Genomic DNA, 57,671 nt, shown 5'->3' with positions numbered 1-57,671 from the left:
GCCATGGTTCCGAAGACTTGGTGGGGCAACGTCACCGTAAGATTCTCGTCTTCGCCCACGTGGGGCGCAAAGAAGCACGAGATGCCGCCCGACAGGCATGCACCCAGCTCTACGAAGAGGGACTCGCACCCGTCATGACTCGCTCCGATTTGGAGACCCTGAGTGAAAACTGGGACGAGCCCGTCCCCGTGCAGGTCGTCCACGAATCCGTGGCGCTCATCGATATTGAACTCGGCGTGGTGCTCGGTGGTGACGGTTCGATTCTTCGCGCCGCAGAAATGGTGCGCCGAACCAGTGTTCCGCTCATCGGCGTGAACCTGGGACACGTCGGCTTCCTCGCCGAATCCGAAGAGAGCGACCTGACCGAAACCGTTCGCTGCATCGTCAACAACGAATACACCGTTGAAGAACGCATGGCAATCGACGTGGAAGTCTGGAACGACGGCAAGCGCGTGCACAGCGACTGGGCGCTGAACGAAGCCAGTGTCGAAAAGGGCAACCGCGAAAAAATGATTGAAGTCATTATCGAGGTGGACTGCCGCCCGCTCAGCAGCTTTGGCTGCGACGGCGTGGTCATGGGAACCCCCACCGGCTCGACCGCCTACGCTTTCTCCGGCGGCGGCCCGGTCGTCTGGCCCGAAGTTGAAGCAATTCTCATGGTGCCGCTCTCGGCTCACGCGCTCTTCGCGCGCCCGCTGGTAGCAGCGCCGACCTCCACCCTGGCGGTAGAAATGATGCCCGGAAACGGCGCCTCCGGCGTGCTCTGGTGCGATGGCCGCCGAACCGTAGAGCTGGACCCCGGCTCCCGTATTGAGGTGCGACGCTCCGAAAAGTCGGTGCTGCTCGCCCGTATCCACCCGGCTCCCTTCTCTGAGCGACTGGTGCGTAAATTTGAGCTTCCGATCCGTGGCTGGCGTGGCCCGCAGGACACCGAGAAGCACTAAAGAAAAGGAATGAACGTTCGTGATTGAGGAAATCCATATTCGAGACCTCGGCGTCATCACCGATGCGAGGCTCCCCCTCGAACCCGGATTCTCCGTGCTGACCGGTGAAACCGGCGCAGGTAAAACCATGGTCGTCACCGCCCTCGGCATGCTCCTGGGCGCCCGATCCGACGCCTCCAGCGTGCGCAACGGTGCCAAGAGCGCCCTCGCCGAAGCCGTGATTCGCCTGCCCCACGGGCACCGCGCCCTCGAGCTTGCCGAAGAAGCCGGCGGCACCGCCGAAGACATCGACGAACAGACCTCCGAGCTGCTTCTGGCACGCACCGTCAACGCCTCGGGACGCTCCCGCGCCCACGTCGGCGGTTGCTCTGCACCCATCGGAACCCTGTCTCAGATTGGTCAGACTCTTGTTGCAGTCCACGGCCAGTCCGATCAGCTGCGCCTCAAATCAGCGGCAGAGCAGCGCCAGTCCCTCGACCTGTACGCCGGCGAAGAGCTCTCCAACCTGCTGGAGAAGTATCGCGAAAACTACGAGCGATACCGCGCCGCCGCCGCAGAGCTGAAGGAAGTACGCGAAAACTCGCGCGCACGAGCCCTCGAAGCGCAGACCCTGCAGGGCGCCCTCGAAGAAATCAGCGCCGTCAACCCTCAGGCCGGGGAAGAAGAAGAGCTCAAATCCGAAATGGTGAAGCTCATGAACGTTGAAGCGCTACGCATTGCCTCGGCAACCGCCTCCGCAGCGCTCAGCGGTAGCGAATACTCTACCGGTGATGAGCAGAGCGTCATGAGCCTGCTCGATGCAAGCCGCTCCGCGCTACAGGCGCAGGCAGACGCTGATGAAGAGCTTGCCTCCCTCGCGGCGCGCGTCAACGAATTGTTGATTCTTGCCACCGATATCTCCTCGGATTTGTCCTCCTACATGGCCTCCCTGGATGTTGAAGGTCCCGAACGTCTGGCACAGGTGCAGACTCGCCGCGCCCAGCTGGCGACCCTCACCCGCAAGTACGGTGCCGATATTGCCGAGGTTCTCGAATGGGCCGAAGAATCCCGTGCACGCCTTGAGACCCTGGTAGACGACCCGCAGCGACAGGAAACCCTGGAAACCGAACTGGTACAGCTACGTAAGGTGCTCGGCGCCCAGGCAGAAGAGCTGACCGCCCGGCGCCGTGCCGCCGCGCAGAAACTGGCGGATGCCGTCAGTGAGGAGCTTACTGCTCTTGCCATGCCGAACGCCTCCCTGGTCGTGGAGGTTGCCGAAGCTGAAAAGTTCTCGGTGCACGGTCGAGACACCGTGACCTTCATGCTGGCCCCGCACCGAACTGCCGTGCCGCGCCCGCTCGGTAAGGGCGCCTCCGGTGGTGAGCTTTCCCGCGTGATGCTCGCCCTGGAGGTAGTGCTTGCCGAAGTGGATCCCGTGCCCACCTTCATCTTCGATGAGGTGGACTCCGGTGTGGGTGGTAAGGCAGCTATCGAAATCGGTCGCCGCCTTGCCATGCTCGCCCGACACGTGCAGGTTCTGGTGGTCACCCACCTGCCGCAGGTTGCCGCCTTCGCGGACCAGCACATCCTTGTGCTGAAAAATGATGACGCGTCCCTCTCGAAGGTCAAGGTACTTTCCGAAGAGGAACGCGTGGTGGAACTGGCGCGAATGCTCTCCGGGCACGATCAATCAGAATCGGCACGAGAGCACGCCCGCGAGCTGCTGGCAGCCGGTCGAGAAGTGCCGCAGGGGCGCTGAAACTGACGGCAAACCTGCAGGGAAATACATTGGGAAAGTGCTGGCAAAAGCGTCGAAAGATAGCATCTTTCGCACTAAAGACCATCAAAGGGACTGAAGTGCGCGAGCATGCCCCGGAAAGTTGTCAGTACAGCCCAAGCCGGTGACCAACAGTGGTGCATGGAGTGCGGAGGATGTGAGATACTCTGTGCATACTCCTACACCTGCGTCTACACGGCGCGGCGGGAATATTAAAGCCCCCGCTCCGTTTACAGTGGTGATAAGGACAAATAGGGGAGGGAAAACCGCCTGAGAGAATCCTCTCGCGGCAAAACCCTCTGCTTGGATAGCAGACAAGAAAATGGTAGGCTTAAATTCCGTGGTGAATGAAAAAAATAACGCTCTGAACGCGTCCTCTAACGACAAGGTAACCCGCCAGATTTTCGTGACCGGCGGCGTTGCATCTTCTCTCGGTAAGGGCCTGTCGGCCTCTTCCCTCGGTCAGCTTCTTCGCGCACGTGGCCTCTCTGTGACCATGCAGAAGTTCGACCCCTACCTGAACGTCGATCCCGGTACGATGAACCCCTTCCAGCACGGTGAAGTCTTTGTCACCGACGACGGTGCTGAAACCGACCTCGACATCGGACACTACGAGCGCTTCCTGGACGAAAACCTCGACCAGTCCGCTAACGTGACCACCGGCCAGGTCTACTCCTCCGTTATCGCAAAGGAACGCCGCGGCGAATACCTCGGCGACACCGTCCAGGTCATCCCTCACATTACCGACGAAATCAAGGCCCGCATGCGTCACGCAGCGGAAATTGACAACGCACCCGACATCATCATCACCGAAATCGGTGGTACCGTCGGCGATATCGAGTCCCTGCCCTTCATGGAAGCAGCACGCCAGGTACGCCGCGATGTTGGTCGCAAAAACGTCTTCTTCCTGCACGTTTCCCTGGTGCCCTTCATCGGCCCCTCCGGCGAGCTCAAGACCAAGCCGACCCAGCACTCCGTCGCAGCACTGCGCGGCCTGGGCATCCAGCCTGACGGCCTGATTCTGCGCTGTGAGCGTGAGGTCCCCGCATCGCACCGCTCCAAGATCGGTAACGCATGCGACGTGGACACCGACGCAGTCATCTCCTGCGCCGACGCACCCAGCATCTACGACATCCCCAAGACCCTGCACAGCCAGAAGCTCGACGACTACATCCTCGACTACTTCGGCATTGAGGCTCCCGCACCGGACTTCACCCAGTGGGACCGCCTGCTCGACGCAGTGCACCGCCCCGCAGCAGAGGTCAACGTTGGCCTGGTCGGTAAGTACATCGACCTGCCCGACGCATACCTGTCCGTCTCCGAGGCTCTGCGCGCCGGCGGCTTCGCAAACAACGTGAAGGTCAACATCAAGTGGGTTGCAGCCGACCTGTGCGCAACCGACGAAGATGCAGACCACCAGCTGCGCAACATGGACGCAATCCTCGTGCCCGGCGGCTTCGGCATCCGCGGCCTGGACGGCAAGATCGGCGCCCTCAAGTACGCACGCGAGCACAAGATCCCGACCCTGGGCATCTGCCTCGGCCTGCAGTCCATGGTCATCGAGTACGCACGCAACGTACTGGGTCTGACCGAAGCATCCTCCACCGAATTCGATCCGGAAACCTCCGTACCGGTCATCGCAACCATCGAAGAGCAGAAGCAGTTCGTCGAAGGTGCAGGCGACCTGGGCGGCACCATGCGTCTGGGCCTGTACAAGGCAAACCTGGTTCCCGGCTCTCAGGTAGCTAAGGCGTACGGTGCAACCGAGGTTGCAGAGCGTCACCGCCACCGCTACGAGGTGAACAACGAGTACCGCGAGCAGCTTGAAGAAGCAGGCCTGCGTATCTCCGGTACCTCCCCGGACTCCTCGCTGGTCGAGTACGTGGAACTGCCCGCAGAGGCACACCCCTACTACGTGGCAACTCAGGCGCACCCCGAGTACCGCTCGCGTCCGACCCGCCCGCACCCGCTCTTCTCCGGCCTGATTAAGGCTGCTCTGGAGCGCCGCGGCGCCTAACATCCGTGGTACCTAACATCTAGGTACAAACGTTCAGCATCCCGCTCACCCCGCACAGGGGTCAGCGGGATGCTTTCGTTTAAACCCGAACGTGCTTTAAACCGTGCCCGCACCTGACGCGCCAAACGTAGCGGGACTAAGAAGCCGCCTACAATGAAAGAATGAGCAACAACCAGCAGATTATTGATGCACCCTCCGAACGCACCATCCGCACCCGCACCGTGAAGTACAGCGGCTACGTGATCGAAACGACCGTTGAAGAGTACGAACTCAACAAAAACACCGTGCTGACCCGCGACGTCGTGGAAATGCCCGGCGCCGTCGCTGTGGCGGTCCTCAACGACAACAACGAACTGCTGATGCTTAACCAGTACCGCCACCCGGTGCGCATGAACCTCTGGGAAGTACCCGCCGGACTGCTCGACATCGACGGTGAAGACCCCCTGGTCGCCGCGCAGCGCGAACTCGCCGAAGAGGCAGACCTGCAGGCAGACACCTGGAACGCTCTGACCGACTACTTCAGCAGCCCCGGCGCAACCAGCGAAGCAGGCCGCGTCTACCTGGCGCGTAATCTCTCGGAACTGCCCGCTGAAGAACGTAGCGAACGCACCGAAGAAGAAGCCGAAATGACCTACCGCTGGGTGCCCCTCGCAGAGGCAGTGCAGCTGGTGCTGGGCGGAAAGGTTCATAACGCGCTCGCTATCCAGGCGGTACTCGCCACCTACGCGGCTGCGCAGAACAACTTTGAAGGCCTGCGCCCCGCCGAGGGTGGCTGGGAGTTCCACCCCTACATGGGACAGCGCCGCGAAAAGCCGGAGAACTTCCGCAACCACTAAGAACGGAACAGGGGGGCGGGGGAGTAGCCTCGCCTACGGCAAGCCCAAATATCAAGAGGCCCAAACATCAACAGAACCGACAGAGGAGATAGCGTGAAGCAGGCTAAAAGCACGGTGAGCAAGGCGCCCCGCGGCGCGGGTCTGCTCGGCGTAACCTCTTCTGCCGGTTCCTCCGTGCTGGGTTCTTCTGCTCTGGATTCTTCTAGCCTGGGTGCTTCCCACCAGGAGGCACAGACCCCGCTCCAGAAAGCCGTTGACCAGTACCTCATCCACCTGCGCGTGGAACGAGGAAGCAGCGAACACACCATTGCCTCCTACGCGCGCGATTTGCGACGATACAGCACCTACATGGCGACCCTCGGCGTCATCGACCCCGAACGCATCACCACCGCGCAGGTGCGCTCCTTCATGCGGGAACTCGCCGCCCCCACCGTGCCCCTTGCTGGATTCGTTGCCGGATTCGAAGCGGGGGAGAAGGACAACCAGAACGCCCGGGAAGCTCGGGAAGCGCAGGAAGAAGCCGCAGAATCGCTGGCGCTGATGATCGCCTCCGAATCGGGGCGAGGGACAGGAAACGGGCGTGCTGAGAAAGGTCGTGTCGGGCAGCCGGAGAAAGCCGGGGCACCAGAAAAAGAAACGCCAACCGTTGAAGGTTCGCCGAGCCTGCCCCTGCCCTTGGGGTCGAACTCCATCGCCCGCACCATGGCGGCAGTCCGCGGAGCACACGCCTTCTGGGTCTCCGCGCTCATCGTGCCCACCGACCCGGCGGCACCGGTCACCCCGCCCAAGAACGTTAAGCGCCTACCCAAAGCAGTCAGCGTAGAAGACATCCAGCGGCTACTCGCCGTACCTGACCGCGAAACCGCCACTGGGCTACGCAATCGAGCCATCCTCGAATTCCTCTACGCCACCGGCGCGCGTGTGAGCGAAATGCTTAATGTCGATATCGACGACGTGCACTTCGAGGGAACCCTCACCGACGAAGACGGCAACCAGGTCACTCTGCCCGGCTACGTTCGACTCTTCGGTAAGGGAAACAAAGAGCGACTCGTACCCATTGGTAGCTACGCCCAAAAAGCAATCCAAGACTACCTGGTGCGTGCCCGCCCCTCCCTCGTAGCTCACGGTAAAGGCACCGCCGCGCTCTTCGTCAACGGACGAGGCGGCAGACTCGGACGCCAAGGCGCCTGGCTCATCCTCAAAGAAGCCGCCGAAGCCGCCGGGCTCAGCTCCGACTTCTCGCCGCACTCCATGCGCCACAGTTTCGCAACGCACCTGTTGCAGGGCGGAGCCGATATTCGTGTGGTGCAGGAACTGCTCGGGCACGCCTCCATCGCGACCACGCAGGTGTACACGAAGGTCACGCCCGAGGGGCTCATGGAGGTGTACCGCATGGCGCATCCGCGTGCTCACGAGAGGGGATAAAACCCCGTCAATCCGCGGAACAGCCGCTCTTGAGGTAACCTTATAGACAACGCTTAAACTTTAAAACTTCGAATTCATTGATGAAGGTGAACCATTGACTGAAGCTCAGGCTCAAGAACTCGGCCCCACCGGTCGACCCCTGCGCGTATACCCCGACCCGGCTCCGCTGAGCAGCCACGGTCCCGCCCGCATTATCTCTATGGTGAATCAGAAGGGCGGCGTGGGTAAGACCACCTCCACCATTAACCTGGGCGCGGCACTGGCAGAATGCGGCCGTAAGGTGCTGCTGGTCGACTTCGACCCGCAGGGTGCTCTCTCCGCAGGTTTCGGTGCGAACCCGCACGAACTGGACCTGACCGTCTACAACGTCATGATGGACCGCAAGGTCGACATCAAGGACGTCATCCTGCCCACCGGCGTGGAGAACATTGACCTGCTGCCCGCCAACATTGACCTCTCCGCAGCTGAAGTTCAGCTGGTCAACGAAGTGGCTCGCGAGCAGGTTCTCGCCTCGGCACTGCGCAAGGTCCGTGACGAATACGACGTCATCCTCATCGACTGCCAGCCCTCCCTGGGCCTGCTGACCGTCAACGCACTGACCGCCTCCGAAGGCGTCATTATTCCGCTGATTTGTGAGTTCTTCGCACTACGCGCCGTCGCACTGCTGGTCGACTCCATCGAGAAGGTTCAGGATCGACTGAACCCCGACCTCGAAATCTCCGGCGTACTTGCCACCATGTTCGATGCGCGTACCATCCACTCCAAGGAAGTTCTGGCACGCATCGTGGACGCATTCGGCGACAAGGTTTTCGACACTGTCATCAAGCGCACCGTAAAGTTCCCGGACGCATCGGTGTCCGCTGAGCCGATTCTCAGCTACGCCTCCAGCCACCCCGGTGCGGAAGCATACCGCCAGGTGGCACGCGAACTGATCTACAAGGGCGGCGCACGCTAAAGCCCCCACACCTATACGCCCTCTGCTGAGGTGACTCTCACCCTTGAGTCACACCGGCAGAGGGCGTATAATTGTGTGGATTCTAAAGACCCCCGCACACTGCTTACGCCGAAAAGTAGGCGAAGTAAAAGCCGCATCTGAGACGGTACCAACACAGCCGGGGAGAATAAACCTAAGGAGAATAGGTCGTTTATGACCACGAACGTCGCTGCCGTGAGGGTACCGACACCGAACGCAGACACCGCCGCAAACGCCCGGACTGAGGGCCGCGGCCTGCAGAACCCGGGTTTCACCCTCACCCTCAGTAATTTTGAGGGTCCCTTTGACCTTCTACTGACCCTGATTTCGCGCCGCAAACTCGACATTACCGAGGTGGCGCTCGCAGAGGTTACCGACGAGTTCCTCGCATACCTGCACGCCCTCTACGCTGAAGGCACCGAACGCGCACTCGACGAAGCCAGTGAATTTCTGGTCACCGCCGCAACCCTGCTGGAACTCAAAACCGCACGCCTGCTCCCGCAGCATCGTGAACCCCTCGAAGAGGACGTTGCACTGCTGGAGGCGCGCGATCTGCTCTTCGCCCGTCTGTTGCAATACCGTGCCTACCGCGAAGTCGCCGATATTTTTGCTGAACGCTGGGCGCAAGAATCACAGCGTTTTCCCCGTGCGGTAGCCCTCGAAGAACGATTCGCCCAGGCGCTACCCGAGCTGGTTTTCACCGGAGGCGCCGAAGAGTTCGCCCGCATCGCCGCAACAGCGCTGAGTCGAACCCCCAAAGAGCCCGAACCGGAACCCGAAGAAATCGTTGAAGAACTCAACGAGCACCTGCACGTTCCGCTAACCACCATCGCGGCTGAAGAACACTACATTCTGCACAGCCTGCTCGATACCGCGGCGCGGGAGCTGAGCTTCGCCGAACTGGTTCAAGGATCCGGCGAACTAGAAATCGCGGTGGTTCGTTTTCTCGCCCTGCTCGAGCTCTACAAAGAAGGCGCCCTGCACGTGGAACAGGACACACCGCTCGGAGCCATTCGGGTACGTGCGAGCGCGAGCGCTGCACAGTTCGTGATTCGCGAAGCAACAGACACTCAGGATGCGCATGAAATCGGTGAAGCGTCTGAATCACCCGAAGTGAACGAATCTGAAGCTAACACGGAACCGGTAGAGGAGGATTATGAGTATTCACGGCTCACGCTTTGACCGTGAATTCACCCCTGATGACCTTGCCATCGTGAACATGGGCTACTGGGATCCGAACGCGGATGAGGATTCGGAACAGGCTGACTCGGCGCCGGTAGAGGTAGCAGAGACGGTAGAGACTGAGAGCTCAAAGCCTGCTGAGGCGGACGCTGAGCCTGCTGATTACGAGGTAGCAGCAGCCCCTCTGGGCACTGAGGTTGCCGAAAAAGCTGAGGACGCTGAAACGGTAGAGGACTCCGATAATTCCGAAATCCCTGAGGAATCGCAGGAAACTGCGCCCCGCGAGTCGAAGAAACCGGAAGCGAAATCGGTAGCGAAATCGGCAAAGATTCCGGCGGGAGGCCCCTCCACCGCACCCAGTGTGGCGGTCGATGCCGAAGCCGAATTTTCCAAGGTCGAGGCAATCCCCGGTGGCGTCAAAAGCGCCATCGAGGCAATCCTCGCCGTTGCCGAAGCGCCCGTGAGCGTGCGTGAACTCTCCGCCGCTCTCATCGTCAGCGAACGCGCTGTTGAGCACGCGCTCGACCAGTTGTACCGCGAGTACAACGGCGAAGAAAGCGGCTACGGAGAAGACGAAAACCGGGTGGCGCCCGAACCGCGCGGATTCCAGCTGCGGAACATCGCAGGAGGCTGGAAGCTCTACGCCCGCGACGACTTCGCCCCCTGGGTGGCACGCTTCGTGACCCGCTCCAAGAGCGCGACGCTGAGCAAGCCCGCCTACGAGACGCTCGCCGTGATTGCCTACCAGCAGCCGGTGACCAGGGCGAGGGTAGCCTCCATTCGAGGCGTAAACGCGGACGCGGCAATCCGTCAGCTACTGCAACGGCAGCTGATTCGTGAGGCTGGTCGTGAATCCGGAAGCGGCGCGACCCTCTACGAAACCACGGAGCTGCTACTGGTGAAGCTCGGGTTGAACTCCCTGGAGGAGCTGCCGGCGCTTGCGCCCTTCCTGCCCGACGACACGGAAGCCGCAGTGCTTGCCGAGGGCAACGACTAAGACAACGAATCAATAAGACGAAGGAACGTTCGGGAAAAGCCTGAAACGTTCGCACTATACGACAGAAAAGAGAAGAACACCATGGCATATGGAAACTCCTCCCGCGGCGGCCGCTCTGCATCCGGTCGCCCCCAGAACTCCCGCGGTGGCCGTCCCGGCGCTGCTCGTCCCGGTCAGGGCGGTAAGCCCGGCGCTAAGGGCGCATCCGCACGCGGCGGTCGTCCCGGCGCACCGAAGAGTGGCGCAGGCAAGGGCGGCGCAAAGGGCTTCGGCGAGAAGAAGTTCGGTGACAAGAAGTTTGGCGAGAAGAAGTTCGGCGCAGGCCGCGCAGGTTCCGGCCGAGGCCGCGGCACCGAACTGCCCAAGCGCGAACGCCGCGCACCGGGCCGCCCCTACCGCTCCGGCGAAGCCTTCGCAAACGAGCGCGGCGAATACCGCGTCAGCAACTACGCTGGCCCGCACCGCCCCCGCCGCCCCCGCAACGCCCCGGTAGACCACTACGAGTTCTACGACCACGACGGCGTGCGCCTGCAGAAGCTGCTGGCTCAGGCCGGTGTGGCATCCCGCCGCGTCTGCGAAGAAATGATTACCGAAGGCCGCGTTACCGTCAACGGTGAAGTCGTGACCGAGCTGGGTGTGCGCGTGGACCCCTCCAAGGTAACCGTGCAGGTGGACGGCATGACCGTTCAGACCAACGACAAGCTCGTCTACATGGCATTCAACAAGCCCGCCGGCGTGGTCTCCACCATGGAAGACCCCGAAGGTCGCCCCTGCATCTCCGACTTCCTGCGTTCCTCCATGAGCGAGCGCGTATTCCACGTGGGCCGCCTGGACGTCGAAACCGAAGGTCTGCTGCTGCTGACCAACGACGGCGAACTGGCGAACCGCCTCACCCACCCCTCCTACGAGGTGCCCAAGACCTACCTGGTGCAGGTTCCCGGCCCCATGGAGCCCGGCGTCGGCGCAGCCATGAAGAAGGGTATTCGCCTGGAAGACGGCGTGACCCGCGTGGACGAGTTCAAGCTGGTGGACTCCACCCCCGGCCACGTGCTCGTTGAAGTGACCATCCACTCCGGTAAGAACCGTATCGTGCGCCGCCTCTTCGACGCCGTCGGCTACCCGGTCGAGCGCTTGGTCCGCGTTGAAATGGGCCCGATCCGTATCGGTTCGCAGAAGCAGGGTACCGTCCGTAACCTCTCCAAGGTCGAGATCGGTCACCTGCTCGCTTCGGTGGACATGTAATAACGCTAAGGAGTTGTCATGAGCTCGCCCGCTGAGCTTTCCGCATCTGAGCTGCCCATCGACTCAACACTGACCGGACCGGTGCTCATTATCGGCTCGGGTCTGCTGGGTGCCTCCATTGGTTTGGGGTTGCGTGCGGCAGGATGCGAGGACGTGTACGTCCAAGATATTTCACCCACCGCCGAGGCTGTGGCGCAGGATATTGGTGCAGGTACAAGCTTCTCCACCCTGTCGGAGCAGGAGCGCGCCGCCTTCGCCCCGCAGCTGGTGGTGGTGGCGGCGCCTCCGGATAGTGCCGGTGCCGTGTGCGCTCGCGCGTTGAACACCTATGCGCCTCGACCGGAGGCGGGCTACCCCGGCGCCGTGGTGACGGATGTTGCCTCGGTGAAGGTGCAGCCGCTGGCTGATGTGCTTGCTTCGGGTGCGGATGCGTCCCGTTACGTGGGTTCGCATCCGATGGCTGGGCGTGAGAAGTCGGGCCCGGTGGCTGCTCGCGGTGAGCTGTTCCAGGCGCGTCCGTGGATTATCTGCGAGCACGATTCGGTTCGCCCCGAGTGCGTGCGTCTGGTGCGTTCTGTGGCGGTGGAGCTGGGGGCGATTGTGACTTCTCTGAGCGTTGAGGAGCATGATCAGACGGTTGCCCTGATCTCTCATGTGCCGCAGGCGATGAGTTCGCTGTTGGCTTCGCGTCTGCAGGACACTCCGTTGTATGCGCTGTCCCTGGCGGGTCAGGGTTTGCGCGATACGGTGCGTATCGCAGCTTCGGACCCGACGCTGTGGGTGCAGATTTTTGCGGCGAACGCTGACCCGATTGTGCAGACCCTCTACGGGGTGCGTGATGACCTGAACCGCCTCATTGCGACGCTGGAGAACCCGACGGCATCCGGTGCTCGCCTGGATTTGGCGCAGCTGATGAGCGAAGGCAACGCGGGCGTGAGCCGTATTCCGGGTAAGCACGGTACTGCCCCCGCCGCGTTCGCAAAGATGACGGTGCTGGTGGACGACACCCCCGGCACGCTGGCTCGTTTGCTTGCCGAGATTGGTGAGTTGGGTGCGAACCTTGAGGATTTGCGTCTGGAGCACTCGACGGGTGCCCCGGTGGGTATGGCTGAAATCTCGGTCAATCCGTCTATTCATGAGGCGCTGGTCCGCGATTTGTCGGCTCGCGGTTGGCGTGTTGTGAAGTAGAGTTAAAGCTGTATTTTCCGGCATAAAGTTTGAGACGAATTTTAAGGAGTGCTGATGCACGAGAACCCTAAACTGACGATTGCTATTGACGGTCCCTCCGGTTCCGGTAAGTCGTCTGTGTCTAAGGAAGTTGCACGCCACTTTGGCCTGGCGTACCTGGACACCGGTGCAATGTACCGTGCCGCAACCTACCGTGTGCTGGAACTTGGCGTTGACCTGAACGACGCTGAGGCGATCGCGAAGGCTGTCGAGGAGATGCCCCTGGTGTTCGGTACGAACATTAAGGAAGAAGAGATTCTGATGGGCTCGACCGATATCCGTGAGGAGATTCGTAACGAGCGCATTTCTTCGGCCGTTTCTGCGGTGGCTTCGGTTCCGGCGGTTCGTGAGCACCTGATTGGCCTGCAGCGTTGGATGATTAACCACGCTATTAACGGCATGGTCGCTGAGGGCCGCGACATCACCACCGTGGTCGCTCCCGACGCTGATGCGCGCATCCTGCTGACTGCTTCTGAAGAGGTGCGCATGGCGCGCCGCGGCCTGGAGAACGCGGAGAAGTCCGGCGCTTCGGGTGACTTGAGCAAGCAGATCGCTGAGCGTGATGCGAAGGATTCGAAGGTCAATAACTTTATGGAAGCTGCCGAGGGTGTGACCCTGGTGGACAGCTCGGATCTTGATTTTAATGCGACGGTCTCTGCAGTGATTAACGCTGTGAATGACCAGTTGAAGGCGAAGCGCGCGGGCTAGGCCCCGCCGAAACGCTGGGGGAGTGGTGCATCCGCTCCCGAGAAGACGTTGAGCCGCGCTCGCGTGCTGACCCTCGGGTTGGGCGTGGGGCGGGTAGAGAAAGGAATGCGCATGGCTGAGGACGCTATCCGCGACGATTACGAAGATAAGTACCTGGGCGGTGGCGAGGACGACGTTATCGAGCGCCTCGCTGAGATTGATGATGAGACCGCTGATCAGCGTGCTCAGGCTCTTCTTGAGGGTCTTGAGGACTACGACCTGGATGAAGAGGACCGCGCCCTGCTGGGTGCTTGGGGCTTCGACATTGAGGATGAGGAAGAGCAGCTCGCTGATCCGGTAGTGGCGATTGTTGGCCGCCCGAACGTGGGTAAGTCGACCATCATTAACCGTATTCTGGGCCGCCGTGAAGCGGTGGTTGAGGATAAGCCGGGTGTGACTCGTGACCGCGTGTCCTATAAGGCTGAGTGGCTGGGTAAGAGCTTCACCCTGGTTGATACCGGTGGTTGGGAGTCTGACGCTCGCGGTATTGATGCTCAGGTTGCTGAGCAGGCTGAGATTGCTGTGGAGCAGGCCGATGTTGTGGTCCTGGTGGTGGATGCCCGCGTGGGTGTGACCGCTTCGGACGAGCAGATCGTGCGTATGCTACGCCGCGTGAAGAAGCCGATCATTCTGATTGCTAACAAGATTGACGACGCTCACCTGGAGCCGGAGATTTATAACCTCTGGTCGCTGGGTATGGGTCAGCCGTTCCCGGTGTCGGGTCTGCACGGTCGTGGCCTGGCGGATGCTCTGGACGAGATCCTTGAGGTCATGCCGGAGCACTCGCAGTTTGCTCAGCCGGAGGCGCTGGGTGGCCCGCGTCGTGTGGCTCTGGTGGGTCGCCCGAACGTGGGTAAGTCGTCGCTGCTGAATAAGCTGGCTGGTTCTGAGCGTGCCGTGGTGAATGACCTGGCTGGTACGACTCGTGACCCGATTGACGAGATTATTGAGCTGGGCGGCTACCCTTGGCGTTTTGTGGATACCGCGGGTATTCGCCGTCGCCAGCACATGGCTAAGGGTGCGGAGTTCTACTCTTCGCTGCGTACTCAGACTGCTCTGGAGCGCTCTGAGGTTGCCGTGGTGCTGTTGGATGTTTCCGAGCCGATCTCTGAGCAGGATGTGCGTATCGTGCAGACTGTGATTGATTCGGGTCGTGCGATGGTCCTGGCATTCAATAAGTGGGATACCCTCGATGAGGATCGCCGCGACATGCTTGAGCGCGAGATTGAGCGCGACCTGGCGCACGTGCAGTGGGCTCCTCGCGTGAACATTTCGGCGAAGACCGGCTGGCACAAGGACAAGCTGGTGCCCGCCCTGGAGCACTCGCTGGAGTCGTGGGATTCGCGTATTCCGACCGGTCGCCTGAACGCGTTCCTGGGCGAGATTGTTGCCGCGCATCCGCACCCGCTGCGTGGTGGTAAGCAGCCGCGTATTCTCTTCGGTACTCAGGTGTCTTCGCGTCCGCCGAAGTTCGTGCTGTTTACTACCGGTTTCTTGGATCCGGGTTACCGTCGCTTCATTATGCGTCGTCTGCGTGAGACTTTTGATTTCACGGGTACTCCGATTGAGATTTCGATGCGTGTGCGTGAGCGCCGCTCCCTGGGTGAGCGTCAGAGCGCGAAGGCTAAGAAGGGTAAGGGCGGCCGCCGCTAGTAGCGGGGTGTCTGCTTGATGCCGTGTTGCTGGGCTGGGCCCCCACGCGCTGGATCCTGTGCAGAAAATCTGCAAAAAAAGATTTTTAAGATTTTTTCTAAAAATGGGGATTCTGGCTTGCGCGGGGGTTGAAAGCCCGGTATAGTTATTCGAGTGTTCAGGGGAAACCTTGAAAACAATATCGTGAATAACGAATCGGGTTGTGGCGCAGCTTGGTAGCGCACTTGACTGGGGGTCAAGGGGTCGCAGGTTCAAATCCTGTCAACCCGACAGATAAAGCTCCGGAAGGTTTTCCTTCCGGAGCTTTTTTGTGCGTTCTGAGGGGTTTGTTGCGTTTTACGACGCGGATGGAATAGCGCTGTGGTGCGCGTGCTGGCGGGGATGCGAAGGTGCAGGGCGCCTTTTCCCTTGAAATAGCGGGGGAGAGCGGCGTTTGGACGTTCGAACAGCGGCACCTTTAGGTTAGTGTGCAATTATGAGCTTCAATCTAAATGTTGGAATATGCCCGATTTTGTGGGTGACGGGTGGTACATTGGTAAACAAGGAACCGCGTTTTAGGAACCAGAAACTCCAACTTCGATACTGATTTTTCCTTGACAAATCAAGGATTAATTAGGTTTCTATGACTAGAACACGGCTTCATCGACACTAAATTTCATAGTCGTAAAACCAACACGAACCCAAGCAAAGGCAAATATCCCCGCGGGGTAGCCTCCCCACCGCACAAAGCAACGGGATGCACGCCTGATGCATACGGCACACACACCGCCACGCGCACCATTGGGATGGCTTTACGACACAACTCGATCCCGTTCTATATGGACGCGGAAAGGAACACAGTACATTATGTGGCAGCAAGTCTACGACCCGCTGAACTCGAGCGCACTCTCCGCACTCGTGGCAGCAGTCCCGATTATTTTCTTCCTTCTGGGCCTCACCGTCCTGAAGCTCAGCGGTATTAAATCTGCCGTCATCTCCCTGGCGCTCGCACTCGTTATCGGTTGCGCTATCTTCGGCATGCCCGTCACCGCAGGTGCAGGCTCCATCCTCTACGGTTTCCTCTCGGGCATGTGGCCCATCGGCTGGATCGTCCTCATGGCAGTGTGGCTCTACCGCATTTCCGTGCGTTCCGGCGGCTTCGAGATCGTTCGCTCTTCCATCTCCTCCATCTCTACCGACCAGCGCATCCAGATGCTGCTGATCGCGTTCTGCTTCGGCGGCTTCCTCGAAGGTGCTGCAGGCTTCGGTATCCCGATCGCTATCTGTGCTGCGTTGCTCGTGTCCCTGGGCTTCAACCCGCTCAAGGCCGCAATGTTCGCACTGATTGCTAACGTGAGCTCCGGCGCATACGGCGCTATCGGCATCCCCGTGACCACCGCTGCAACCCGCGGTGGCGTGGACTTGCACGCACTGTCCATCGAAATGGTCCTGGTTATCCAGATCATGGCAGCGCTCATCCCCGTACTGCTCGTTGCTATTCAGGATGGCATCCGCGGTATCCGCGAGGTCGGTCTGGTAGCTCTCATGGTTGGCCTGATCTACTCCGGCGGCCAGTCCGTTCTGCTCGCAGCCCTGGGTAACCCCGAGCTGGTCGACATCATCCCGCCGCTGCTGGCACTGGTCGCTCTGGCACTGGTTATGCAGAAGTGGCAGCCCAAGCACATCTTCCGTGAGCCCACCGCTCCCTCCCTGGAAGAAGTTCAGGCTCAGCAGAGCGTCAAGCACACCGGTAGTGAAATCCTCAAGGCATGGAGCCCCTTCGTCTACCTGTCCGTCGTGATTCTGCTCTGGTCCACCGCTCTGAAGCCCGTCTTCGCTGCTAAGGGCGCGCTCGGCTTCACCAACATTACGTTCTCCCTGCCCTGGCTGCACCAGAGCATCTCGCAGGCAGCACCGATTGTTGCAACTCCCAAGCCTATCGACGTGACCTACACCTGGAACATTGTGGGCGCATCCGGTACCGCAATTCTGGTGGCTACCATCATCACCATCCTGACCTCCAAGATTAGCTGGGGCGAGGCTATCGAGGAACTCGGCGCAACCTGGAAGCAGCTGCAGACCCCGATCCTCATGATCTGCCTGGTCATGTCCGTTGCTAACGTCATGAACTACGCGGGTATGATTACCTCCATCGCACTGGCTGTTGCCGCTGTGGGTGCTATCTTCCCGCTGCTGTCCCCGATCATCGGTTGGATTGGCGTGTTCGTGACCGGCTCCGTGGTGAACAACAACATCCTCTTCGCTGGCCTGCAGGCTACCACCGCACAGCAGATTGGCGTCAGCCAGACCCTGCTGGTTGCATCTAACACCGCCGGTGGTGTGATGGCGAAGATTGTTTCCCCGCAGTCCATCGCAATTGCAGCGGCTGCTGTGAACAGCTCCGGCGAGGAATCCAAGATTACCTCCATGGCGATCAAGTACAGTGCAGCACTGCTGGCTATCACCTGTGTTTGGGTTTACGTCCTGTCCCTGGTCGGCCTGTAAACAGTGTGAGTACCTGATGCGTGTAACCTACCTTCTCTGAAAGGTGAGGTACCCGCGACACGGTTTAGCAAAAGCCCCCTTCTTTTGTAGGAGGGGGCTTTTACGTTATTTGGGCTTGTTAGGGGGCATGTGGTGGGATTCCTAGCTGATGGCTCGAGGGGGGTGGTTAGGGGCAAATACCGGGGAGTGTAAATATGCACATAAGTATCGTTTGTGCACACTTAAGGTTATCCTATCCTGAACTCATGAGGGAGACCTGATAGCTTAGACAGATAAAGTCATGAGCACCTAGTTAGCGGGAATAATCCCGCTTTCTTTCAGTTAAAACCAGGGAACAACTTCAGCCCCTGGGAACTGATGACCATAACGCTTCACCGATGGGTCACTCCGCCACATAGCGGAGGAACCCATCGGTTTTATGCGGCCTAGCGCTTCCATACAGCACAGGAGCCGTATCGGAAGAAGCAACCGCAACAAAACGCACAGACCGAAAGGACCACCCGCCCTATGTGGCAGCAAACCTACGACCCGCTGAACTCACCGGTGCTCTCCGCACTGGTCGCAGCAGTACCCATCATCCTCTTCCTGTTGGGCCTGACCGTCCTGAAACTCAGCGGCCTCAAGTCAGCACTGCTGACCCTCGGCACCACCCTCATCATCGGCTGCGCCGTCTTCGGCCTGCCCATCACCGCAGGTGCCGGCTCCATCCTCTCCGGCTTCCTCTCGGGCGCATGGCCCATCGGCTGGATCGTGCTCATGGCGGTGTGGCTCTACCGTATCGCCGTACGCGCCGGTAACTTCGACATCGTGCGCTCCTCCGTCTCTTCCATCTCGAACGACCAGCGCATCCAGGTGCTACTGATTGCCTTCTGCTTCGGCGGTTTCATCGAAGGCGCGGCAGGCTTCGGCATCCCGATCGCTATCTCTGCTGCACTGCTGGTATCTCTGGGTTTCAACCCCCTCAAGGCATCCATGCTGGCGCTGGTAGCCAACGCCGCGTCCGGCGCATACGGTGCTATCGGTATCCCCGTGACCACCGCAGCTAAGGTCGGCGGCCTGGACACCGCACACCTGTCCGCAGGCATGGTACCGGTACTGCAGATTTTCGTGGCAATCGTGCCGGTGCTGATGATCGCAATCCAGGACGGTATGCGCGGCATCCGCGAAGTCGGTCTCGTAGCGCTCATGACCGGCGTGATCTTCTCCGGCGGTCAGGCAGCTATCCTGATACTGCTCGGCTCGCCCGAACTGGTCGACATCATCCCGCCGCTGCTGTCCCTGGTAGCGCTGGCACTCGTCATGCGTTCCTGGCAGCCCAAGCACATTTACCGTGAACCTACCGCTCCCAGCCTCGAAGAAGTTCAGGCGCAGCAGGGCGTCAAGCACACCGGCGCTGAGATTGTTAAGGCGTGGAGCCCCTTCATCTTCCTCTCCGCAACCATCCTGCTCTGGTCCACCGCGCTCAAGCCCGTGTTCGCAACCACCGGTCCGCTTGGTGCCGCAACCCTGGCGTTCCCCATCCCCGGCATTCACGAAGCCATCACCACCGGTGCCGGCAAGACCGTGACCGCGATGTTCTCCTGGAACACCCTGGGCGCATCCGGCACCGCAATTCTGGTGGCGGCACTCATCACCATCCTGACCTCGAAGATCAGCTGGGGCGAAGCCTTTGAAGAACTCGGCGGTACCTGGAACCAGCTGAAGATGCCGATCCTCATGATCTGCCTGGTCATGTCCGTCGCAAACGTCATGAACTATGCCGGTATGACCACCTCCATCGCTCTGGCGCTCGCGGCAGCCGGCCCGGTCTTCCCTCTGCTGTCCCCGATCATCGGTTGGATTGGCGTGTTCGTGACCGGCTCCGTGACGAACGCTAACGTGCTCTTCGCGGGTCTGCAGTCCACCACCGCAGCCCAGATTGCTGTTGACCCGACCCTGCTCGTGGCCGCAAACACCGCCGGTGGCGTGATGGGCAAGATCGTCTCCCCGCAGTCCATCGCGATTGCGGCGGCGGCTGTGAACAGTGCCGGCGAGGAATCGAAGATTACCTCCATGTCCATTAAGTACAGCGCTATTCTGCTGGGCCTGGTCTGCGTCTGGTCCTTTGCTCTCTCACTCATGATGGGCTAAAGGCCAATACCGGATTCGGCGTAACCCCGCGTAAGAAACCCCTCGATGAGAACCCTGCAATTTTCTCTGCAGACGACGAATCGAGGGGTTCTACGCATATTCAGGGAAGTTCCGATAAGCCCGGAAGAAGCGTAGAATTACTTCTTGTGCTTGCTCCCGCATGATTCTGAACATCACCACAGGTTGTGCTCCAGAATAAAGAACGGGCAGGTGCCTCATAGAACACCTACTGCTTAAGGAGAAATAATGCAGGCACTCGCAACGGTCACCACCGTTTTTGCCTTCGTAGCAATCGCTATTCACGTGTACATCTGGATCATCGAATCCTTCCTCTGGACTAAGCCCAAGGGCCGCGAAACCTTCGGCATGACCGAAGAATTCGCCGAATCCACCAAGGAGATGGCAGCAAACCAGGGCCTGTACAACCTGATGCTCGCCTGGATTGCCGCAACCGGTCTACTTGCCTTCTGGTTCGGCTCCCCGCAGGTCGGCGTGGCACTCATGTTCGCAGGCCTGGGCTCTATGGCAATCGCAGGTATCTACCTGTTCCTCACCTCCCCGGCAAAGCGCAAGCCCGCGCTAATCCAGCTGACCCCGCCGCTGCTGTCCCTGATTTTCCTCTTTGTAACGATCTAATCCTGTGACGATCTAATTCAGAGCGGAACCTCTCAACGTATAGAAGCCGCGTGCTTACTTTAACGAAGTAACACGCGGCTTTTCTACGCCCTTGGAGGCGAGCACGCCAAGCGAGTTAGGCAAAGAGCCCCGAACAGCCTCGCCGATGCGAGTCCACCAGGTGCGCATCCACCATACCGACCGCGCACATGAGCGCATAAGCGGTCACCGGCCCCAAGAACACGCCTCCTAGAGTTTTAAAAGATTTGGCAAGAAGCGCGGACTCAGGGGTATCGGTGGGAATATCGTTCTGGGTGAGCGGTGCGATAGTCTCGCTCGGCGCAAAGGACCACAGCCACGCCGGCAGCCCACCCGGTACATGCGTGCCGTCGGATAGGGTGCGCTCGCGCATCCGTTCCAGATCCTCGAAGCTCAGGGTGCGAACCCGACGGCGGCGAGTGTCTGCCGCCTCGCTGCTATCCTCTTTGGCCGGGGTAGAAGAGGGCGCGATAAGGGGAAGATGAATATCCTCCGCGGAGGCGTCACGCGGCGTGGCGGCAAGCTCACGCATCCGAAGGGTCAGCCGTGCGTTGGAGATGACCGCGCGAATCTTCCGCTCGTTACGGATAATGTCTTCGTTCTGGAGGAGTCTCGCAACATCCTGGTCGGTGAACGCAGCCACGCGTTCGGGATCGAAGCCTTCAAAAGCGTGACGAAATGCCTCGCGGCGGGCAAGAATCGTTCGCCAAGAGAGTCCCACCTGAAAAGACTCGAGGCTCAGGGCTTCGAAGAGTCCCCGCTCATCGGTGACGGGCATGCCCCATTCGGTGTCGTAGTAGTCGCGCAGAAGCTCATCGGTCACCCACGTGGGGTAGTTCGGGGTGTTTTCGAGGGGCTTGGCGGGAATGTTAGGTTGCGAGGTCACGGTTTCTCCTCTCTGAGATTGCTGAGCCGATCCGAGTGTTTCGGAATCATGTTCTACTTAAACAGTAGCTCTTCTATGATTGAGTCGCAACTATATTCGATTTTGTGTCGTGTTGCAGAGCATCGAAACCGAAAACAGGTACGAAAAAGGGCGGGATACGCATCCGATGCATACCCTATCCCGTCATGAGCTTCGAAGACTAGCCGGCAGGCGCTAGAAGAGCCGCGCCTCCCGCACCTCTTCCGGCTCCTCCAAATCAAGGAGGAATTGTTTACGCTCAACACCGCCGGCATAACCGGTGAGGCTTCCATCGGCACCAATAACGCGGTGACAAGGAATCATAATGGAAATTTTGTTACGGCCAACCGCCTGACCCACCGCCTGCGCGGGGGCACCGGGGCCGACCGCTCGCGAAATATCACCGTAGGTCGTGGTGTACCCAGCAGGAACAGTCTTCAGATGCTCCCATACAATCAGCTGAAAATCGGTGCCCTCAGGATCTAGGGGCAACGTAAAAGAAGTGCGCTTGCGCTCAAAGTACTCGGAGAGCTCCACCTCAGCGCGGGACAGCAGCTGCGCCGCAGCATACTCATCGGCTGGCTCTTCACCTTCTGCAGCGCCGTGCTCCCGTAGGTAGGTGACGGGATTCTCGATTAGTTCACCGAGCTCATGGGGGAGCGGAAAATGCGCCTGGTCCTCGTACCAAATGCCGACAAGCGCATCCGCACGGGTGGCGATGTAGAGCGTGCCCACGGGGCTTGCATAGCGCGTGTACCAGCGCGAGAGCGCTTCCGGCGGCTGCGGCGAATCGGTCGCTTTGGTCATGCTCTTCCTCGTAGGCTCGTGGGCGTGTACTGCAGATGATGTATAGGGGTAAATACCCCTTTCAACCATCATAGGGGAGGCGCGCCTCCGTACCGTACCCGCGGCGGGTTTTGTCTATAACTAACCGCTACGAGATATACACATCGCCGGTTACGCCTCTCACGAGGTCCCGCCAATTTTGATTGAGCCCCAAGAGCTGGCATTCTGTGAAGTACACACCGATACACCGCAATTCAATACTCCGGCTTCTCCACCCCGCACCGGGTGGGGGATGACCTGTGTTTCTCGTACCCCAACGTTGGGTTCAACGACGACTGAAATTGCAAGGAGAAACATGGAAGACCTGAAAGACCTCCGCCGGGAACTCAAGGAAAACCCGGAGAGTCGAGAGCTCAATAACCGTTACGCGCAGGCGTGCCTCAACATCGCGAAAGAATACACCGTTATGTCCCAGGGGCATATCTTTATTTGCTCGCCCTCAGATTTTGAAGCCGTACAGTACGTCATGGCCAAAATCCCTGACGCTTCGCTTCTAGACGGCGAAACTCTGGAGGAATACAAACGCCTGGACAGAGCCGTTACCCAAGCTCGTATAAATAGAGGTAGGCCCGGTAGCATGATGGGCATTTACTATGCCCTCATCCTTTTTATAGTGATGCCCATAATGGCGGTACCAATCATTGCGCTGTGGGAACTCAGCGCGGGGAGCACCTCAGACCACACCCGCAACCCGAGCTTCCTCATTTACCTGATTCCGGTCGCTCTCATTACCGCTGCGCTCCTCTGGGTTGGGTGGCTTGTTGAACGAATCCCCGGCTGGAAATATAACGCTCTGATAGTCCAGGAGAATAAAAAGGCAGAACTAGCCAGAGCCGAAGCTGAAGCGCGTCAAAGTACTGACCCGACCGCTGAGAAATAATCTTGAGTGCAGGGCCGGCCTCTGCCCCTGACCATAACGTAAATGTGCCGCCTCACCGGTATTGGTGAGGCGGCACATTTATGCTGTCTAGGGGATAAGAAGCTCGCTACTTAGCGGCTACTCCATCAGCGTTGCCCTCCGTGTGGTGCAGATGCGGCAGGTGAGTCGAATGCAGGTCGTGACCGAGCACATCGTGCGCATCCGGGTCCTCGTTCGGGAGCACGTGCGAGTACTTGGAGTAGTAGCGGTACAGTGCGTAGGCGCCAATCACAGTCAGTACGATAGCAACGCCCAGAGCCCACGGTACAGCTGCGGGAGAATACATGACAGAGAAGAGCACCAACAGCCAGGAGAGAGCAGCTGCAAGAACCGAAACGTTCATAGCAATAATTGCAAGCTTGCGGCGACGGACATCAACCATAATCGGTGCGGGAAACCCGCTCCCTCCTTCCAACGGAGCCTCTCTCCGTTCTCACGACCACCGGAAGGTGCCAGATGCTTAACTAACCGCCATCTTCGGCGACCAGAATAGAATCAAGAAGCCTATATATCTATGATACGGCGCTTGAAGTGGACATCAAAGGCAAACAAACGCTGTTAGACCAACCCCACACAACATGTAAACGGGTATCTCAACAAGGGGCATAAAACCAGTGATTTTTACAGCGAGAACTGCAACACGAAAAGCGAACCCCACTCATCGTTAATGCAGAGAACCTAGTAACAAGAGATAAAAGTCCGTCCGCCGCGGTACGTGAAGCACCACAGCGGACGGGAACGTAAATAAAGTATCAGCGCGAATCGTCGACTCCTGTCAGGACAGCGCATGAATATGTCGCGTACGCGTCCTGTGCGGTACTGACACCTCACGAACAACACCGCGCCAGGTGACCGGCGGAAGATACCGAATTTACAAAAACCAACGGTACCCCAGCACTAATTTTTGTAGAAATTACGCCGCAATAAACGCTGAATTGAGCGTCATAAAACAGCGAAAAGCCCCGGCTGCTTCAACCCCATAGCGGGGGAGAAGCAGCCGGGGCGTCGCTAGTACGCGGGCCGTGCCGTTAGGCAACGGGTGCTGTGATTAGGCGGTCGGAACGTCCTCGTCAACCCACTCGAGGGTGCGGGAGACAGCCTTCTTCCACAGGCGGTACTGGCGGTCAACCTCTGCGGGCTCCATGGAGGGCAGCCAGCGCTTGTCCTCAGCCCAGTTGTCCACAACGTCCTGCTCGCCGCTCCAGAAACCAACAGCGATACCTGCAGCGTATGCTGCGCCCAGAGCGGTGGTCTCAACAACCTTCGGGCGGATTACGGGAACGCCGAGGATGTCAGCCTGGAACTGCATGAGGAACTCGTTAGCGGTCATGCCGCCGTCCACGCGCAACTCGGAGAGCTCAACACCGGAGTCAGCGTTCATTGCGTCCAGAACCTCGCGGGTCTGGAATGCGGTTGCTTCCAGCGCCGCACGCACGATGTGTGCACGGTTCACGTAGCGGGTCAGACCAACGATGACGCCGCGAGCGTCGGAACGCCAGTGAGGTGCGAACAGGCCGGAGAATGCGGGAACAACGTAGCAGCCGCCGGAGTCCTTGACGGAGGTGGCCAGTTCCTCAGACTCTGCAGCGTGCTCAATCATGCGCAGGTTGTCGCGCAGCCACTGGATCAGGGAGCCGCTCATTGCGACCGAGCCTTCCAGAGCGTAGACGGGTGCTGCATCGCCAATCTTGTATGCGACGGTGGTCAGCAGACCATTGTTGGAGAAGACGGGCTCGTTGCCGGTGTTCATGAGCATGAAGTTACCGGTACCGTAGGTGTTCTTCGCCATGCCCTTCTCGAAGCAAGCCTGACCGAAGGTTGCAGCCTGCTGGTCGCCGAGGATACCCGCGATGGGGGTGCCGCTGAGCAGACCGGTTGCGCGACCGAAGCCGTACACCTCGGAGGAGGACTTGATCTCGGGCAGCATGCTCATGGGGATACCCATATCTGCAGCAATCTGCGGATCCCATTCGAGGGTGCGGATGTCCATCAGCAGGGTGCGGGATGCGTTGGTTACGTCGGTGACGTGCACGCCGCCGTCAACACCACCGGTCAGGTTCCAGACCAGCCAGGTGTCGGTGTTGCCGAAGAGCAGGTCGCCGCGTTCTGCGCGCTCGCGTGCGCCTTCAACGTTGTCCAGGATCCACTTGATCTTGGGGCCGGAGAAGTAGGTAGAGAGGTTCAGGCCGACGATGTCGTGGTACTTGCCAACGCCCTCTTCGCCTGCGAGCTCTTCAACGATTTCCTGGGTGCGGGTGTCCTGCCAGACGATTGCGTTGTAGACGGGCTCACCGGTGTTCTTGTCCCACACGACGGTGGTTTCGCGCTGGTTGGTGATGCCGACTGCAGCGATTTCGTGGTGGTTGACTTCGCCGTTTGCCATAGCCATTGCTACGACCTTACGGACGTTCTGCCAAATTTCGGTTGCGTTGTGCTCGACCCAGCCGGCCTTGGGGAAGATCTGCTCGTGCTCGAGCTGGCCTTGAGCCACGTTCTCGCCCGCCTTGTTGAACAGGATCGCGCGGGAGCTGGTGGTGCCCTGGTCGATGGAGAGGATGTACTTGCGCTCGACGTTGAGGGTTGCGGAGTGCAGAGAAGTCGTCATTGATTTTTCCTTAGAACAAAAGAACGGGGGGGGGTATTAGAGAGGTTTAGAGGGGCAGAACTGCCGGAACGATCAGGCCTGCGAGGATAGCGCCGATGATTGGGCCAACAACCGGAACCCATGCGTAAGACCAGTTGGAACCGGTCTTACCGGGGATGGGCAGGAAGGTGTAGGCGATACGGGGGCCGAGGTCACGTGCGGGGTTGATAGCGCAACCGGTTGCGCCACCGAGGTTCATACTGATGGATACAACGACCAGGGCAACAGCCAGGGGGCCGAGCTCGCTGGGGGTCTTACCGGATGCGATGATCCAGCCAATCAGGACGAAGGTACCGATAATCTCGGTGAGCAAGTTCCAGCCGTAGGACTTGATGGCGGGGCCGGTTGCGAAGATGCCGAGGCGGTCGCCCGGGTCCTCATCGAAGTGCTTCTTGTAGGTGAGGTACGCTCCGGTTGCGCCGGCCATTGCGCCGAGCATCTGAGCGACGATGTACAGGGCAATGTTGCCGGGGGTTGCGGGAACGCCGGTTGCCAGGTCGCGGCCTGCGGTTGCCAGGCCAACGGTCACAGCGGGGTTCATGTGTGCACCGGAATGGAAGGAGAGGTACACGGCGGTGAACACTGCCAGACCCCATCCGAAGGTGATAACACCCCAGCCTGCGTCCTTAGCGTAGGACTTCTTGAGGGTCACTGCGGCACATACGCCGGCACCGAGCAGAATCATGATGAAGGTGCCGAAGAACTCGGAAGCGAAGATTCCGAGGGTGGTGGGGGCGCCGGATGCATCCACGAGAGCGGAAGAGCCGGCTGCAAGTACAGTTCCTGCGGAAGCAAGAAGAGACATTGATGCTCCTTGAAGACGAAGCGTCTGGAAGGCAAGCGAACCTTTGCTTGCGCATTCCCGTGCGTCCTCACCGCACGAGCGGATCGGGGCACAACGCTGTGCTGAAATGTGTAGCGGTTGCTACGAAAATTTGATAGATGTTTCTGGTTGAGAAGCAGATCGTACCAGTGAGCTAACCCTGTATTTAGCGCTCTGCTTCTTTGTGCTGGGGTTTATTGTAAACGGCTATTTAACCGTCCGTCCACCCCTCACCGAGAAATATGAGATAGCCCATGTTCGGTGAGGGGCGAACGGTTGGTTCGTACCAAATAATCGGTTACGAAAGGTGTGCGAAAGCTCTAAGGATTAGAGCTTCACGCGGGGTGCCACGGGGGTGACAGCCTCAATCTTTGCCGATGCTTCAGCGTCGGTGGAGGTGGACTCTGCCTCGCGGATTGCTGCAACGCGTGCTGCGTAGAGGTCGAGTTCTTCCTTGACCTTCTTGTCGTCCCAGCCGAGCTCGGAACGCATGATGTCGAGGATTTCCTCTGCTGCTGCCAGGCCGCGGTCGCGCTGCTCGAGGTCGAGGCGTACGCGGCGGACCAGCACGTCCTCCAGGTGCAGTGCACCTTCGTAGCGGACAGCGAAGACGACGTCTGCACGCAGGAACTGGGGTGCCTTAGCCAGGGGAGCGCCGAGGGAAGGATCAGCGTCGATGAGGGCGCCGAGGTCCTCAATCTGTGCGCCGTAACGCTCGAGCAGGTGGGTGATGCGGTCCTCATCCCAGCCGTAACGCTCTGCGTAGCGTGCACGGTTAGCAGCGATTGCGTGGTAGCCGTCTGCGCCGACCAGGCCGATGGTTGCGGTCACGGAGGGGTTCTGCTTAGCCTGCTCGCCCAGTGCGAAGTCGACAGCGTCGGCAGCCATGACACGGTAGGTGGTGAGCTTGCCGCCTGCGATTGCGCTCATGCCGGGGGCAACCTCGGTCACGGTGTGCTCGCGGGAAACCTTGGTGGATGCTGCGCCGTCCTTGACCTTGGGCTGCAGCAGCGGGCGCAGGCCGGTGTAGGTGCCGATGATATCCTCGCGGGTCAGCGGGTTAGCGATCAGCTTGTTAGCCTGCATCAGCACGTAGTCGATGTCCTTGCTGGTTGCGACGGGGCGCTCGCGGTCCTCGGAGTAGGGGGTGTCGGTGGTGCCGATGATCCAGTAACGCTGCCAGGGGATGATGAAGAGAACGGACTTCTCGGTCTTGGTGAAGATACCGCTGGTTGCGTTGATGCGGTCGCGGGGAACCACGATGTGGATACCCTTGGATGCCAGAACCTCCAGGCCTGCATCGGGGTTAGCCAGGGACTCGGACTCTTCGGTCCACACGCCGGTTGCGTTGATGACGTGCTTTGCGCGTACGTTCAGGCGCTCACCGGTCTCCAGGTCTGCCAGCTCTGCGCCGATGACGCGGCCGGATGCGTCCTTGGTGAAGCCGACAACCTGGGTGCGGGATGCAGCCAGTGCGCCGTAGCCTGCAGCGGTGCGGACGACGTCGATGACGAGGCGTGCGTCGTCAACGCGTGCGTCGTAGAACTGGATTGCGCCGCTGAATGCGGAGTCCTTGATGTCGGGGAAGACGGTCTTGGTGCCGGTCTTGGTGAAGTGACGCTGGGAGGGGACGCCCTTGTTGCCGCGGGAACCGAGGAATGCGAGGGTGTCGTACATGCCGATGCCGATTGCGGAGTATGCGCGCTCGATGACGGGCATCTTCAGGGGCCACAGGAAGGGCTGTGCGTGCACCAGATGGGGTGCGATCTTGTTCAGCAGCAGGCCGCGCTCGGTCAGTGCTTCGGTCACGAGCTTGAAGTCGAGGTTGTAGAGGTAGCGCAGGCCGCCGTGAACGAGCTTGGAGGACCATGCGCTGGTGCCTGCAGCCCAGTCGCCTGCTTCGACGATACCGGTGCGCAGACCGCGGGTTGCTGCGTCGAGGGCAATGCCTGCACCGGTGATGCCGCCGCCGACGACCAAGATGTCGAGTTCTTCGTTGACCATGCTCTTGAGCGCCTTGGCGCGGGACTCGGCGGTCAGCTGAGACTGCTGTGCAATGTGCTGGGAGCTCATGTACTGCTCTTTCCTGTATTGCCGCTTGTGCGGCGTGGGGGTTTCATCTTGCATTTAGTAAAACCCAATGGTGAAATAATAACCAAGCAGTATGAACGGATTTTCACTGGGGGTCTGTGGCAGATGAACGAACGCGCTAACCATACCTACGAGGCAGCGCAGCTTTACTACATTCACAACATGACGATGGACGCTATCGCGGCCCGTCTGGGGGTCTCTCGAGCCACTGTGTCACGTCTGCTTAAAAGTGCTCGTGAAAGCGGCATGGTGCAGATCCGTCTAGATGATTCCTTCCGTGCCCGCAGCGAGCTTGAGCGCCGCATCGGTGAGCGCTATAAGGTGCGCGTTACTCTCGTGAATGTCCGTTCGGATGCTACCCCCATTGCCCGTATGAGTCAGGTATCCCGTACCGCGGCGGCTCTCCTTGATTCCCTGATTGATAATGGAACGAGCCTGGGTGTGGCGTGGGGTTCAACGATGACTGAGATTTCTCGTCATCTGCCGCGTCGTCCTCTGAAAGGCGTGACTGTCGTGCAGATGAACGGCGCCGGTAATGCGCACCATTCGGGTATTCCGTACTTGGGTTCCTTGCTGGGGCAGTTGGTGAATGCCTATGATGCGCAGACTATCCATTTTCCGGTTCCCGCGTTCTTTGACTATGCGGACACCAAGACCGCCATGTGGCGTGAGCGTAGCGTGCAGAAGAATCTGCATGCCCAGCAGAATGTTGACCTCGCTATTTTTGGCGTGGGTGCTTTTGGTGGACCTATTCCTTCTCACGTGTATTCGGGTGGCTATTTTGAGGTGCAGGAGCAGCGTCAGCTGCGTGAGCTGGGCGTTGTGGGGGATATGTGCACGATTCTTCTGCGTGAGGACGGCTCGTGGGCTGATCTTGAGTTGAATAAGCGTGCGTCCGGTCCGACTCCGAAGGAGCTGGCTCGTATTCCGCGCCGTATTTGCGTTGCGTCCGGTACTCACCGTGTGCGTGCTTTGCGCGGCGCGTTGCGTACGGGTGCGATTACTGACTTGGTTCTTGATGATGCCCTGGCAAAGGCGCTCATGGAGAAATAGCTAAAAATAATCGCCGCGGGCATGAGGGCCCGTGAGTATGAAGGTCCGTGGTGATGGGTTAAAGGGGCACCTTGATCTGAAAGGGTAGTGCTGAGGGGTTTCCTGGTGAAGCTCTCAAGCGCCGCCTGAACAATGTTTCAAGGTGCCCTTTAGTGTCGTCAAAAACTGCTTTCTGACCCTACAATGTGAAACGTTTGCGCATGTGAAAGCGCATATTTGTGCACTCCATTGAAGGTGTGCGCCACTCACCGTTAGAAAGAACCAACCATGACCCCCACCTATAACGCCCAGGTGAATCCGCACCTGGGCGCACCCGGCATTACCACCATGCACGGTGATGCCCAGTCTTCCGATGCTACTCCTCTTGCCGGTCCCGGCGCAGGCAATTGGAAGATTACCGGCACGAAGCTCGGCGGCGCCTGCCCGACGATCCTTGCCGGACGCGACGGCTTCATTCAGGTGCTCTGCACTCAGGTCTTCGCCCACGGCGAGTTCATCACCCCGAAGCTCTCTATCCTTGACCCGCATACCGGCCGCGAGCTCTCCCACTTGGACATCCCGAAGGGCGCACTGCTCGGTGGCGTGTACGCCTACCTTGACGCGCAGGACCGCATGGTTCTGGTGGATGGCTCTCAGTGCCTGTTGCGCCTCTCCCACTCTGCTGACGGTCGCAGCATCCGAGTTGATGAGCGTATTGACCTGAGCCGCATGCTCGCGCAGAGTGCCAACGATGCTGTGGTTGGCCTGGTACCCGACTGGTCCGGGCGCATTTGGGTTGCGACGAAGAACGGCTACATTGCGGTGATTGATTCTGCCCGCGGCACGATTCGCTCGATGCGCCTGAATAAGGCGTCGATTGCGGGTGAGCGTATCGATAACTCGATTTCGGCGTGCCCGCAGGGCGTGAGTGTGGTGACCTCCCACGCTATTTATATGCTGAACGCTACCGCAACCGGTGCGCCCACCCTCAAGTGGTGGCATGCGTACGATCGAGGTAGCGCCCGCAAGCCCGGTAAGCTCGCGTGGGGTTCCGGCGCCTCCCCGACGTTCTTTGGCCCGAACGGTTCGGATTACGTGATGCTGACCGATAACTCTGATATTCAGGAATCGGTCATTGTGTACCGCACCGATAACGGTGCGAAGGTCGGTAGCGCCGGCCTGTTTACTGCCGGTACCTCTGGCACTGAGAATTCTATGATTGGTGTGGGTAACACGATGGTCGGTGCAAGCACCTACGGCTACCCCTACCCGAAGTACCCGGAGGGTGCCGGCCCGTCGGTTCCTGCGAACGCGCTTTTTGCTCCCGGTATGGAGCGTTGGGATATTACCGACCGCGGTCTGCGTAAGATTTGGGACCGTAAGGACGTGTACTCTTCGGCTGTTCCTCGCTATTCCACCGCTGACGGTCTAATTTACACCTGTGAGCGTCGCCGCGGTCCGGCTGGTTTGGCGAATGGCGCTTACGCCTGGGCTGTCGCGCTGGACATGAAAACCGGTAAGACGATGCACGAGCAGCGTCTGCCTCAGCATGTGAGCCTGCTGCTTGGCGGTGGTGACACCCTGCAGATGGTGGGCACGATTGACCGTTACGGCACCTGGTGGCAGGGCACGATTAGCGGCGTGTACCGTATCGCGAAGGCATAAGGGGAGTAGAAAATGACTAAGAATAATCTGATGAATGCTTCTCGCCGTACCGCGTTGAAGGTTGCGGGTGCTTCGGCTGCCCTGGTGGCTGGCGGCGTGAGCGCTGCGGAGGCGGCAACTCGTTCGGGCGGTAAGCGCGCTCGCGTGACCCCTGTGACCCAGCGCCCTGGTGGACAGCGTGGCGGGCAGCGCGGTCAGCACGGTGGTGGACAGCACGGTGGCGCGGCGAGTTCTGCGCTGGTGCAGGTGCCGATGCGCTATAACGAGTCGTGCATCCGCCTAGAGTTGAAGGCTGCTAACGGTGTGCAGGCTGTGTCTTTGCAGAGTCAGCCGGCGCGTACTGTTGCTTTCCGGAATCTGCCGACTCGCCTGAGCATTATTAATGAGGGCAATTCGACGCTGCCGGTGGGTACTCGCCTGATGGTGCGTGCTCGCGCGCAGGACCCGAAGACTGGTTTGTTGTTGAATCCAGCGGTGACTCTTCGTGTTACCTCGGGGCAGGCGGTGCTACCTTCGGGTAGCCTGGGTGCTTCAGCCCTGGTGGCTCCTGTGGATGCTCTGAATCTTGATGCGGTGCGCCGTAGCGAGCAGACCGGTCAAGCTGGTGCCGGCAGCGAGAACGTTCTGGAGTTGCGTACTGCTATTCCTCGCGGTCACCGCTTGGATGTTCAGCTGAATTATCAGGTGGCTTCGGATGTTGCCGGTTCTGCGTTGAAGCAGGTTCATGTGAGCGCTGTGCTGGATATGGCGGCAGCTGGTTTGTCATCTTCGTTCTACGAGGTGCAGAGCTCGGCTGTGGTTGCTTCGCTGAACTAGCAGTTGGGCTGACCCTGTGAAGGATAGGCACGGCGGGGGAATGGCTCCGTTGTGTGTTTTTATACCTTATATATAGGCGCCTGTTCAAAAAGGTATGTTGAAAGGTCGGAGTCGTTCCTGGGAACGGCCCCGACCTTTGCATTGTCTAGTCTGCTGGCGTGGCTGGCAGTTAATTTTTCTTATGCGGTTTCGCTCCTGTCGTGTTCGCCGAATGCAACCTGCACCGCGTGGTGCAGTGCTTCGCGCACCATGGCGATGGCGGGGTTGGCGGCGGACTCTCGGCGTACGGCGGTAAAGATTTTGCGGCAGGGCTTGCCGGGTAGCTCGACGATGCGTAGCCCCTCGGTGGTGGAGAGGGAGGAGAGGATGAAGCCGGGCACGATGGTGACGGCGAATCCTGCTTTGACGAGGTTGGAGTTCGTAATCATGTCATTGGCGCTGTAACGGATGACCGGCTCGAATCCTGCGGTGCGGCACTGGTTGAGCGCCCAGCTGCGGGAGGTGTTCTGTTCCATTTCGAGAACCCAGGGCAGTGCGTGCGCCTCCTCGATTGAGGTGATGGTGGAGGTGCTGGGCACAATCAGGCTGAGCGGGTCTTCGGTGAGTAGTTCGGAGTGCAGTTCGGGGTATTCGGGGATGTGGTGGTGCGGGTAGGCTTCGGAGAGCACCATGTCGTATTCGCGGCTTCGAGTCAGGGAGGTTCCGGTTTCGGGGTCGATTTGCAGTACCTGCAGGGTGAGTGAGGGTGCGTGTTCGGTAAGGTAGCTGAGGGTTTCCGGTAGCAGTGCGAAGGCTGCGGACTGGAAGATGGCGAGGCGGACCATGCCTGCGGGTTCGCCGGTGAGGTTGGCGACGGAGGTTTGCATGCGGTCGAGTTCGCGCAGGATGCTGCGGGCGCTGTCGACGATGATGAGTCCGGCGCTGGTGAGCTGTACACGCCTGCCGATGCGCTGCAAAAGCGGGGTGCCGGTTTCTTTTTCGAGGGTGGCAATCTGCTGGGAGACGGCGGAGGGGGTGAGGCTGAGTGCTTCGGCTGCGGCGATGACGGTGCCGCGTTCTTGGATTTCGAGGAGCATTTGCATACGTCGGATGTCGTAGATGGACATATTTTCCTCCCTGGTGCACTCGGCATTGCGCTGGCTGTGGCTGCCACCGTATTCCATGGTGCGTCTCTCATCGTGGACTCTTGTATATGGTACCGCGCAGGCTTCCGGCCGGCTCTTTTTGAGACGCCTGAAATGGGGTGCCGGCATGTTGGCTTGTGTAGCGAGTATTTTCGTGCTGAATGTGACGATTCTTGGGGTTGAAGATGCTTTTGGGACTGGTTTTGAAGTGTTCGTCTGTTACGAAGTGGGTTCGATATTTGCGCTCTGAAAGTGCTAGCCTGAGAGAGATGGATAGCGATGTCGCTACAAACTTCACCTTGTCTCTTCGAACAGGAGGTTCGGAGGGGGCGCGGGGTGAAAACCTCACCGCACAATCATTAAGAAAATCTAAATGAATTTTGGAAAAAACATTCAGTTTTTCTAATGAGGTATTTATTACCCTTTTGTGGTGAAATAGAGACATCGCCAAACGTGGTGTGTACCGCACACAGTAAGATAGTTAGGAGTCAAGGATGACCCATCCTTTCGCATCTGAGCACTACCAGAAGATGGCTCTGGAAGCTCGTCAGCTTGTTCGCCAGTGGGTAAATGAGTCCCAGTCGATCAAGCCCACCTTCGCAGCTGAGCAGCTCGCCGGTGTTCTGAAGGACCCCAATGGTCTTCCCTTCACCGTCGGCTTTGTTGATGGCGTTATTCGCCCCGAAGACGACAACGTCTCCGGCCGCAACCTCTCCCGCATTTCCGGCCTGGCACCTTCCTTCCTGCCCTGGTACATGAAGTCCGCTGTTGGCTTCGGTGGCAAGCTGGCTGGCAAGGTCGCATGGCCCACCGTTCCCGTTGCACGCCGCGTGCTGCGCGAGATGGTTGGTCACCTGATCGTCGACGCTTCCGAGGAGAAGCTGGGCGACGCAATTGCAGAGCTGACCAAGACCGGTAACCGCCTGAACGTCAACCTGCTCGGTGAGGCAGTTCTGGGTGACAAGGAAGCAGAGCACCGCCTGGCTGAGACCAAGCGCCTGCTGGCACGTGACGACGTTGACTACGTCTCCATCAAGGTGTCCGCTGTTTCCGGCCCCCACCAGCACTGGGCATTCGACGAGGTCGTTGAGACCGCTGTTCGCCGCCTGACCCCGCTGTACGAGCTGGCTGCATCCACCTCCCCCAAGAAGTTCATCAACCTGGACATGGAGGAATACAAGGACCTGGACCTCACCATTGAGGTGTTCACCAAGATTCTGGACCAGCCCCACCTGAAGGACCTGGAAGCCGGTATCGTGCTCCAGGCATACCTGCCCGACACCCTGGCTGCAATGCAGCACCTGCAGGAGTGGTCCGCAAAGCGCGTTGCTGCTGGCGGCGCAGGCATCAAGGTTCGCCTGGTTAAGGGTGCAAACCTCTCCATGGAAATCGTGGAAGCTGTTATGCACGGCTGGCCGCTGACCACCTGGGACACCAAGCAGGCTGCTGACACCAACTACAAGCGCGTTCTGGACTACGCACTGCGCCCCGAGCACGTGAAGAACGTTCGCCTCGGTATTGCAGGTCACAACCTCTTCGACGTTGCTTTCGCACTGCTGCTGTCCGAGGACCGCGGCGTGAAGGACCGCGTCGAGTTCGAGATGCTGATTGGTATGGCTGAGCAGCAGGCAGAGATCATCCGCCGTCGCGTTGGCCACCTGCTGCTGTACGTGCCCGTCGTGAACCCCAAGGAATTCGACGTTGCTATCGCATACCTGATCCGTCGTCTCGAGGAGAACGCTTCCTCCGAGAACTTCATGTCCGGTATCTTCGACCTGGCAACCGACGAGTCCATCTTCAAGCGCGAAGAGGACCGCTTCATGCGTGCGCTGAACTCCGTCACCGACGAGGTTCCCGCATCCAAGCGCACCCAGAACCGTCTGACCGAGAACGAGGACAACGTCTTCGTACCGGCAGGCCGCTTCGAGAACACCCCCGACACCGACCCTGCACTCTCCGGTAACCGCGAGTGGGGCCGCGCAATCCTCGAGCGTTCCAAGACCACCAAGCTGGGCATCGAAACCCTCAAGGCTAACGAGCTGACCAGCGAAGCTGACGCTGAGAAGCTGATCAAGGAAACTGAGGAAGCTGGTAAGGCATGGGGCAAGCTCTCCGGCCACGAGCGTGCAGAGATTCTGCGCAAGGTCGGTAAGGCTATCGCACTGCGCCGCGGTGACCTGCTGGAGGTTATGGCAGCTGAGGCTGGCAAGACCCTGGAGCAGGGCGACACCGAGGTCTCCGAGGCAATCGACTTCGCATACTACTACGCAATGCTGGCTGAGGACCTCGAGAAGATCGACGGCGCAAAGCCCAAGTCTGTTGACCTGACCCTGGTTGTTCCCCCGTGGAACTTCCCGACCGCTATTCCCGCCGGTGGTGTTCTGGCTGGTCTGGCTGCAGGTTCTGCTGTCATCTTCAAGCCCGCAACCATCACCGCTCGCACCGGTGCCCTGATCGCAGAGATCATGTGGGATGCAGGCGTTCCCAAGGAAGTTCTGAAGCTCGTCAAGGTTGTTGACCGCGCTGCAGGTAAGCTGCTCATCTCGCACCCCGAGGTTGACCGCCTGATCCTGACCGGTGGTTACGAGACCGCTGAGCTCTTCCGCTCCTGGCGTGATGACCTGCCCCTGTTCGGTGAGACCTCGGGTAAGAACTCCATCATCGTCACCCCGAACGCTGACATCGACCTCGCCGTCAAGGACGTCGTCTACTCGGCATTCGGTCACGCAGGTCAGAAGTGCTCCGCTGGTTCGACCGTCATCCTGGTTGGCTCCGTTGCACAGTCCGAGCGTTTCCGTCGTCAGCTGATTGACTCTGTCAGCTCCCTGCACGTGGCACACCCGCAGGACATCGAGTCCGAGATGGGCCCCGTTGTTCAGAAGCCGGAAGAGAAGCTGCTGCGCGGTCTGACCACCCTCGGCCCGGGCGAGCGCTGGCTCATCCAGCCCAAGGAACTGGACGAGACCGGTCGCCTGTGGAGCCCCGGTGTTCGCGAAGGCGTCAAGCCCGGTTCCGAGTACCACATGACCGAATACTTCGGCCCCATCCTGGGCATCATGACCGCTGACACCCTGGAAGAGGCAATCGAGCTGCAGAACGCACCCGATTACGGCCTGACCGCAGGTCTGCACTCGCTGGATGCTGACGAGCTCGAGCTGTGGCTCTCCAAGGTCCAGGCAGGTAACCTGTACGTCAACCGTGCAATTACCGGTGCAATCGTTCAGCGTCAGCCCTTCGGCGGTTGGAAGAAGTCCACCGTTGGCTCCGGTACCAAGGCTGGTGGCCCCAGCTACCTGATCGCTCTGTCCGATTGGGAGCCCGCACAGGCAACCGCAACCGCTGTCACCCAGTCCGTGACCGTCCGCGAGACCCTGGCTACCATCGAGAACTCCGAGCTGGGCAAGCGCGAGGACTTCGCATTCATCAAGCGCGGTGTCTCCTCTGACGCACACGCTTGGGACACCGAGTTCGGCTTCGGCCACGATCCCTCGAAGCTGGGCGTGGAGCGCAACATCCTGCGCTACGTACCCACCCAGGTTCTGGTTCGTGCAGACGAGTCCGCATCCGCAGCAGAGACCCTGCGCGTTGTGCTCGCCGGTCTGGCAGCTAACGCACCGGTTGCTCTGTCCGTCGGTAAGGACCTGCCGGTCGACGTCCGTGGCGTCCTCGAGAACAAGGGCATCAAGTACGAAGTCAAGTCGGACGCTCAGTTCCGCGAGTACCTGGCTTCGAACGCTAAGACCCCGGTTCGCGCACTGGCTGGTACCCCGCTGGAAGGCACCCGTATCCGCTACATCGGTAACGATGAGAAGTCCCTCTACACCGCACTGGGTGGTCGCCCGGACGTTGCAGTGTACTTCGCACCCGTCACCGAGGCTGGCCGTATCGAGATGCTGCCCTTCCTCCGCGAGCAGGCTGTTTCGATTACCGCACACCGTTTCGGTAACCCGAACCGCTTCTCCGAGCGCGTCATTTCTTCCCGCTAAGGCGCTGTGAGAGTTTAGCTCTCTAGCCTAAGGCTCAGGGCCCTGCACCATCATGGTGTGGGGCCCTGAGCCTTTTGGTGTGTCTGATGGCTCCCTGCTGGAGGTGAGTAATAGGGGTGCTTCTAGGGCCTTGGGAAGGGGCGCTTGTTGAGCGGTTAGATAGGATAAGGAAAATATAGTGTCATAGAAGTGGTACGGGGGTGTTTGGACGTGCCCCGCGTTACTTCTTATGTGATAATTGGTGTAGGACGTTCCGTCATCCCACATACGGAACGACACCGTGCGCGGGACGGTCCGCGCTACGCAAGAACACACTGAAAGGACACCGCTGCTATGAGCAACGTTCCCGCAGAACTCTCGTACACTTCTGAGCACGAGTGGGTTTCCGCTCTCACCGCCGAGGGCACCGTACGTGTTGGTATTACCGACCACGCTCAGGATGCACTGGGTGACGTCGTCTACGTCGACCTTCCCTCTGTCGGCGATTCTGTAGCTGCTGAGGATAGCTTCGGTGAGATTGAGTCCACCAAGTCTGTCTCTGATCTTTTCGCTCCCATTGCGGGCGAGATTGTCGCAGTGAACGAGGGCCTGGAGGATGACCCCGCACTGGTTAACTCCGATCCCTACGGCGAGGGCTGGATCATTGAGATTCGCCCCGAGAACGCTGATGACCTGGCTAACCTGCTGGATGCAGAGGCGTACAAGGCTGAGCTGGCTAAGCTCTAAGTCGATAGTCTAGCTCGATAGACTCTATAGCTCTGGCGTCCCTCGTGTTAAGAGGTACGTACTGATGAAACGGCGAGACCGATTGGTCTCGCCGTTTTTCTTTTAAAATGCACACAAACGCAAATAGTTGGGCGCATTTAAGGTTCGTCTTGAAGGTGTAGGAATTCACTAAAGGGGCTTGAAGGATGACTAAACCCCTAGTGGGAGCCTCTTTCAAGTTAAATGTGATGAAAACTTCAACTATCGCGAGAAGATAAAATTTTCCTCGTAAAGCAGTCCAATATGAGATATATGTGTTCGAAGTATTGGAATTTTGCTAAAATTGGTACTGTCTCTACTGATTAATGTTTGATTGTGTGGCTATTTTTGGGTTCAAAAAGCCCCTGAAAAGGGCGAACTAAATAGCAAAATGCCTTGTGAGGCTATAAGATTGTCTCGAAGGTTTGCGGTTTATCATTTCGTGATAAACAACTAAACTTATCTATCACACTCTCAACACTAAGCAAAGATGTTCGGCACGGAGCGAGACCCCCGACCGGGGGAACGAGCCACTCACTCAAATTTCGGCTCGTATCGACATCGTCTGAACAAGTACCCGAAAGACATAGATGACCTCACGCATCGATGAGAACCTCACTAACGCTGAGGTTCAACTAGAGGACGTGGAGAACGGCGGCTCTGACCGTAACCCGCGTGACGTTAAGAGCCGGACCATTGGTCAGGTTCTTAGCCAGCTTGACCTGGAGTTCCCCGGAATTAGTGCATCCAAGATCCGCTTCCTGGAGGAGCGCGGTCTCGTGCACCCCAGCCGTACCGAAACCGGTTACCGCAAGTACTCCCAGACGGATATTGAGCGCCTGCGCTACATCCTCACCATGCAGCGCGACCACTACATGCCGCTCAAGGTAATCCGTCAGCACCTGGAGGACATGGAAGCCGGTCGCGTACTGAACTCCATGCCTGCCACCGTAAGCGAAGACGTGCTAGACACCGTCCTTGGCCCGAACGAGCAGGAAGGTCGCACCTACACTCTCCGCGAGCTGGCAGAATACGCTAACACCACCCCCGAACTGATTCGCGAGCTGATTGACTTTGGACTGCTCGAAGACGGGTCGGATGTGGAGTACACCGATTACGATGTGCTGATTGCCCGCGTTAGTGCAGAACTGACCCAGCACGGCATTCAGCCTCGTCACCTGCGCGCATTCAAGTCAGCGGCAGACCGCGAAATTTCCCTCGTGGAAATTGCGGTGGCTCCGCTGGCATCACGCCGCGACGCAGCCTCTCAGGCTCAGGCGCAGGAACGAGCCGACAAGATCCGCAAGTTGTGCTTGCAGCTGCACGCAACTCTGGTCGAATCGGCGATGCCTACCTACGAGTAGGCGCACGAAGACGCAGACTACCGGACAGTCTGCCGCTCGTAAACCCTCAGCGGTTCTACCACACCCCAAACGGGGATTTCCCTCGGGAAACACCACTGACCACGGTGATTCCCTCTATAGTCCCTACCCCTTACCAACGGGTAGCGGCCTCTAGACTTGGACGAAGCCGACGCTGGCACGCTCGGAATTTCTACCCCTTCGTCCAACACGAAGAGCTTTCTCACCAGGGGGCTCCCGGCCTGCCAAGGCTGTTCACTCAACTCAGCTGTAAATGCGTACGGACTGCTCCGTACGCATTTACTTTTTAAACTCCCCTGTGGGATGGATACCCAGAAAAAGCGAGGAGAATAGCGGGGGAGGAGCACCCCCACAGGGCGTTAAAGAGGTACGAATGAATCTGAAAAGATCATTCGCTTCGGTGGGTTCAATTTTAAGTAGAGCCCTCTATCAGTTAAAATAGATTGAACAACCGCGCCTATCGCGCATCGGTCGCACTATCGAATCGTGTTCTACGAACCGAATAGTCGAGCCAATGTGTAGTATTGAAAACCGCGTAGCTAACCTCGCAGAGGGAAGCCACGCGAATCATAGATGCAGATTCTAAGGCCTAGCCCTAGAATCTCACCCCGAAAATCGGGGCTACACCGGAACGAAGTCGACCACATTTGATAGGGCGCGGTGAATCGCATTAAACGGGTTAACGAAAAGGAGGGACCGTGCTAGAGCAGCAGGTAGCCGAAAATGCAGGCGAGGCCGCAGGCACCCATGAGGCACCCCAGGGCTTCGACCAGCCCCTGGATGGCTTCGACACCCTCTTCCCCGTAGCGCCGCCTCCGCGTGGTGAACAGGGCGTACTCTTTACCGACCCGGTCTCTGTCGTCGAGGAAAACCTCGGCTACCGCGGCGCCATCGCCTGCAAGGCAGCCGGCATCACCTACCGCCAGCTCGACTACTGGGCACGCACCGACCTGGTCGTACCCACCGTGCGTGGAGCCTCCGGATCCGGTACCCAGCGCCTCTATAGCTTCCGCGACGTGCTCGTGCTCAAGATTGTGAAGCGACTGCTCGACACCGGCGTGTCCCTGCAGCAGATCCGTACCTCCATCGAGCATCTGCGTACCCGCGGCATTGACGACCTGGCGAACATCACCCTCATGAGTGACGGCACCACCGTCTACGAATGCACCTCCCCGAGCGAGGTCATTGACCTGGTTCAGGCAGGTCAGGGCGTCTTCGGCATCGCTATCGGTCGCGTCTGGCGCGAAATCGAAATGAACCTCAACGGCCAGCCCGGCGAAGAGATGCACGAAAACTTCGAAGGCGACGAACTCGCCGCCCGCCGTGCCCGCCGCGCACAGGCATAAAGCACAGGCCTAAACCACGCATCTTGAATCTGCCCGCGCTCACTACCTACCCGGTGGCGAGCGCGGGCAGAAGTTTTAAACCCGAGGGAACATTCAATGCTCACTTGAGAAAAAACTCAAGATACACCCCTGTCAGAGCCAGAAGAAAAGCGAAGATTCGCTAAAATAAAGGGGCATTACACCTCGCTCAAAAAAGGGACCTGCATGCCCCGCATCGTCAGTATCAGCAGCCTCAAAGGTGGCGTCGGCAAAACGTCCATCACTTTGGGGCTCGCGTCCGCAGCTTTACACAGCGGACTCTCCACACTCGTTATTGACCTCGACCCCCACGGCGACGCCAGCACCGGTCTGGCGGTGGATGAAACCATCCCCGACGTTGCCTCCCTGATTGCCAGCTCCAATGAGCGTGCCTTCGCGGAGGAAGCCGGTAGCTCCTCTTGGAACTCGCTCGTCGGCAAACCCACCCTGCTGACCAATAACCCCGTGACCACCGGTAGCGTGAAGGTGGCGCGCGGTTCGGCTCGTTCCACCCTCGTGGACCGGCAGGAAGCCGCGCCGTTCATCCGCCGATTCAAGCGCATGGTGGAGGCGGCTGCGGACGCCTACGACGTCATCCTGATCGACTGCCCGCCGTTCCTCGGAACCCTGTCTTCGATGGGCTGGGCGGTTAGTGAGCGCATCCTCTCGGTCGCTGAGCCTTCCCTTTTCTCTGTAGCGGGCACCGAACGAACCCTGCGCGCCATCGTGCGTTTTCAGCAGGAAAGCGGCATCAGCATTGACGGTGCGGGAGTAGTTATCAATAAGATGCGCCCCAACGATAGCGAACACCGCTACCGACGCGACGAAATGCGCTCCCTTTTCGGCGATCTTGTCGCAGAGCCGGTGCTCGCTGAAAGCCCCGTGCTGCAACGCGCCCAGGGTGCGGCGTACCCGATTCATTTTTGGCCCGACGAAGAATCGGTTGATCCCGCCATTGACTTCACCCGTCTGCTGGCTGGGCTTATGGCAGACATCTAATCGCTGACCTCTTAGCGCAGACATATACGCGTCACTAATCCGCGGGCTCGAATAGTTCTCAACGCTTGAGTGCGTCTTCTCAAAGAACCGCTGTGTTCTCAGCGCTGTGTTCTCAGTGCTGTGTTCTTTAGGACGGCGCATTTTCGCATATCCGTCAACATTGACACCAGAAGTGGGAATAGCCGGAAGCTTCCACGCGTTATAGTGGCAGTAACAGAAATAACCCCGCCATCGAGGGGCACGCTGGGAACGAGCCCAGCCTCAACATCATCAACGAGAGGACCACATGAGCATCGAGAACGTAGAACGCATTGACGGCGTAGCACAGTACGACCTCATCGTCATCGGCTCCGGATCCGGCAACACCCTCATCGGCCCCGAATGGGACGACAAGAAGGTCGCCCTCATCGACGGCGGTATCTTCGGCGGCACCTGCCTGAACGTTGGCTGCATCCCCACCAAAATGTACGTCTACCCGGCGACCATCGCGCAGAAGACCCGCGAGGTCAAGCACCTGGGCGTCGACGCACACGTAGACGCCGTGCACTGGGCGCAGATTCGTGACCGTATCTTTGCCTCCCGCATTGACCAGATTGTTGAAGGCGGCCGCAACTGGCGTGCCGGTCTGCCCAACGTCGACTTCTACGACCAGTACGCGCGCTTCGTCGGCTCCCACACCGTCGAGCTGACCGACGGCACCCGCCTGCAGGGCCGCCAGATTGTTGTTGCGGCAGGTTCACGCGCCGTGCTGCCTCCCGTACCCGGTATCGACTCCTCCAAGGTCTACACCAATGACAACGTCATGCGCATGGACGAGCTGCCCGCCCGTATGGTCGTCATCGGCGGCGGCGTGATTGCGGCAGAATTCTCCCACGTTTTCTCCGCATTCGGTACCGAAGTAACCCAGCTGAACCGCTCCTCCCGCCTGCTACGTGGCGTGGACGAAGAGGTCGTGGCACGCTTCGAAGAAGCCGCAAGCAAGCAGTGGAACATCGTCAAGGATGCGTCCCTCTCCGAAATCCGTGAGAACGCCGACGGCAGTGTGACCGTCGTAGCTAAGCACACTACCGAGAACGGTGAAGAACTGCTCGAAATCCCGGCAGACGCTGTGCTCGTGGCAACCGGTCGTCGCCCCAACACCGACACCCTCAACGCGAAGAACTACTTCGACGTGCAGGACGGCGGCCAGCTCAGCGTCGATAAGTACCAGCGCGTGCTCTACAACGGCGCGCCCGTACCCGGCGTCTACGCCCTCGGCGACGTGTCCAGCCGCTACCAGCTCAAGCACGTGGCAAACCACGAGGCACGCGTTGTGCAGCACAACCTCAGCCACCCCGAGGACCTGCGTGCCAGCGACCACCGCTACGTACCGGCTGCCGTCTTCAGCAACCCGCAGATTGCTGTGGTCGGCATGACCGAAGAGCAGGCGCGCCAGGCGGCTGAACGTGAAGGCTTTGAGATTACCGTCAAGGCACAGAACTTTGGCGACACCGCCTACGGCTGGGCAATGGAAGACAAGATTGGCCTGTGCAAGCTCATTGCCCGTAAGGACAACGGTGAGCTGCTCGGTGCACACCTGGTCGGTGAAGAGTCCTCCGTGCTCATCCAGCCGCTCCTGCAGGCAATGAGCTTCGGCATGGATGCGCGCACCCTCGCACGCGGCCAGTACTGGATTCACCCGGCACTGACCGAAATCGTTGAGAACGCGCTGCTCGGTCTGGAATTCAACGAGCCCGCCAACTAACGCCGGCTAGATAACGCCCGGAAGCCGAATGCTATGGGCGGTCAACATACACGAGCCAATATACGAGAGGAGGGGGTCGTACCACAGCGGTACGACCCCCTCCTCTCGTTTCGGTAGCTAGAGCCGGTTAGGCGTTGTCGCTTTCAGACTTCTTCTCAGCCTTCTTAGCTTCTGTCTTTTCAGCCGGAGCTTCAGCGGAAGAATCCTCAGCCTTCTCAGACTTATCGGACTTCTTAGCGTCGTCCTTAGCCTCAACCTTCTCTTCCTGAGGCTTCTGCATCATTTCGGCGGTCTGCTCACGCAGCTCCTCAAACTTCTCAGCCGCCTGCTCGCGCAGCTCGGCAAGACGCTCCGCCTGGTGGTCCGCATACTCGTGCAGACGCTCGGCAGCCTGCTCACGCAGTTCAGCGAACTTCTCAGACTGCTCCGCCGCGTACTCCTGCAGACGAGCCAAAGAATCCGACGTGCTATCAGAAACCTTGCCGTACATTTCGTCCACGTAGGAGGAGAAATCCTGCAGCACCTTCGCGCGGCGAATCTTGTGCGAGGGGGTCAGATAGCCGTCCTCCTCGGTCAGATCGCGGTTCATGATGCGGAACTCGCGGATACCCTCGGCGCGCGAGACCAGCTGATTCGCCTCGTCCACAATTCGCTGCACGGCGGCGCGTACCGCCGGATGCACGGCCGCCTCCGGGATGGACAGTGAGCGCGGCAGCCCCAGGTGCTCGAGCTGCTCGGGCAGGGTATCCGGATCCAGGGTCACGAGGGCCGCGATGAAGGGCTTCTCATCCCCCACCAGCATGGCCTGGGAGACCAGGGGAGAGGTACGCAGATGGTTCTCCGCAATGCCCGGAATGACGTTCTTGCCGCCGGCGGTGACGATGATTTCCTTCTTGCGTCCCACAATCTTCAGCAACCCGGCCTCGTCGAACTCGGCCAGGTCGCCGGTACGGAGCCAGCCGTCCTCGGTGAACGCCTGGGCGTCCTCCTCGGGGTTCTTGTAGTACCCCTTCATGACGCCCACACCGCGCACCAGTAGCTCGCCGTCCTCGGCGATGGTGCCCTCGGCACCTGGAAGAAGCGGGCCAATCCTACCGATCTGATACGGGGTGATACGCCCGGCCGCGATGGGAGCGCAGGTCTCAGTCAGGCCGTAGCCCTCGATGACCTGCACGCCCACCGCGTGGAAGAAGTGCGCGAGGCGCTCGCCCAGCGGGCCGCCTCCGGAGACCGCGTAGTGTAGCTGCCCGCCCAGAGCCGCACGCAGCTTGGAGTACACGAGACGGTCGTACAGGGCGTACTGCGCCGCGAGCTTGAAAGATACATGTCCGGTGACCTTCGCCTTCGACCAGGCAATCGCGATGTCCACCGAGCGGTCGAAAAGAGCTTTGTTGAGAGAACCGCCCTTCTCTGCCTTGGCCTTGGCCCCCTCATACACCTTCTCGAAGACTCGGGGGACCACCAGCAGCATGGTCGGCTTGAAGCTATCAAGGTCGGCCGCGAGGTTCTTAATGTTCGGGGAGTGGCCGATAACCACACCGGCGTCCAGGGCCAGCACCTGAATCAGGCGAGCCAGCACGTGGGCCAGCGGCAGGAAGAGAATCGACGAGTTGCGGGGGTTCGCAATTTCGCTTTCCACGAAGCGCGTGTTGGCGCTCAGGTTCAGGAAATTGCCGTGGGTGAGCGGGCAACCCTTGGGGCGGCCGGTCGTGCCGGAGGTGTACACAATGGTCGCGAGGTCGTCACAACCGGCTGCGGAACGTACCTGCTCCAGCCGCTCATCGCTTACCTCGGAGGCGCGAGTGCTCAGGGTATCGAGGTCACCGTTCTCAATGACCCAGCGGTGCTTCAACTGCATGGGCTCCTGGGTCGTGGAGGCGAATTCCTCAGCCTCCGCGATGCGCGCCAGAAGCTTCTCATCCTCAACGAAGATGGCGGTAGCCTCCGAGTGGGCGAGCGCCCACGCCGCCTGTGCGGGTGCGTTGGTCTCGTACACCGGCACGGAGATGGCGCCCGCGTACCAAATCGCGAAGTCAATGACGGTCCACTCGAAGCGGGTGCGGCTCATAATGCCCACACGGTCACCCGGGCGGATGCCCGCAGCAATCATGCCCTTAGCTAGGTCGGTTACCATCTGGTGGAACTGCTGGGCGCGAATCGGCTGCCAGTTACCCGGAGACATCTGGCGACGGTACAGCACCGGGTTGGAGCTGTCGGCTCGGTGACGCTCAACAATGCTTGTCAGGTTCAGTGAGGGGTCGACAAGAACCTCAGCGGGAGTGGAGAAGACTTTCATAATGCGCCTTTCGAATCAGGGCGTAAGCTCGGGCGGTCCGGGCCGCGGGCTGTCCTCGAATGCTCGAGGTGCCGTGATGGCTTTCTGGTTGTTCTGCTCGCCGCGGCGGGTGATGCATTCGCCGGTGTGCAGCGGGCGGAACTGTCAGAATTTAGTGGTTTAGGGATGCGACAAAAGCTTGAACAGTAGAGAAAAGATACTCGGCGTCGTAGTCGAGCGTTGCCACATGGTAGCTGCGGGTCAGCCACCTAAATTCTACAGGAACTGAACAATGTTCGAGAAAATATTTGTGGGAGCTATCCGACACAGTATGATCGCCCAGTGAACGCGCGTACAGAACCGGCGCCTTCAACTGCGGAATCAGTGCACGCGTCTCAGCGCCCAAAAGATGTAACTGATGCACCGCCGCCGTCGGAACGATAGAATACGCGCCCTCGCTCACGCCAGGAACCGCAATATCGGAACCAATCGCCTTGAGCATCGGCAGAACCTTCGACACCTTACCGGCGTGGCGCATCATCGGGTTCACATCCACCATATAGGGGTTAATCAGCACCGTACCCGCCACCGGCAGGCGCGCCGACAGATGGGTCGCCACCGTGCCGCCCATCGACATACCAATGACCACCACACGCAGACCCTGATCGGTCAGGCGGCGGTACCCCTGCTCGGCAGAAGCCAGCCACTGCTCATAGGTGCTATCGCGCAAATCTTTCCAATGAGTACCGTGACCGGTCAGCAACGGCATCTCTACCGCATAACCAAGCTTCATGAAACGCTGAGCCAACGGGCGCATACTGTGCGGCGAACCCGTAAAACCGTGCACCAGCAAAATACCCACAGAATGCTGCGCAGGGTTAGGACTAAAGGAAACGGGGGAGTGATCGAATGCTTCCTGGTCGCCCTCGAGGCGACGCGCCAGGGAGTCCTTAACATTTTGGGTCGCTAGAAGCCTGCGCTCGCGAGCCTTGCGGCGCATCCGCTTGAGCGGCTCCAACGAGTTATCAAAAATGCTCATGGTCCTCCTTCGCTAACCTGCGAGAACATGAACGCAGGTGCAGGCTCTATAGCGTACCCCGACCGGCTACCACGGGCACAGCGCCGATGCTGGTATATCGCCCCCAGCGCACCCAATACACCGGTGCGCAGAAAAATCGTTCTCTTTTCTTTAATTATCGCGCGTTCTCTCGCGCCTCTCCAGACACGCTAGAATTGAGCCGGGAACATTCAGAGAGGAGACCCCAATGCCTAACACCGCCCTCTACTCAACGCTCAAGGTTCTTGGCTCACCCCTGCTGCAGGGACTGTACCACCACGACGTGGTTGGCCTGGAAAACCTGCCCGAGGGACCCTACATTGTTGCCAGCAACCACCTGGCATTCTGCGACTCCATTTTTATTCCTCTCGCCATGCCTCGCACCGTGAATTTCCTCGCCAAGAGCGACTACTTCACTACCCCCGGCGTGAAGGGGCGCGCCATGGCGGCGTTCTTCCGCGGTGTTGGTCAGCTTCCCATGGACCGCTCCGGCGGTCAGAAGAGCCAGGAATCCCTCAACGCCGGTGCGCAGGTCCTTAAGGACGGCGGCGTTATCGGTATCTACCCTGAAGGTACCCGTAGCCCCGACGGACGAGGTTACCGCCCCAAAGTTGGTGTTGCCCGCCTCGCCCTGGAAACCGGCGTGCCCGTAGTTCCCGTCGGCCAGATCGGTACCGACCTGATTCAGCCCTCCGGCTCGAACCGTATCCGTCTGCGCCATGACGGCAAGCCCATCCAGGTGCGTACCATTATCGGTAAGCCCCTCACCTTCGAGGAATACACCGACGGCTCAGACCTGAGCCACCGCGTTCAGCGTGAAATCGCCGACCGTATTGGCTCCGAGATCCGTGCCCTCAGCGGCCAGGAATACGTGGACGTGTACGCCGACCGCGTCAAGAAGCTCATGACTGATAAAAACATGAGCGCTGATGAGGCAGTCGCACACCTGCAGCACTAGGCATTGAGACAGCACCCTGAGACAACACCTCGGATGCGCATATACTCCAGATGCGCACATACGCCAGAGGGCGGGATGCGGTACATGCCGCATCCCGCCCTTTCGTATGCGGCTCTGCAACGGTGCTCATCAACCCGCGTATCGCCGACACCGGGTGGCGCCGACACCGGGTGGCGCTATCTAAACATGTGAGATGTACCTGACTGCAGGGTTAGGTGTTGAAGCAAGCAAGAGTACAATTAGGTCTATTCGGCCTGAAGAATCGCAAGCCAGCACGCCGCACAGGGCGCGCCGAGCACCCGAAACGCGGCTGAACCAGAAAACGCACAAGACCATCCCGATGGAGTGAAGATGAGCAATCAAAACCTCAGCACCTCGCAGGCCCCCGACCACGGCCTGGACACCTGGCGCGAGCTGCACATTGACCAGCAGCCCACCTGGAGCGAGCACGAAGATTTTGAGAGCACCATCGCCGAGCTGAACTCGGTACCGCCGCTCGTCTTCGCCGGTGAGGTCGACGCCATGCGCCAGGCACTCGGTGAGGTTGCTGAAGGCCGCGCATTCCTCCTGCAGGGCGGCGACTGTGCAGAAACCTTCGCGGGTGCAACCGCCGACAAAATCTCCGGCCGCGTCAAGACCATCCTGCAGATGTCTGCAGTGCTCACCTACGGCGCCTCCATGCCCGTGGTGAAGATGGGCCGCATGGCGGGTCAGTTCTCCAAGCCGCGCTCCGCAGACATGGAAACCCGCGGCGACGTCACCCTGCCCTCCTTCCGCGGCGAGACCGTCAACGGTTTCGACTTCACCCCCGAAGCCCGCGTACACGACCCCAAGCGCATGCTGCAGGGCTACCACACCAGTGCCTCCACCCTGAACCTGATCCGTGCCTTCACCAAGGGCGGCTTCGCAGACCTGCGCGCCGTGCACCAGTGGAACCGCGGCTTCACCTCCAACCCCGCGCATGAGCGCTACGAGAAGACCGCCAACGAAATCGGCCGCGCCCTCAAGTTCATGGAAGCATGCGGCGTGAACTTTGAAGCCCTCAAGACCACCGACATGTACGTCGGCCACGAAGCACTGGTAATGGACTACGAGCGTGCCCTGACCCGCATCGACTCGCGTACCCACCTGCCCTACGACACCTCCGCACACTTCCTGTGGATTGGTGAGCGCACCCGCGGCATCGACGATGCACACGTAGACTTCCTCTCCAAGGTCCGCAACCCCATCGGCGTGAAGCTGGGCCCGACCACCACTACTGAGGATGCACTCGCACTGATCGACAAGCTCGACCCGAACCGCGAGCCCGGCCGCCTGACCTTCATCACCCGCATGGGTGCGAAGAACATCCGCGAGAAGCTGCCCGCAATCGTTGAGGGCGTGCAGGCTGAAGGTGCGAAGGTCGTCTGGGTCACCGACCCGATGCACGGCAACACCATTTCCGTGCCCTCCGGCTACAAGACCCGCCGCTTTGACGACGTGCTCGACGAGGTTCGCGGCTTCTTCGAGGTGCACGAGGCACTGGGCTCGTTCCCCGGCGGTATCCACGTGGAGATGACCGGCGACGACGTGACCGAATGCCTGGGCGGCTCCGATGCTATCGACGAGGCAGCACTGGCTGACCGCTACGAGTCCCTGTGCGACCCGCGTCTGAACCACTCGCAGTCCTTGGAAATCGCGTTCCTGGTCTCCGAGTACCTCAAGAACCGCGCATAAAACGTTCATGCGCCTCGCCGCGATAGGCGGTGGGGAGTAGCAGACACGATAATGCCCGGGTCTTCACCTGACAAGGATGAAGACCCGGGCATTTGCGTTTAACCTGTGCGGCAGAAGAGCGGCGCTACAGGCGCTAGAAGGTCAGGAACGCCTCAATATTACGCCACCACGCCGACTGCACCAGCGAAGTAGCAAGCCACCAGCCGGTAAAGCTCGCGCCCATACCCATCAGAATCAACGCCAGAGCCCAACCGCCCACCGCCATACCGGAAGGCGGAGTCCTAAACTGCTTAGCCGGCAGGCGAGGATCCTTCTTCGAAGACTGAACGGAATCATCAGAAATACCCGTAGATTCCTCAGCCTCAGAAGCGCTCGCCGCAACCTTAGCCTTTGAACGGCGCGAACCCGAGGGACTCAACGAACGTTCCGCCTGAATCGGGGCGTACTCGCCGTTAGCTGAGATGAACTCCTGCTCCGTCTGCGGACCAATACCAACGGACTGAGTCAGCGGGCCCTTCGCCGCGGCGGTACGGCGGCCCATGAACGAACCCAGACCATGCTTGCCGGATTTGCCCTTTGAGCCTTCCTTCTCCTGATCAGTGTCAGAATCGTCATTATCGGAGGCAGAACTCACCAGAGGCGGAATACCCTGGCGGTTCAGCACCGAGTCCTCAGCGTCAACGTCGGCAAGGTGCACACCCTGACCAGCCGCCGAAGCGTCGTACACGAGGCTGTCGGGGGAGTAGACATCGTAGACCAGCAGATCGCGGGCATCGCTAAACGCACTAATCGGGGTGTTACGCACCATCTGCGCGGCACCGCTACGCTCCGCAATATCGGCAACAGCCTCCCAGAGGGGAAGCTCCGGCTCCGGGCACGAGGGGGCACGCCAAGCACGCTCGGACTCACCCAGTGACTCAGAAATCTCCAGCAGGGCAGTGAACAGCTCGGTCGCATCCTCGGGACGGGCGTGAGGCTGCTTGCGGGTACACCACGAAATCAGCCCCGCAATATCGCGGTCCGCACCCGGCGCCACATCGGTCAGGGCGGGCATCTCAATGTTGGCGTTGTGGTAGAGCACCTGCTGGTCATTTTCCAAACCCACAAAGGGCAGACGACCCGAAAGCATGCGGTACATCATCACACCGAGCGCAAAAATATCAGCCTGCGCGCCGACCTTCACCTTTGGATCCAGGACCTCCGGCGCAACGTAGGCGGGGGTGCCCATGGGTGCGCCCGCATCCACCTGATCGTCACGGCGGGAAAGACCAAAGTCCGTGAGCTTCACCTGACCGTTAGCGTCGAGAAGAATATTGCCCGGCTTAATATCGCCGTGCAGGTAGCGGTTCGCGTGCACCTCCGAGAGCGCCTCCACCACCGGAATGAGAATATCCAGAGCCTCACCCAGGGACAGGGCATTACGCACACGCAACAGCTGGCTCAGGGTGCAACCGTGCACATACTCCAAGACGATGTACATGACCATCTCGCCCGAAAAATATTCGGTACCCGAAGAAATCACACCCACCGTATGCCCGCCGCCGCCCACCTGGCGCATCGAACGCTCTTCACGGTGGAATTTCTGGCGGTTCGCCGCATCCTTCGCCAGGGTGGGGGAGAGGACCTTGAGCGCGACCGGGTTATTCGACCACAGGTCCAGCGCATAATAGACCTCGCTCATGCCGCCGCGGCCAATGAGCGAACCCACCTGGTAATGACCCTCAATAATGGCGCCACTGAGCCACTGCGAAGAACCGATAGCGGTATCCGGGGCAGCGGGGCGAGTGGCGGGAGGAACAGAAGTATTTGCAGAAGAACGAGGGGTCACAGGAGAAATCCGGCGTGGGCTGGGAGTATTCATACGTCTCAACATTTTAGCCCGCCCACCTGGGCAGAAGCGATACTAGAGGGCGCCGGGCAGGTGAACACTCAGCGAATTCTTAAGAAGCACCGACGGGTCCGAACCCAACCTAAGAACCGCCGGCAACGCGAAAAAAGGAAAGGTGCGCAGGAGAGCTCCCGCTCCAGATGCGGGTCAAAAGTGGTAAATACGTGCCAGCTCTGGCACTCTTAAAAGGTGACTAACGAAAATATTGCTCAGACCTTCGCCCTCGTCGGCGATTGGGTAACTATCCCCGAAATTGCGCAGGCACTCGACCTGAAGGTGACCCGCGTTCACAACCTGATTTCTGACGGTACGCTCATCGCTCTGCGCGACCCGGAAACCAACGTGCGCAAGGTACCCGCACTGTTCATGAACGGTTCGCGAGTACTCGAATCCCTCAAGGGCACCCTCGCTGTCCTGAAGGATTCCGGCTTTAGCGATGAAGAAGCTATCGTGTGGCTGTACACCAGCGACGAGTCCCTGCCCGGCCGTCCCATCGACGCACTGATTGACGGTCGTAAGACTGAGATTCGTCGCCGTGCGCAGGCACTGGCTTGGTAATCTGGCTTGGTAATAGCGGCTCAGTACTATAGCTAAATAGGTTGAGGCGGCATACTTCGGTATGCCGCCTCAACCTATTTAACGTTCTAACTGCGTTGAATCTCTACGCCTTGCGACGTAGCGCATCTATGCCTTGCGTCGCAGTGCACGACCCACGATATCGGTCAGTGCCGCATGCGTCAGCTCGTCCAGGTTCATTGCCTCCAGCGCCTCAAACACAGCCTGAGACTTCTGCTCAATCAGCTGCTCATGCTTGGCGAAAGCGCCCGAAGAAACCATCAGCTCGCGGATGCGTTCCACCTGCTCATCGCTCAGCTCGGGGTCGCCCAAGCTATTGTGCAGAAGCGCCGCGTCCTTCTCGTTCAGGACAGCGGAGGTGAGCGCCACCAGCACGGTACGCTTACCCTCACGCAGGTCATCGCCAGCGGGCTTACCGGTCACCTCGGGCTGGCCGAAGACACCCAGCTCGTCATCACGCAGCTGGAAACCCTCACCCAGCGGCAGGCCGAACGCGCGGTAACCGGCAAGTACCGGGTGCTGCTCGCTCACGGCACCGGCACCGCTCTCCAGCGCGGCAGCCTGCAGAGCCAGAGCACCACCAATCGTGAAGGGGTGCTCGCACGAGTACTTGGCGGACTTGAAACGAATCACGTTCAGGGCACGCTGCAGAGCCGCCTGAGCGTCCTCGGTTTCGAGAACCTCGGAGTAGACGTCCAGATACTGACCCGCCAGAACCTCGGTGCGCATCCGGTCAAAAACAGTGCGCGCAGGGGCGCCATAAATCGCTCCCTCACCCAGGGACGCGAAAACCTCGGCAGACCACGCCAGGGTCAGATCTCCAGCAAGAATACCGCCGGTCAGACCGTAGTTGAAAGCATCACCGCGCCAACTATTCTGCTCGTGCGCTGCCTCGAAACGCTTGTGCACGGAGGGAGCGCCGCGGCGGGTATCGGAGCGGTCGATAATGTCGTCGTGAATCAGTGCGGAGGTCTGGAACAGCTCCACCGCCATGCCGGCCTTCACAATAGACCAGGATGCGCGGTTCTCGGTTACGGGTGCACCGCCAGCACCGCGCCAACCCCAGTAGCTCAGCAGGGCGCGCAGGCGCTTGCCGCCGGTGGAGAGGGACTCGATAGCCTCCAGCAAGGGTAGAGTCTCAGAAGAAATGCCCTCGAGCAGCTCGCGCTGGCGGGTAAAAAACTCAGCCATGAGAGTGTCAAAAGCGTGCAGGTAGGCTTGCTGCTCTTCAGCAATACGCTCGGCGAGGTGCGCAGAATCCGCCGGGATATTCGGTGCCGCTACGGTGAGGCTCTCGGTCGCCTGGGGAGTGGGTGCTCCGGAAGGAGAAGGGGGAGTCATACTATCCTCGCTGATGGTCGCTATGTACGGTCCATGTGTTGTGCGGTGTGCACTTCTTCTAGCTTAGTGGAGAAAAGCCCAAGAGAACGCATTTGCGAACACGTTTACGATATATTACCCCTATTGTTCGTAGAAATGTGCTATATTTTCGGTAGGTGGGCGTAGAAGCTATGAGAGGAGGCGACATGGGGCAGACGCGAACCGGCAAGAACGGCGGCGCAAGGAACGGCCGCGTCATTATGCACCTGGACATGGATGCCTTCTTCGTCAACGTCGAACTCCTCGAAAACCCCGCTCTGCGCGGCGAACCCATTATCGTGGCGCCCCTGGGCCCCCGCTCGGTCGTATGCTCCGCCTCCTACGAGGCGCGCGCCCACGGAGTGCGCTCCGGAATGCCGCTCAGCCGCGCCCGGAACCTCAGCCCCAACGCCACCGTCCTGCCGCTGCGCGGCGACTATCGGCACTACTCGCGCGCCGTCATGGCAATCCTTCACGACCTGAGCCCTTACGTGGAGCAGGTCAGCGTGGATGAAGCCTTCGTAGACCTCACCGGCGCTTACCTGCACGGCCAAGACCCCGTCGCCCTGGCGCAGCGCGCTCGCGACCGCATCGCGCAGGAGCTCTCCCTGCCCTCCTCCGCGGGGGTGGCGCCCAATAAACTACTCGCAAAAATGGCGTCGACCGGTAGTAAACCCAACGGGCTGTGGGTCATTCCACCCGAGCGCGTTCAAGAATTTCTTGACCCGAGAAAAGTTTCCGACCTGTGGGGAGTGGGTGCGAAAAGTACCGAGCAGCTCTCCCGATACGGTATCCACACCATCGCCCAGATGAGGTCCATGAGCCTGGATTGGCTCAAAGAACGCTTCAGCACTGCCCAGGGCGAGCACCTCTGGGCCATGGCGCGCGGCATTGACGAACGCCCCGTGATCACCGAGCGCGAAGAGAAAAGCATGGGTGGCGAGCACACCTTCGAGACGGATACGACCGATGTCCAGGAGGTGAGCGCTGCTATTCGGGAGCTGAGTCTCAAGCTGGGAAAGCGCCTGCGATCCGCGGGGAAACTTGCCGGCGGGATCAGCCTCAAAATCCGCTACAGCACCTTCGAAACGCACACCCGCGCTATCCCCCTAAACGTGCCTGTGGACTCCGGTATGCAGATTGCCTCCCTGGCTCTGGAAGCCCTGCGAGCAGATGAAATCGTGGTAGGGCAGATGGTACCCCGCGCCCTGCGACTCATCGGGGTGCGTGCCGAAAAGCTCGCCCGCGCAGAAGACGGAGTGCAACAAACCCTCTTCGACTCCATTGAGAGCGGGGCAAACCCACGCTCCTCACAAACCGCCTCCTCACAACGAGGCGGCGGGGGAGCGGGCAAAAGCTTCGGGAATGGTACTCGCTCGGGTTCTGGCGCTCGCCTTGTGAAGAGTGGTAGATGGTCCGAGGTGGAGCACGTCATGGACGCGATTCATCGCAAGTACTCACAGGAAAGCCTCAAACCAGCCTCCGGGGTGGCGGTGCCGGAACAGAAGGTTGAGGAAAGGGCCGAGAAAACGGCTGAGTAAAAGACTACGCAAAAGGCTGAAGGAGGGAACTAGCCCGAGAGGAACCATCGCAGAAAGAGTAGCGCCCTCCACGGAAGACATTGAGGTACTTCTGCCTGAAAAAGAATGCGCCAACCCCACCCGGCGGGGTACGATGGGAAGCATACGACGGGAAGATGCGCTCACCGCGCCAGCTGGTACACCAGCTAACCCTGCTGATACGAATGTCATTTTGAGTAGAGACACCTCAAAGGAGAAAACGATGGCACTGTCCGAGCGTGAACAGAAGGTTCTGGACCAGCTCGAAGAACTCATGAGCAATGAGGATCCGCACTTTGCCTCCTCCATGTCCTCAACTGGCAATACCGCGCCGGTCTTTAGCGCTCGCCACCTGGCTCTCGGTATTCTCTTCGTTCTTATTGGCCTGGGCATCATTATTGGTGCGGTCGCATCTAATATGATTTGGCTGGGCGTATTCGGCTTCCTCTTTGCTGCAGGTGGCGTGTACTTCGCAACCACCAGCAAGAAGACCCCGGTGGATTCCTTCCTCGGCGGTAAGGCAGAAGGCGCAGCCCGTGTGCGTCAGCGCGAGCAGAAGGATCAGTCTTCCTTCATGAACCGCCTGGAGAACCGCTGGGACGAGCGTAATAACGGCCAGCTCTAAAGCATTTAGGGTGCAGAAGCTTCGCGGCTTAGCTCATAGAGCTGACCCCCGATGCGAACATCTCAAAACTCAAGACTGATTAAGCGGAGGTAAGAATTCTCTTACCTCCGCTTTCTTGTGCCCATTTTCTGCACTCAGTTCCCGGTGCCGGGTGTTGTGCCCCGAACCGTGAACAGACCCGAACGGTGAACAGACCTGAGCCCCCTCGAAGCAGGCAATCTGAGGGTTGCACACTGAGCGGGAATACGCCCGAAGCTGTGTAGAAGCTGTGCGGCAGCGTTAAAAATGCAGAAGAGAGCATAAAAACACTAAAAGATACTCTGCCGGGTGGGGTAGGTGGTGGAAAGTGGGGTAAAGTGGAGGGGAAAGCTGAAAGTCAGTCCTATCGCCGTGCCCTCAAACAGACGGCGGAGGCGTCGGCCCGGCACACCCCGCCACCGGCACCTACAGGATGTGTGGAGCAACCACGCTCCCGCAGGCTTCAGCACAACGGCACACATCAGGGGCACACATCGGGGAGGTGAAGTGAATGTTCTTAGGTACCTACTCACCACGAATGGACGCCAAAGGACGCATCATCCTTCCCGCCAAATTCCGTGAGGAACTCTCAGCAGGCCTCGTTCTGACCCGCGGTCAAGAACGATGCCTGTACGTTTTCCCCGCCGCAGAATTTGAACGCATCCACGAACGGATGCGCACCGCGCCCCTGCCCGGACGAGCCGCCCGAGACTTCCTGCGAGTCTTCCTCTCAGGAGCCTCAGACGAACTGCCCGACAAGCAGGGACGCATCACCATCCCGCCGATACTGCGCCAATACGCAGGACTGACCGACAACCTCGTCGTCATCGGATCCGGTACCCGCGCAGAAATCTGGGATGCAGCCGCCTGGGAGGAATACCTCGCCCGCACCGAAGCTGAATTCGCTGCCCTCGACGAGGACCCGTTCAGCCCGCTACTCTAGTCGGCACCCCGCCGGTGCGATGGCTACCGCCCGGCATCTCTCTACCACTACCGCACCACTCTTCCGTAAGCTTTCCCGCAGGACAAACTCTCACAGGAGCACCCATGAGCGTAGACCACGCCCCCGAAACCGGTACGACCGCATCCGGCGCTGCCGCCAAGGTCACCGGCGCATCCATTGAGAACCTCTCCCAGCGTGAAGCCAGCGAACGCCACGTGCCCGTCATGCTGGACCGCTGCATTAACCTGCTGGCACCCGGCATTGAACGCGCCGTTGAGGAGCGCGGCACCGCCTACGTTATTGATGGCACCCTCGGTATGGGTGGCCACTCCGAGGCGCTGCTCGAACGCTTCGAAAACCTTGTACTCATCGGTATTGACCGCGACCTGCAGGCGCACGCCATTGCCGGCGAACGCCTGGCACGCTTCGGTGACCGCTTCGTACCCGTCCACGCCGTCTACGACGAAATTGACCGCGCCATGGAAACCGCCGGCGTGCAGGGCATCGACGGCATCCTGATGGACCTGGGCGTCTCCTCCATGCAGCTGGACGAACGCACCCGAGGCTTCGCCTACTCCTACGACGCGCCCCTGGACATGCGCATGAACTCCGAAGATGAGCTCACCGCCCGTATTGTTGTCAACGAATACAGCGAAGACCAGCTGCGCCGCATTATCCGCAACTGGGGCGAAGAGAAGTTCGCATCGCGTATCGCCCGCGCCATCTGCACCGCCCGCGCCAACGCGCCCCTGGAAACCACCGGTGAGCTCGTACGCATTATTCAGAAGGCTGTGCCCGTCGCCGCGCAGCGCACCGGCGGCCACCCCGCCAAGCGCACCTTCCAGGCGTTGCGCATCGAAGTGAACCACGAGCTTGAAGCCCTCGAACGCGCCGTACCGGCAGCCCTGGAGGCGCTCAACCTCGGTGGTCGATTCGTCGCCATGAGCTACCACAGCCTCGAAGACAAAATCGTCAAGAGAGCACTGACCGCGGAGGCAACCTCCAAGGCACCCAAGGGCTTCCCGGTAGAGCTTGAAGAACACAAGCCCACCGTCAAATTCATTACCCGCGGCGCCGAACCGCCTACCGACGAGGAAATCGAACAGAACTCCCGCGCCGCCAGCGCCAAGCTGCGCGCCGCCGAGAAGATCCGCATCCCCGCCAAGTAGAAGACAGAAAGCGAAGAAGAGTGAGCACCCAGCACGCATCCCAGCGCCCCACCCGCACCCAGGGCGCCCCGCGGAGTCGACGCGCCGGTTCCTCGCGCCCTGCCGCCGGCACCCCCGGCGCCGTTGGCTCTACCCGCGCATCCTCTACTGGCTCTACCGGCGGCTCTACCGGGGCGAG

Annotated in this window: 43 protein-coding genes and 1 tRNA gene (1 of these 44 running past the window's edge); 33 read left to right on the top strand and 11 right to left on the bottom strand. The window is 59.7% G+C overall.

Going from position 1 to position 57,671, the window contains the following annotated elements; all coding sequences use genetic code 11:
* From HMPREF2749_RS00310 to HMPREF2749_RS00235, 16 genes are all read left to right on the top strand, one after another.
* Positions 1-944, top strand: partial view of an NAD kinase gene (locus HMPREF2749_RS00310; RefSeq protein WP_311468411.1) — the 3' portion only. It extends 67 nt beyond the left edge of the window; 944 of the gene's 1,011 nt are visible here — the last part of the coding sequence; its start codon lies beyond the left edge, outside the window; its stop codon occupies positions 942-944.
* A 19-nt stretch (positions 945-963) separates the two neighbouring features.
* The gene (recN, locus tag HMPREF2749_RS00305; RefSeq protein ID WP_070592940.1) at positions 964-2,682 is read left to right on the top strand and encodes a DNA repair protein RecN; all 1,719 of its coding nucleotides are present in this window, start codon (positions 964-966) and stop codon (positions 2,680-2,682) included.
* 340 nt (positions 2,683-3,022) lie between these two features.
* Positions 3,023-4,717 (top strand): CTP synthase, encoded by a 1,695-nt coding sequence (locus HMPREF2749_RS00300; protein WP_049340813.1) that lies wholly within the window; start codon positions 3,023-3,025, stop codon positions 4,715-4,717.
* A gap of 161 nt (positions 4,718-4,878) precedes the next feature.
* Entirely contained in the window at positions 4,879-5,553 is a 675-nt protein-coding gene (locus HMPREF2749_RS00295) for an NUDIX domain-containing protein (RefSeq protein ID WP_049340811.1), read from the top strand.
* A gap of 93 nt (positions 5,554-5,646) precedes the next feature.
* Positions 5,647-6,978, top strand: a complete 1,332-nt coding sequence (locus HMPREF2749_RS00290) for a tyrosine recombinase (RefSeq protein WP_070592938.1) — start codon at positions 5,647-5,649, stop codon at positions 6,976-6,978.
* 94 nt (positions 6,979-7,072) lie between these two features.
* Positions 7,073-7,933: a ParA family protein gene (locus HMPREF2749_RS00285; RefSeq protein WP_005506637.1), complete on the top strand. Its 861-nt coding sequence runs from the start codon at positions 7,073-7,075 to the stop codon at positions 7,931-7,933.
* Positions 7,934-8,125: 192 nt separating this feature from the next.
* Complete coding sequence (locus HMPREF2749_RS00280) at positions 8,126-9,133, top strand: segregation and condensation protein A (protein WP_070592936.1); 1,008 nt, start codon at positions 8,126-8,128, stop codon at positions 9,131-9,133.
* Complete coding sequence (scpB, locus tag HMPREF2749_RS00275; RefSeq protein WP_070592934.1) at positions 9,108-10,130, top strand: SMC-Scp complex subunit ScpB; 1,023 nt, start codon at positions 9,108-9,110, stop codon at positions 10,128-10,130. The genes HMPREF2749_RS00280 and scpB overlap by 26 nt, the downstream gene beginning before the upstream one ends.
* An 81-nt stretch (positions 10,131-10,211) precedes the next feature.
* The gene (locus HMPREF2749_RS00270) at positions 10,212-11,372 is read left to right on the top strand and encodes a pseudouridine synthase (protein WP_005507699.1); all 1,161 of its coding nucleotides are present in this window, start codon (positions 10,212-10,214) and stop codon (positions 11,370-11,372) included.
* Positions 11,373-11,390: 18 nt separating this feature from the next.
* A complete protein-coding gene (locus tag HMPREF2749_RS00265; RefSeq protein WP_005507700.1) occupies positions 11,391-12,560 on the top strand; it encodes a prephenate dehydrogenase in 1,170 nt (389 codons plus the stop codon).
* A 54-nt stretch (positions 12,561-12,614) separates the two neighbouring features.
* Complete coding sequence (cmk, locus tag HMPREF2749_RS00260) at positions 12,615-13,307, top strand: (d)CMP kinase (RefSeq protein ID WP_049353026.1); 693 nt, start codon at positions 12,615-12,617, stop codon at positions 13,305-13,307.
* Positions 13,308-13,418: 111 nt separating this feature from the next.
* Entirely contained in the window at positions 13,419-14,999 is a 1,581-nt protein-coding gene (gene der / locus HMPREF2749_RS00255; RefSeq protein ID WP_070592932.1) for a ribosome biogenesis GTPase Der, read from the top strand.
* Between the two features lie 196 nt (positions 15,000-15,195).
* Positions 15,196-15,269 (top strand) — tRNA-Pro (locus tag HMPREF2749_RS00250).
* A 576-nt stretch (positions 15,270-15,845) separates the two neighbouring features.
* Complete coding sequence (locus tag HMPREF2749_RS00245) at positions 15,846-17,483, top strand: L-lactate permease (RefSeq protein ID WP_070592930.1); 1,638 nt, start codon at positions 15,846-15,848, stop codon at positions 17,481-17,483.
* A 507-nt stretch (positions 17,484-17,990) separates the two neighbouring features.
* Positions 17,991-19,613: an L-lactate permease gene (locus HMPREF2749_RS00240; RefSeq protein WP_070592928.1), complete on the top strand. Its 1,623-nt coding sequence runs from the start codon at positions 17,991-17,993 to the stop codon at positions 19,611-19,613.
* A 246-nt stretch (positions 19,614-19,859) separates the two neighbouring features.
* Positions 19,860-20,249: a DUF1304 domain-containing protein gene (locus HMPREF2749_RS00235; RefSeq protein ID WP_049337517.1), complete on the top strand. Its 390-nt coding sequence runs from the start codon at positions 19,860-19,862 to the stop codon at positions 20,247-20,249.
* A gap of 115 nt (positions 20,250-20,364) precedes the next feature.
* Here HMPREF2749_RS00235 and HMPREF2749_RS00230 read toward each other — a convergent pair whose 3' ends face one another.
* Positions 20,365-21,153 (bottom strand): DNA-3-methyladenine glycosylase I, encoded by a 789-nt coding sequence (locus HMPREF2749_RS00230; RefSeq protein ID WP_049345288.1) that lies wholly within the window; start codon positions 21,151-21,153, stop codon positions 20,365-20,367.
* Positions 21,154-21,366: 213 nt separating this feature from the next.
* Entirely contained in the window at positions 21,367-21,978 is a 612-nt protein-coding gene (locus HMPREF2749_RS00225; RefSeq protein ID WP_049345282.1) for a methylated-DNA--[protein]-cysteine S-methyltransferase, read from the bottom strand.
* A gap of 334 nt (positions 21,979-22,312) precedes the next feature.
* On the opposite strand from HMPREF2749_RS00225, the gene HMPREF2749_RS00220 reads away from it, so the two are divergent.
* Positions 22,313-22,897 carry a hypothetical protein gene (locus HMPREF2749_RS00220; protein WP_049340782.1) on the top strand — a complete coding sequence of 195 codons (585 nt, stop codon included), beginning with the start codon at positions 22,313-22,315 and terminating at the stop codon, positions 22,895-22,897.
* A gap of 106 nt (positions 22,898-23,003) precedes the next feature.
* Here the strand turns inward: HMPREF2749_RS00220 and HMPREF2749_RS00215 are convergent, their stop codons facing one another.
* The 4 genes from HMPREF2749_RS00215 to HMPREF2749_RS00200 all read right to left on the bottom strand — a co-directional run bounded on the left by HMPREF2749_RS00215 (position 23,004) and on the right by HMPREF2749_RS00200 (position 28,476).
* Positions 23,004-23,318: an N-acyl-D-glutamate deacylase gene (locus HMPREF2749_RS00215; RefSeq protein ID WP_239662207.1), complete on the bottom strand. Its 315-nt coding sequence runs from the start codon at positions 23,316-23,318 to the stop codon at positions 23,004-23,006.
* A gap of 666 nt (positions 23,319-23,984) precedes the next feature.
* Positions 23,985-25,541, bottom strand: coding sequence for a glycerol kinase GlpK (gene glpK / locus HMPREF2749_RS00210; RefSeq protein WP_049350376.1), 1,557 nt, complete (start codon positions 25,539-25,541; stop codon positions 23,985-23,987).
* A gap of 46 nt (positions 25,542-25,587) precedes the next feature.
* On the bottom strand, positions 25,588-26,385 hold the full coding sequence (locus HMPREF2749_RS00205) for an MIP/aquaporin family protein (protein WP_070592926.1): 798 nt from the start codon (positions 26,383-26,385) through the stop codon (positions 25,588-25,590).
* 345 nt (positions 26,386-26,730) lie between these two features.
* Positions 26,731-28,476, bottom strand: coding sequence for a glycerol-3-phosphate dehydrogenase/oxidase (locus HMPREF2749_RS00200; RefSeq protein WP_070592924.1), 1,746 nt, complete (start codon positions 28,474-28,476; stop codon positions 26,731-26,733).
* A 123-nt stretch (positions 28,477-28,599) separates the two neighbouring features.
* Between HMPREF2749_RS00200 and HMPREF2749_RS00195 the strand changes: the two genes are divergently transcribed.
* The 3 genes from HMPREF2749_RS00195 (at position 28,600) to HMPREF2749_RS00185 (ending at position 32,007) form a co-directional block, all read left to right on the top strand.
* Positions 28,600-29,547: a sugar-binding transcriptional regulator gene (locus HMPREF2749_RS00195; RefSeq protein ID WP_049359844.1), complete on the top strand. Its 948-nt coding sequence runs from the start codon at positions 28,600-28,602 to the stop codon at positions 29,545-29,547.
* Positions 29,548-29,814: 267 nt separating this feature from the next.
* The gene (locus HMPREF2749_RS00190) at positions 29,815-31,191 is read left to right on the top strand and encodes a 6-pyruvoyl tetrahydrobiopterin synthase (protein WP_070592922.1); all 1,377 of its coding nucleotides are present in this window, start codon (positions 29,815-29,817) and stop codon (positions 31,189-31,191) included.
* Between the two features lie 12 nt (positions 31,192-31,203).
* Positions 31,204-32,007 carry a hypothetical protein gene (locus tag HMPREF2749_RS00185; protein ID WP_049337532.1) on the top strand — a complete coding sequence of 268 codons (804 nt, stop codon included), beginning with the start codon at positions 31,204-31,206 and terminating at the stop codon, positions 32,005-32,007.
* 179 nt (positions 32,008-32,186) lie between these two features.
* Here HMPREF2749_RS00185 and HMPREF2749_RS00180 read toward each other — a convergent pair whose 3' ends face one another.
* Positions 32,187-33,113: a LysR family transcriptional regulator gene (locus HMPREF2749_RS00180; protein WP_049337534.1), complete on the bottom strand. Its 927-nt coding sequence runs from the start codon at positions 33,111-33,113 to the stop codon at positions 32,187-32,189.
* 512 nt (positions 33,114-33,625) lie between these two features.
* Between HMPREF2749_RS00180 and HMPREF2749_RS00175 the strand changes: the two genes are divergently transcribed.
* The 6 genes from HMPREF2749_RS00175 (at position 33,626) to HMPREF2749_RS00150 (ending at position 43,350) form a co-directional block, all read left to right on the top strand.
* On the top strand, positions 33,626-37,117 hold the full coding sequence (locus tag HMPREF2749_RS00175) for a bifunctional proline dehydrogenase/L-glutamate gamma-semialdehyde dehydrogenase (protein ID WP_049359854.1): 3,492 nt from the start codon (positions 33,626-33,628) through the stop codon (positions 37,115-37,117).
* Positions 37,118-37,450: 333 nt separating this feature from the next.
* Entirely contained in the window at positions 37,451-37,843 is a 393-nt protein-coding gene (gcvH, locus tag HMPREF2749_RS00170; RefSeq protein ID WP_005507722.1) for a glycine cleavage system protein GcvH, read from the top strand.
* Between the two features lie 608 nt (positions 37,844-38,451).
* On the top strand, positions 38,452-39,225 hold the full coding sequence (locus HMPREF2749_RS00165; RefSeq protein WP_049337539.1) for a transcriptional regulator FtsR: 774 nt from the start codon (positions 38,452-38,454) through the stop codon (positions 39,223-39,225).
* 716 nt (positions 39,226-39,941) lie between these two features.
* Positions 39,942-40,589, top strand: coding sequence for a MerR family transcriptional regulator (locus tag HMPREF2749_RS00160; protein ID WP_070592920.1), 648 nt, complete (start codon positions 39,942-39,944; stop codon positions 40,587-40,589).
* 204 nt (positions 40,590-40,793) lie between these two features.
* Positions 40,794-41,606 carry a ParA family protein gene (locus HMPREF2749_RS00155; protein ID WP_049340760.1) on the top strand — a complete coding sequence of 271 codons (813 nt, stop codon included), beginning with the start codon at positions 40,794-40,796 and terminating at the stop codon, positions 41,604-41,606.
* Positions 41,607-41,892: 286 nt separating this feature from the next.
* The gene (locus HMPREF2749_RS00150; RefSeq protein WP_049340759.1) at positions 41,893-43,350 is read left to right on the top strand and encodes a mycothione reductase; all 1,458 of its coding nucleotides are present in this window, start codon (positions 41,893-41,895) and stop codon (positions 43,348-43,350) included.
* A gap of 127 nt (positions 43,351-43,477) precedes the next feature.
* On the opposite strand, the gene HMPREF2749_RS00145 is transcribed toward HMPREF2749_RS00150, so the two are convergent.
* A complete protein-coding gene (locus tag HMPREF2749_RS00145; RefSeq protein ID WP_049340757.1) occupies positions 43,478-45,646 on the bottom strand; it encodes an AMP-dependent synthetase/ligase in 2,169 nt (722 codons plus the stop codon).
* A 151-nt stretch (positions 45,647-45,797) separates the two neighbouring features.
* Positions 45,798-46,664, bottom strand: coding sequence for an alpha/beta hydrolase (locus HMPREF2749_RS00140; protein ID WP_070592918.1), 867 nt, complete (start codon positions 46,662-46,664; stop codon positions 45,798-45,800).
* Between the two features lie 226 nt (positions 46,665-46,890).
* On the opposite strand from HMPREF2749_RS00140, the gene HMPREF2749_RS00135 reads away from it, so the two are divergent.
* Positions 46,891-47,640 carry a lysophospholipid acyltransferase family protein gene (locus HMPREF2749_RS00135; protein ID WP_070592916.1) on the top strand — a complete coding sequence of 250 codons (750 nt, stop codon included), beginning with the start codon at positions 46,891-46,893 and terminating at the stop codon, positions 47,638-47,640.
* Between the two features lie 351 nt (positions 47,641-47,991).
* The gene (locus tag HMPREF2749_RS00130; protein WP_070592914.1) at positions 47,992-49,356 is read left to right on the top strand and encodes a class II 3-deoxy-7-phosphoheptulonate synthase; all 1,365 of its coding nucleotides are present in this window, start codon (positions 47,992-47,994) and stop codon (positions 49,354-49,356) included.
* 133 nt (positions 49,357-49,489) lie between these two features.
* Here HMPREF2749_RS00130 and HMPREF2749_RS00125 read toward each other — a convergent pair whose 3' ends face one another.
* Positions 49,490-51,184, bottom strand: coding sequence for a serine/threonine protein kinase (locus tag HMPREF2749_RS00125; RefSeq protein ID WP_246823461.1), 1,695 nt, complete (start codon positions 51,182-51,184; stop codon positions 49,490-49,492).
* Between the two features lie 249 nt (positions 51,185-51,433).
* Between HMPREF2749_RS00125 and HMPREF2749_RS00120 the strand changes: the two genes are divergently transcribed.
* Positions 51,434-51,802, top strand: coding sequence for an Rv2175c family DNA-binding protein (locus tag HMPREF2749_RS00120; protein WP_005506572.1), 369 nt, complete (start codon positions 51,434-51,436; stop codon positions 51,800-51,802).
* A gap of 126 nt (positions 51,803-51,928) precedes the next feature.
* Here the strand turns inward: HMPREF2749_RS00120 and HMPREF2749_RS00115 are convergent, their stop codons facing one another.
* Positions 51,929-53,161, bottom strand: a complete 1,233-nt coding sequence (locus tag HMPREF2749_RS00115; RefSeq protein WP_049345242.1) for a polyprenyl synthetase family protein — start codon at positions 53,159-53,161, stop codon at positions 51,929-51,931.
* A gap of 185 nt (positions 53,162-53,346) precedes the next feature.
* Between HMPREF2749_RS00115 and dinB the strand changes: the two genes are divergently transcribed.
* The 4 genes from dinB (at position 53,347) to rsmH (ending at position 57,493) form a co-directional block, all read left to right on the top strand.
* On the top strand, positions 53,347-54,720 hold the full coding sequence (gene dinB / locus HMPREF2749_RS00110) for a DNA polymerase IV (RefSeq protein ID WP_049345241.1): 1,374 nt from the start codon (positions 53,347-53,349) through the stop codon (positions 54,718-54,720).
* 241 nt (positions 54,721-54,961) lie between these two features.
* Positions 54,962-55,363, top strand: a complete 402-nt coding sequence (locus HMPREF2749_RS00105; RefSeq protein WP_049350360.1) for a DUF3040 domain-containing protein — start codon at positions 54,962-54,964, stop codon at positions 55,361-55,363.
* A gap of 529 nt (positions 55,364-55,892) precedes the next feature.
* Complete coding sequence (gene mraZ / locus HMPREF2749_RS00100; protein ID WP_005506565.1) at positions 55,893-56,324, top strand: division/cell wall cluster transcriptional repressor MraZ; 432 nt, start codon at positions 55,893-55,895, stop codon at positions 56,322-56,324.
* A 104-nt stretch (positions 56,325-56,428) separates the two neighbouring features.
* The gene (gene rsmH / locus HMPREF2749_RS00095) at positions 56,429-57,493 is read left to right on the top strand and encodes a 16S rRNA (cytosine(1402)-N(4))-methyltransferase RsmH (protein ID WP_070592910.1); all 1,065 of its coding nucleotides are present in this window, start codon (positions 56,429-56,431) and stop codon (positions 57,491-57,493) included.
* The last annotated feature ends 178 nt before the right edge of the window (positions 57,494-57,671 follow it).

The sequence above is a fragment of the Rothia sp. HMSC075F09 genome (genome assembly GCF_001810515.1).
Taxonomy (GTDB): Bacteria; Actinomycetota; Actinomycetes; order Actinomycetales; family Micrococcaceae; genus Rothia.
The sequence above is the reverse complement of the archived record's forward strand: the minus strand, read 5'-3'. Positions and strand labels throughout refer to the sequence as shown.

Bases quoted from the DNA above. Each gene is read 5' to 3' on its own strand.
- HMPREF2749_RS00190 (WP_070592922.1), top strand. From the start codon at position 29,815: ATGACCCCCACCTATAACGCCCAGGTGAATCCGCACCTGGGCGCACCC.
- HMPREF2749_RS00195 (WP_049359844.1), top strand. From the start codon at position 28,600: ATGAACGAACGCGCTAACCATACCTACGAGGCAGCGCAGCTTTACTAC.
- gcvH (WP_005507722.1), top strand. From the start codon at position 37,451: ATGAGCAACGTTCCCGCAGAACTCTCGTACACTTCTGAGCACGAGTGG.
- cmk (WP_049353026.1), top strand. From the start codon at position 12,615: ATGCACGAGAACCCTAAACTGACGATTGCTATTGACGGTCCCTCCGGT.
- HMPREF2749_RS00105 (WP_049350360.1), top strand. From the start codon at position 54,962: ATGGCACTGTCCGAGCGTGAACAGAAGGTTCTGGACCAGCTCGAAGAA.
- dinB (WP_049345241.1), top strand. From the start codon at position 53,347: ATGGGGCAGACGCGAACCGGCAAGAACGGCGGCGCAAGGAACGGCCGC.
- HMPREF2749_RS00140 (WP_070592918.1), bottom strand. From the start codon at position 46,664: ATGAGCATTTTTGATAACTCGTTGGAGCCGCTCAAGCGGATGCGCCGC.
- HMPREF2749_RS00115 (WP_049345242.1), bottom strand. From the start codon at position 53,161: ATGACTCCCCCTTCTCCTTCCGGAGCACCCACTCCCCAGGCGACCGAG.
- HMPREF2749_RS00270 (WP_005507699.1), top strand. From the start codon at position 10,212: ATGGCATATGGAAACTCCTCCCGCGGCGGCCGCTCTGCATCCGGTCGC.
- HMPREF2749_RS00145 (WP_049340757.1), bottom strand. From the start codon at position 45,646: ATGAAAGTCTTCTCCACTCCCGCTGAGGTTCTTGTCGACCCCTCACTG.
- HMPREF2749_RS00180 (WP_049337534.1), bottom strand. From the start codon at position 33,113: ATGTCCATCTACGACATCCGACGTATGCAAATGCTCCTCGAAATCCAA.
- HMPREF2749_RS00205 (WP_070592926.1), bottom strand. From the start codon at position 26,385: ATGTCTCTTCTTGCTTCCGCAGGAACTGTACTTGCAGCCGGCTCTTCC.
- HMPREF2749_RS00300 (WP_049340813.1), top strand. From the start codon at position 3,023: ATGGTAGGCTTAAATTCCGTGGTGAATGAAAAAAATAACGCTCTGAAC.
- der (WP_070592932.1), top strand. From the start codon at position 13,419: ATGGCTGAGGACGCTATCCGCGACGATTACGAAGATAAGTACCTGGGC.
- HMPREF2749_RS00155 (WP_049340760.1), top strand. From the start codon at position 40,794: ATGCCCCGCATCGTCAGTATCAGCAGCCTCAAAGGTGGCGTCGGCAAA.
- HMPREF2749_RS00135 (WP_070592916.1), top strand. From the start codon at position 46,891: ATGCCTAACACCGCCCTCTACTCAACGCTCAAGGTTCTTGGCTCACCC.
- glpK (WP_049350376.1), bottom strand. From the start codon at position 25,541: ATGACGACTTCTCTGCACTCCGCAACCCTCAACGTCGAGCGCAAGTAC.
- HMPREF2749_RS00165 (WP_049337539.1), top strand. From the start codon at position 38,452: ATGACCTCACGCATCGATGAGAACCTCACTAACGCTGAGGTTCAACTA.
- HMPREF2749_RS00245 (WP_070592930.1), top strand. From the start codon at position 15,846: ATGTGGCAGCAAGTCTACGACCCGCTGAACTCGAGCGCACTCTCCGCA.
- mraZ (WP_005506565.1), top strand. From the start codon at position 55,893: ATGTTCTTAGGTACCTACTCACCACGAATGGACGCCAAAGGACGCATC.
- rsmH (WP_070592910.1), top strand. From the start codon at position 56,429: ATGAGCGTAGACCACGCCCCCGAAACCGGTACGACCGCATCCGGCGCT.
- scpB (WP_070592934.1), top strand. From the start codon at position 9,108: ATGAGTATTCACGGCTCACGCTTTGACCGTGAATTCACCCCTGATGAC.
- HMPREF2749_RS00225 (WP_049345282.1), bottom strand. From the start codon at position 21,978: ATGACCAAAGCGACCGATTCGCCGCAGCCGCCGGAAGCGCTCTCGCGC.
- HMPREF2749_RS00200 (WP_070592924.1), bottom strand. From the start codon at position 28,476: ATGAGCTCCCAGCACATTGCACAGCAGTCTCAGCTGACCGCCGAGTCC.
- HMPREF2749_RS00240 (WP_070592928.1), top strand. From the start codon at position 17,991: ATGTGGCAGCAAACCTACGACCCGCTGAACTCACCGGTGCTCTCCGCA.
- HMPREF2749_RS00235 (WP_049337517.1), top strand. From the start codon at position 19,860: ATGCAGGCACTCGCAACGGTCACCACCGTTTTTGCCTTCGTAGCAATC.
- HMPREF2749_RS00295 (WP_049340811.1), top strand. From the start codon at position 4,879: ATGAGCAACAACCAGCAGATTATTGATGCACCCTCCGAACGCACCATC.
- HMPREF2749_RS00175 (WP_049359854.1), top strand. From the start codon at position 33,626: ATGACCCATCCTTTCGCATCTGAGCACTACCAGAAGATGGCTCTGGAA.
- HMPREF2749_RS00280 (WP_070592936.1), top strand. From the start codon at position 8,126: ATGACCACGAACGTCGCTGCCGTGAGGGTACCGACACCGAACGCAGAC.
- HMPREF2749_RS00185 (WP_049337532.1), top strand. From the start codon at position 31,204: ATGACTAAGAATAATCTGATGAATGCTTCTCGCCGTACCGCGTTGAAG.
- HMPREF2749_RS00265 (WP_005507700.1), top strand. From the start codon at position 11,391: ATGAGCTCGCCCGCTGAGCTTTCCGCATCTGAGCTGCCCATCGACTCA.
- HMPREF2749_RS00215 (WP_239662207.1), bottom strand. From the start codon at position 23,318: ATGGTTGATGTCCGTCGCCGCAAGCTTGCAATTATTGCTATGAACGTT.
- HMPREF2749_RS00150 (WP_049340759.1), top strand. From the start codon at position 41,893: ATGAGCATCGAGAACGTAGAACGCATTGACGGCGTAGCACAGTACGAC.
- HMPREF2749_RS00130 (WP_070592914.1), top strand. From the start codon at position 47,992: ATGAGCAATCAAAACCTCAGCACCTCGCAGGCCCCCGACCACGGCCTG.
- HMPREF2749_RS00220 (WP_049340782.1), top strand. From the start codon at position 22,313: ATGGAAGACCTGAAAGACCTCCGCCGGGAACTCAAGGAAAACCCGGAG.